Genomic DNA, 57,671 nt, shown 5'->3' with positions numbered 1-57,671 from the left:
TTTCTTTCTATACCCAGTGTAACGGTTGAGCGCGGGTTTTCACTTCGCAATCCGTAACTTTTGTCTCCCAAATACCAAGCTAATAATTGAATTTTGAAAAGATCAGGAATCGTAAAAGTATTATTTGAATACAAATAAATTTGAGGTTTAACCGGGCCTAAAGCATATTCATAGAAATTATCGACTGATTTGCTTAAATTCATGCTCACAGTATTAGTAGAACTCCACCATTTCAAATTGAAAGATCTCGAAAGTGACGTAAAAAAGGTATGCTCTTTTTCAATGTTTAAGGATCTTAAAATATAACTATTTGGAGTATCACCTTGCAAAGCGGCTCCTGAAATTGGGTCAATTTTATACGTATATCCTATTTTAAAATCAAATTTTTTGTACATCGCTCCTATTTCAAAAGCATGTACCTTTTCAGGAAGCAAATTTGGATTTCCTTCTATTGTCGTAAATGGATCTTGGTAAATAACATACGGGTTTAAAGCTTGATATCTTGGTCTCGTAATTCTTGAAACATATGAAAAATGCCCTTTCCAATCTTCTGATAAATTAAAATTGAAAAGTAAGTTTGGAAAAAAGTTCTGATAATTTTTACCAAATTCCTGAACTCCGTTTGCATTTGTATACAAATCATAACTTGTTCTTTCAACTCTTGTTCCAATAGAAAAATTAACTTTTTCGCCCAGCATACTTCCAAAATTAAAATAAGCAGCTGTAATTTTTTCATTGTATGTAAAATCACTCGAAAGAGTATCATCCAATTCAAAATCATTCGAATTAGCAATAAAAAAATCAGTTCCAGATTTTATAGCGGCATAACTAAATTTGACTCCAAGTTCAAGTTTGGTTTTATCACTGATTTTTTTCGAATAATCAGCTTGTGCCATCGCAATATTAATGGTGTTTCCAACATCATTTTTTAAAAATCTTTTTCCATCAGTTTCATCAACTACACTATTTTCTTCAATAAAATCTCTTACCGTTCCGTTGTAATTCGAATATTGCGTTCCTATAAACAAAGACGAACCTTTTGAGTCTGTTATCAGATTATAATTCAAATTAATAAACTGATTCAACAAAACATCATTTTTGGCAATATCTGTAGCATAAAAACTATTACCTGAATTATTCGTGATTGAATTCCTGCTTTTTACGGCTCCGCCTAAGTCTTCGATATTACCGCTGTAAGCTAACGATATATAACTATTTGTCGAAAAAGTATACTGAATTCCAGCTCCGAAATTTGAGTAATTATTAAATTGTCTCTGCCAATCGGTTGTTAAAACAGACTTCATATAAATGTCGGGATTTGGACGCGTTCTAGTCGTAAACAGCAATTCCCGACCTTTGCCTAATTGCAACCCGTAATTGGTTATAAAAGAAAATTTGCCTTTGGTATAATTAAAATCTACAAGTGTATTGGTGCTTGTTCCTGCAAATTTAGAAACGGTAACATGCTGGCTTGCCGTTCCCATTATACCATTTTCGATATTTTGTTTTGTAATAATATTGATAACGGCTTTTCCCTCGGCATCGTACTTTGATGATGGATTTGAAATCACTTCAATTTTTGCAATCTGTGAAACTGGAATCGCAGCAAAACGTTCATAATTTATCAAAATTCCGTTGAGATAAATAATGGCTTCACCTTTACCGAGAACGCTTATTTGTCCTTCGGCAACCACAATATTTGGAACTCGGCCTAACAATTCATTTACAGAGCTGCTCGTTGCGAGAACTGTTCCTGTTACATTAACATCGATTGTTCCGTTTGCGCCGTATTTAAGTAATGACGGCTGACTTTTTACTACTACTTCGTTTAACTCATTGTTGCTTTCTAAAACTATAATCGAGCTCAAATCAATATTTACGGCATTTGAATAGTTTATGTTCAAATGTTTATCTGCAAATTCTGCCGAAGTCAATTTTAAAATCACTTCTTTTTGATTGATATCCGATAATTGAAAAACGCCATCTAAAAAATCCTGCTGTTTTAAAATTAAAGAATCACGAACAGACAAAACAACGGCAGTTCCCATCATCAATTCGTTATTTCGATTGACGACTTTTCCGGAAATTTTTTGAATAGACTGTGCTTTTAAAAAAACACTATTAAAAAGAAAAGAATATAGGTAAACGAAAACCAGAATTAAGAACCTCATAAAATTTAACGATTAAGATTTGACTTTTTGCAGAGACAAAAGTCAGCTCTAAACCGCGAAACGAGGTAATCGAATGAGAAATCAGGAGTACGAATTTATAAATCAACACTTCTGTTAAGTCTGTAAAGCTTGAATTTGATAATTTAATGGTGTTGTTCCAGTATGTTTTTTAAAGGCTGCGAAGAATGTCGATTTCGAATTAAATCCAACATCATAACCAACAGATTCTAAAGTCAGTTTATCATTTGATGCAATAATTCTACAAGCATTATCTATTCTGAATTCATTTATATAACTGGTAAAATTCTTTCCCAAATTATTATTTAAAAATTGGGACAATTGATGGCTTGATATATTTATTTCTTCGGATACATCTTTTAGACTCAAATTAGGATTTTTATACAATCCTTTCTCGTTCATGTTTTTTTCGAGCTTCTGAAATAAATTCATGGCTTCTTCATCATTCATTTTTTTATCTTTTTGAATGTTGAACACAAACAAATCGTCTACTTTTTTTCTATACAAAAGAATGAGAACAATCAAATATAAAATGAAGGTAAAGGCAAATGCTCCAGTAATACAAGAAACGAAAGAAACGCCGATAAATCCTAAATAGTAACTTATAAATATCAAAGTATTTCCTAAAAGCACCATGCCAAACCATTTTTCTGACGGGGTTGAATTACTGTAATTCTGAAATAGTTTTTGAATCATCGTTCTATTTTCAAAACCCGAAACTGCGAGATACAAAAACCATTGAAAGAAAATAAAGGCAACTAAATAATCATTCCATAAAACGGGATAATTTTGATAAGGAAACAGAAAACCAATTATGAGAATACTCAAAATCCAAATTCCCAAATGCCATTTCCATTTTATTGGAACTGTATTATTTCCTTGAATTGCTGATTTAAGTGAATAATATAAAAATGGTCCAATTAGCAAACATGCCGAAAGTCCGATTTGAAGATAGGTTTTGGCAAGATTGTTATTAAAATACACAAAAACCGTAACGGTGATACGAGTGCTTAAGGCCAATAATGCAGCTCCTAGAAATAGATTGGTAAGGTGTTTTTTCTTAGTGAAAAACAAAAAATACAGACTTAGAATAAACCCGTTGAAAGCGCCCAACGCACCAAAAAAGAATAATATTTCTTTGCCTATACTCATATTCTAAGGGTGTAAAGCTTGAAGTTGATAATTTAAAGGTGTTGTTCCGGTATGCTTTTTAAAGGCAGAAAAAAACGTCGATTTCGAGTTAAAACCTACATCATAACCTACAGATTCTAAAGTTAATTTATCATTTGACTTTATTATTTTACAAGCTTCATTCACTCTGAATTCATTTACATAACTTGTAAAATTCTTTCCCAGATTATTATTCAAAAACTGAGATAATTGATGTGGTGTTATATTTAATTCCTTTGATAAATCCTGCAAAGACAAATTTGCATTTTTATACAAACTTTGCTCAATCATTTTATTCTGAAGTTTGTCAAATAAAAGGGCTGCTTCCGGTTCCTCAATTTTCTTTCCTGAAGATTTTTGTTCATACAATAAGAATAAATCATCTGTTCTTTTTCGATACAGAAGAATAGAAATTATCAAGTACAAAATAAAAGAAAAAACAACTGCTCCGCCAATATAAACCGCTGCTCTCGCTCCCATAATTGCTAAAAAATAAAAGAGAAACAATAAAAAATTCGCAAGAAAAAGCATTCCAAACCATATTTCGGCTGGAGTTGTTTTTTCTTTTCTCCTGATAATTTTCTTTAAAATGTTTCTAACTGTAAAAGCAGAACAAAGAATATAAACGAACCATTGAAAATAAATAATTCTGATAAAGTAAATACCCCAAAGTTCTGGATACATTTCATATGGATATAGGATTCCAACGGCTGCAATTAAAATTCCCCAGAACAGAAGTGTCAATTTCCAGGATTTGGGCAAAATAGTAACTTCATCAACTGCAGATTTCAGAAAATAATACAAACACGGACCAATAAAAAAACAAGCAGTAAGTCCAAACTGCAAATACAATTTTGGCAGTTCTGGATGAAAATAAACAAATACTGACTTTGCTATTCTTACGCTTAATGCAAACAAAAGCATTCCTAAGAAGTAATTTGTCAAATATTTTTTCTTAGTAAAAAAGAAAAAATAAAGGCTCAAAATAATTCCGTTGAAAGCTCCCAATGCACTAAAAAAAAATAAAAGTTCTTTACCAGTATCCATTATTCAAATTTGTTTATCCTGACAAAGCTAAAAAAAAATGATTTCGGTTTCCTTCTTTTTTAATTTTAATAGGAATGCGATTATTCAGATAGTTGAAAATATTTAACTATTTTTATAAATCTGAAAGGAAAAAACAAACAAGATTAAATATTCCAAAATCATGGAAAACGAAAACGAGCCTTCTGAAGAAACCAAAGAAAGATGGATCAAAGATCCTGACAATTGGATTTGGGGAATTTTTTATTACAATCCGAAAGACAAAAGAATCTTTCCTCCAAAGAAAATTAAAGCGTTTGGCTGGACGACAAATTTTGCAAATCCAAATTCTGTTTTTGTATTATTAGTCATAATGGCTGTTCTTATTACCTTAGGACAATACCTCAATTAATCTGTAACAAACTGCAATATTCAAGGCGATAATTCCCGATTATAAATACTACTTTTGATTTTTGAGAGTTAAAGTGTTTATGTTGAAAAAATTACTGTTTTTTGTGATACTGTTTTGGTATTCTGGGCTTCAGGCGCAGGAAACTGAATCACTGTACAAAACAAAAAAAGTCGTTGTTGTAAAAGACACAATTCATCTGGAACCTTTTAGTATAAACTCCAGTTTTTTTGAGCTTTTAAACACCAAAAATCAGCCCATTGATTCTACTTTTTATAAAATTGATTTTCAAAAAGGAACATTGCTTTTAAATGAAAAATTCACTTCGGTTTCGGATACTTTAATTGTTAATTATCTTAATTATCCTGATTTCTTAACAAAAGAATACGGCTTCTACAAAGACAGTCAAGTGGTGAGCAACGATATTGGCACTGAGAAATTATACAAAATTGACGATTCCAACACTAAAAAAGTCACTCCTTTTGACGGCTTAAATACTTCTGGAAGTATTACTCGAGGTGTAACAATTGGAAACAATCAAAATACTGTTTTAAACTCTAATCTGGATTTACAAATTACTGGAAAAATATCCGATAAAGTTAGTTTGCGCGCTTCACTGCAAGACAATAATATTCCGCTTCAAGATGGCGGTTATTCTCAAAAACTAGATCAGTTTGACAATATTTTCATGGAACTTTTTACTGATGATTGGAACATTCGGGCGGGTGATGTTTTTCTGGAAAATCGGAAAACACAATTCTTGAGTTTTAACAAAAAAGTTCAAGGACTTTCGGCCAGTTTTGATTTTGATACCGAAAAAAGTAAAACTAATGTTTTTGCTTCGGTTTCGTTTGTAAAAGGCCAATATGCGAAAAGTACTTTTACAGGTCAGGAAGGAAATCAAGGACCTTATAAACTTAAGGGACAAAATGGCGAATTGTATGTTTTGGTAATTTCAGGTTCTGAGCGTGTTTACGTAAATGGTGTTTTGCTTAAAAGAGGAGAAAACAACGATTACGTAATTGATTATAATGCGGGCGAAATTGTATTTACTTCTCTTTTTACGATAACTTCAGAGATGCGTATCAATGTAGAATATCAATATTCTGAACGCAATTACAATCGGTTAGTGACTTACGCAGGCGCAACGCATGAAAACAAAAGCTGGAGTTTTGGCGGTTATTTATACTCCGAAAATGACATGAAAAACCAGCCGTTACAGCAAAATCTTTCTACAGAACAAGTACAGGTTTTGGCGCAGGCGGGCGATAATCAAAATTTAATGAAAGCACCATCGGCGTATGAAGATGCTTATGCTGAAAATAAAATATTGTACAAAAAAAACAGTGTCAATTCTGTAGAATATTATGAGTACTCAAAAAATCCAGCGGATGTTTTGTACAACGTAAAATTTAGTCTTGTGGGCAATAATCTCGGAAATTACATCATTCAAAATAATACTTCTGTTGAACGAATTTATGAATATGTTACACCAATAAATGGCACTCCGCAAGGAAACTACGAACCAATTGTACAGTTAGTTGCACCAATAAAAATTCAGGTGGCGACTTTTCTAGGAAAGTATAATCCTGACGAAAAAACAGTGGTAGATTTTGAAATTGCAATGAGTAATAACGACAAAAATTTATTTTCTCCAATTGATGATTCTGATAACGAAGGCATTGCTTTTAAAACGAATATCAAAAAACGTCTTTTTACAAGAAATTGGACTTTAGATGGTTTTGCTGATTATCAATTTGTTCAAAAGAATTTTAGATCTGTAGAGCGCTTGTACAATATCGAATTTAACAGGGATTGGAACTTAAACACAACACTTTTAGGAAATCAAAGTTTACTGGTTACGGGTTTAAACTTTGATTTGTTTGCAAAAAAGGAGACTTCTAATATCGGGTTATTTACTTATCAATTTGAGAAATTGGATTTTACAGAAAGTTATTCGGGAGCTCGTCATACTGCGACTGCTTTATTCAAACTTAAAAATTGGACAATCGAGAATCAAGGCAGTTTTTTAAATAGTGATGCAGCGACATCGACTTCAAAGTTTATTAGAAATCAAACGAGAACTAAATATCATTTTGGCAAAAACTGGATTGGAGGAAGCATGCAGCTTGAAGACAATCAGGAAAAAGATAAAGTTACCAATCAATTCTCGGCGATAAGCCAGCGATTTTCTGAATATGGTGCTTTTGTTGGGCGCGGCGACAGCACAAAGGTTTTTATAGAACTAGGATATTTACAACGAAGAAATGACAGTTTACAAAACGGACTTTTACAGCATGTAAATAACTCGCAGACTTATTATTTAAAGTCAAAACTAATTCAGAATAAAAAAACTGATTTAGCCGTTTATGCAAGTTATAGAAATCTTGATTTTAAAGATTCTAATCGAAAAAACGAACCTTCTTTAAACTCTAGGATTCTTTATAATGATCGATTCTTCAACCAATTTATGCAAATAAGCAGCGCTTACGAAACGAGTTCTGGAACCATCGCTCAACAAGAATTTACCTATATTGAAGTTCCTGCAGGACAAGGTGTTTATACTTGGAATGATTATAATGGTAATGGTATTCAGGAACTGGAAGAATTTGAAATTGCGGCTTTTCCTGATCAAGCAAAGTTTATCCGAATCTTTTTACCGAATCGAGTTTACATCAAAACCAATCAAAATAAATTTTCACAATCTGTTGTACTGAATCCGCTGCAATGGCAAAATGAAAAAGGGTTAAAGAAAATCATATCCTATTTCTACAACCAGACTTCCTTTATTATGGATCGAAAAGTAAAAAGTGAAGGTGAGCTGGAGTTGAATCCTTTTTATTCTTCAGATGAAAATATTCTGGGTTTGAATTCGAGTTTTAGAAACAGTTTATTCTATAATCGAGGCAAACAGAAACATTCTGTTACTTATTCGTATCTTATCAATAACGGAAAAAGTTTACTTTCAATTGGCTCACAAAATGTCAAAAACAATTCACATCAACTACAATACACGCATTTGTATCAAAAAAGCTGGTTATTTAATTTGTTTACAAAAACAATCAGCACTAATCTGATCTCTGCAGATTTTGTCGAAAAAAACTATGATTTAAAAGGCTATCAGCTTGCGCCAAAAATCAGTTATTTGTTTTCGAAAAATACCAGTTTAGATTTTTTCTATGAATTTCAAAACAAGGAAAATCAGATTGGCAATTTTGAAACATTGATGCAAAACCGTTTGGGAACTTCGTTTTCTTTTGCGGGAGAGAAAAAAGTAACTTTAAATGGTGAATTTTCTTTTTATGAAAATAAATTTACGGGGAATGAATTTTCATCAGTAGGATTTCAAATGCTTGAAGGTTTACAAGCGGGACAAAATTTGGTTTGGAAACTGCTGCTGCAAAAGAATATTACACAGTTTTTAGATGTAAATTTAAACTATCAAGGACGTAAAAGTGAGGCTGGATCTACTGTGCATACAGGCAACGTTCAGCTTCGAGCATATTTTTAGCGGTTAACAAAAAACATAAGAATTAATTGCTTAATTTTATAATACTATTTAAACTAAAATCTTATGAAAAAATTATTATTGCTCTGTTTTATAGTAGTTTTATCTACTAATTTTTACGCTCAGGAAACTGTAACTAAAGCGGCTAAAAGTAAAACCGAATCGACTGCTAAGAAAACTAAGGCTAAAGCTGATAAAACTACAGCAGACGCAAAGAAAACAGCTGATAAGGCTGCAAAAACGAAAAGCACTGCAGATAAGGAAACCGCTAAAGCGAAAAAAGAAACTGCTGACGCTGCTAAAAAAACAGCAGACAAAGAAACAGCAAAAGCAAAAAAGGAAACAGCAAGCGCTGCTAAAAAAACAACAGCAAAAGCTGAAAGTACAAAAGCTGACGTAAAGAAAACAACTTCGAAAGCTGATGCCGCAGCTAAAACAGCGAGTAAAGATGCAACTGCAACTAAAAAGACTGCGACAAAAACTTTAAAAGAAACGAATGAAAAAGCACCAAAAGTAGCTGATAAGGTTACTGGTGAATACAATGGTAAAAAAGTATATACAGGACCAAGAGGCGGTAAATACTATATCAACAAAAATGGTAATAAAACCTATATTCAGGATTAAGAAAAGGTACTGAGGTACTAAGATTCTAAAATAAAAGACTTTGAAGCCGAACGTAAGTTCGGCTTTTTTATTTACTAAAAAGAAACCTTAGAACCTTAGTACCTCAGCACCTTAGAATCTTAAATAAAATATTGTGTTAATAATTTAGTAATATGTGCGAAATAGCATAAAAAACATATTTCTTTATCTTCGTTTGCAAAAAGCGTTAAACTATGAGCATTGACTATTCTGCTAACAAAACAATTTTAGTTGCTCCATTAAACTGGGGACTTGGCCACGCCACAAGATGCATCCCAATTATTAAGGCGCTTCAAGAAAACAATTTTATTCCTATTATTGCTTCTGATGGTGTTGCGCTGGCTTTGCTGCGCAAAGAATTTCCATATATACAAACACTGGAACTGCCTTCTTACCACATTGAATATGCTAAAAATGGTAAAAACTTTAAATGGAAGTTGATTAAAAATCTTCCGAAGATGATTGCTGCTATTTTAGATGAGAAAAAAATGGTGAACGGCTGGATTAAAAAACATGGTATTGACGGAATAATTTCTGATAATAGATTGGGGGTTTTTAGTAAAAAAGTACCATCTGTTTTTATGACGCATCAGTTGAATGTGATGACTGGAAACACTACTTGGTTTACTAGTAAATGTCATCAGTATTTTATAAAAAAATATTCGCAGTGCTGGGTTCCAGATTCCAATGAAAAAACAAATCTTACCGGCGATTTAGGTCATCTTAAAAGCAATGATTTGAATCTGAAGTATATTGGTCCGTTGAGCAGAATGCGTAAAAAGGAAACGCCTAAAATATACGATTTGATGATTATTTTATCAGGTCCGGAACCTCAGCGTACTTATCTTGACGAAAAACTGCAAAAAGAAATAGCTGACTATAAAGGGAAAGTGGTTTTTGTGCAAGGAATTGTAGAGAAAACGCAAACTAAATGGCAGGCTGGAAATGTTACTTATTACAATTTCATGAATTCTAAACAATTAGAACAGACTTTTAATGAAAGTGATTTTGTTTTATGTCGTTCTGGTTATACAACTGTTATGGACTTGGCTAAATTGGGCAAAAAAGCTTTTTTTATTCCAACTCCGGGACAATACGAACAGGAATATCTGGCGGTAAAACTTCAGGAAGAAAATCTTGTACCTTATGCAATGCAAGACGACTTTACGATTGATGATTTATCAAAAGTAAAGTCGTTTAAGGGTTTGTCTCAATTTAATGAAGAAATAGACTGGGATTCGCTATTTACAGTTTTTGAGGACTAATTTTTAGAAATTGAACTGTGCTTGCAATCGCAGTAAATTTCCTTGTTGTCTGTTTATTGGAAGTGCGCTGTCTTCAAAAGTTCTGTCGGCAATTACATATTCGGCAGTTAATTCTAGTGCTTTAATTGGCTGCCATTCTATACCGATTTCGTAATCTCTTACAACGTAACTTCTAGCGTCTTTTTCATATTTTTTACCTCCGTCATAATATTGAAATTTTGCGAAAGGGTAAAGATGTTGTTTTTTAAAATCGAGTTTATAGCTCATCAATACATAACCTCCATTTAAATCTGTTTCATCAACAGTATTGGTTAAGGTATTGTAACGAGGTCCTGTACCGACATTATATTCTGCCTGAATCCCGAAAGGTCTTGGATACAAAACAAAAGTCGCACCTACTCTTTGGTCTTTTACATATTGTGGATCGTTAACTTTTACTCCCGGAGAAATTTCGCCAGTAAAAGCCCATTTACCTGTGTAAGCCTGAATTCCTGGTTCTATAATTTGACTTCCGATAACAAACGGATAAGTAACCCTTGCTACAACATTTAAGTCTCTGTTACCGTCTAGTTTATTTGCAATTTGCCCATTGTAAACTCCAAAAGCAAAAACCCCATAATCGCCAGATCCTTTAAATCCGTCTTTTACAAGCATTTCAAAACGTTTTCTAATTTCAGCAGGTGCCCAATAAAAAAACAAGCCTAAATCACGCTCATTCAAGATCGCACTATTCATAGCATCGTTACGATCTAAAGCTAAACGCTGTGAACTTGACTGCATATTTTCGAAACCGTATGGGATTTTACTTTGTCCAACACGTACACGATATTCTTTTTTCTTATCAAAAGAAAGATCGAAATACAAATCACGAATTTGCACAAAATTCTGAATTCCAGTACTTGGAGAACTTGCAAAATCGGGTTGAAAATAGAAAAACACATTAGGATGAACCTGTCCTGAAAACACTAAACGAGCACGACGAATAAAAAGTCCGTTGTTTGATTTTGCGTCTGGAGCTGTAGAAGTTGTTCCCCAAGATTTATCACATTGCTCGCAGGAAACTTTGTCGTTTGTAGAGAACAATCCATTGTATCTAATTTGCGCATAACCTCTTAAAGAAATTCTGTCGTACCAATGTTCCTCACCGCTGACTCCTGACTTAGTATCTGGCAGTTTCGCTTTATTGATAGAGTCTAAAATACGAATTACTTCGTTTTTTACTTCTTGCTTGTTCAAATCTTGTGCATTAGATGCCCAAGTCAACAGTAATAAAACTGCAATTATTTTTCTTTTTATCATTCTTTCTTTAATCCCTTAATTTCAGAATGCAAAGATGTATCACCTATGTTAAGAAATCATTAACCAGATGTTACTATAATAAAAATTTATTGTTATGGACTAAATCCGAATGTTGATTTATTGTTAAACACCTTTGTTTTAGGGTGTTTGACAAAAACCCGCTTACAATTTTTTAACGTCAGTTTTTTGGTTCTTAAGCGCTTTTTCGAGCGTAAAAGAGAATTCTGAACCAATTCCGAACTCACTTTCTACATAAACTTTCTCTTTATGCGCCTCAATAATATGCTTTACGATCGCCAAACCTAAACCAGAACCTCCTTCAGATCGAGTGCCGCTTTTATCAACTCTATAGAAACGTTCAAAAAGTCGTGGAATATTTTGTTTCTCAACTCCTTCTCCGTTATCGCTTATGCGTATTAAAACTTTTCTTTTGGTTAAATTAACTACACCAACTTCGGTCAAACCGCCTTCTTTTCCGTATTTAATCGAGTTTACAATTAGATTTTCTAAAACTTGTTGAATCCTGTCTTTATCACCTCGAATAATTACAGATTGTACATTTTTACTTTCAAATGCCAATTTAATTTTCTTTTTATCAGCTTTCATTTCTAATAAATCGAAAACATTATGAATGAGCTCTACAATATCAAAATCAGTAATCATCAAATTTAAATCACCAGATTCTAATTTGGTAATCATATCTAAATCTTCAACTATGTAAATTAATCGCTCAACTCCTTTTTCGGCACGTTTTAAATATTTTTTTCGGATATTTTTATCATCCATTGCTCCATCAAGCAAAGTCGAAACGTAACCTTGAACGGTAAATAATGGTGTTTTTAATTCGTGCGAAACGTTTCCTAGAAACTCTCTGCGGTATTGCTCTCGAATTTCGAGCATTTCGATTTCCAGCTTTTTATCTGTGGCAAACTTTTTTACTTCTCGCGACAGCGTTTCCATATCAGTCGTTATGGGCTGATTGATAAGTGTTGTTGATTCTAACAATGAAACCTCATCATATATTTTTTTAACTCTTCTATATATAAAACGTTCTACACGATATTGTAAAACCAGAAATGAGAAGATATAAATTGAGATTAAAAAAATTATGCCGAATGCAATTTGGTGTTTCAATTGACCTTTATAAAATAAAGACATCAATATGAGTACAAATCCTGTTGCAAATAGACTTATATATAATGCCGATTTTACAGCAAATTTGTATGTTTTTTTAAAATTAATTTTCATTGAAAATATTAAACCATTAACGGATTATTTTTTTCACCATATAAGTGATATCAGTTCATTTAAAAGCAAAGCTTAGTTGTATGGATTTACAATATGAACTTAAAAAAGCAAATCTTTGTCAAAGTTCAGAACTTTGACAAAGATAATTATTGTGAATGTAGGTAAACCAGAAATTAAGTGAACTTATATCACTTATATGGTTTCCTTAATATTGAATTCTTAAACTTCAAATTTGTAGCCTACCCCTTTTATGGTTTTAAAAAGATCTTCGCCTATTTTTTCACGTAGTTTTCTAATATGAACATCAATTGTTCTTCCTCCTACTACCACTTCGTTCCCCCAGACTTTATCAAGAATTTCATCTCTTTTAAAAACTTTACCTGGTTTTGAAGCTAATAAATAAAACAATTCGAATTCTTTTCTTGGAAGTGCAATTTCTACATTGCCTTTGATAATTTTATACTCTTCGCGGTTAATTTCGATTCCTCCAACATTTATAGTATCACTAACTACTTCTTGTTCTTTTAACCTTCTTAACAGAGCCTTTACTTTTGAGACCAATAATTTTGGTTTTATTGGCTTAGTAATATAATCATCAGCACCAGCATCAAAACCAGCTACTTGCGAATAGTCTTCACTTCTTGCGGTAAGAAATGTTATGATAACATTATTTAATTCAGGGATTTTTCTGATGTGCTCACAAGCTTCCATACCATCCATTTCAGCCATCATCACGTCCATAATAATTAATTCTGGCAATTCTTTCTGAGCTTTTGCTATAGCATCTTTTCCGTTAGAAGCTGTAACAATCTGATAGCCTTCTTGAGCAAGGTTATAGCCAACGATTTCTAAGATATCTGGTTCGTCGTCAACTAATAAAATCTTGGTTTGTGTTTTTTTCATAAATAGCAAAAATTGAGATTTTTACATCAAATTCTCTTTAATATATATCCGATGTTTTTTATTTCACAGGGTAAATATAGTAATAAATGAATCGTTAAAAATTGCTGTTAACGGTAATTTAATCTGGTAACAATTTGATAATCTTTAGTACACAAAAACATAACAAGTTCGTAACATCGACTTCACAGCTCAGTCATTTCTTTGCACAAAAATAAATCAAACACAACACTGAAATGAAATTCAATTTAAAATTTCTATTTATTGCATTATTTATCTGTACGATTTCGATCGCACAAAACAAAGGTACGATTTCTGGCGTTTTAACCGACAAAGAAATGAACAACGAAGCCTTACCTTTTGCAAATGTTTTAATTAAAGGTACAAACATTAGCGTAAATACTGACGTTGACGGAAAATATTCGTTAAGCGTAAATCCAGGAAATTATATCGTTATTTATAGTTTTTTAGGATATGAATCTAAAGAAGCTCCAGTTACGGTAAAGGCAAACGAAACTGTAGTGGTAAATCAAGTACTTTCTTCTGGAAGTTTTACTCTTAAAGATGTGGTCGTAAAATCTACTGGAAACAGAGAAAAAGAAACGGCTTTGTTATTAGACCAAAAAAATGCTGTGGTAATCAAACAAAGTATTGGTGCGCAGGAAATGTCTAGAAAAGGAGTAAGCGATGTTGAAGAAGGTTTAACTAAAATTACCGGAATTACTAAAGTTGGATCAAGAGGTTTATTTGTTCGTGGACTTGAAGACAGATACAACAACTTATTGATTAATGATCTTGCTGCTCCAACAAACAATCCATTTTTGAAAATTATTCCGCTAGATTTATTCTCTACGGATATCGTTGGTGTTATTGAAGTTTACAAAACATTCAGCCCAAACATTTATGGGGATTTTGCTGGTGGAACATTTAATATTCAAACTTCTAAAAACACAAAAAGCATCACAAAAATTAATATTGGAACAAGTTATCTTGTAAACAGTAATTTAAAAAGATTTTCTATTTCTAAAGATGCTGATTCTGCAGAAGGTTTTTTCGGAATGACTGGAGACAATAGAAAATTACCTTCATTATTAGGAGATACTCCATCTGGTCATGTTTTTACTCCTCAAGAATCTTTAAACTCTTTCCAAAGCGGTTTCGACGTTTCGACTATAAGAACGCCGTTAAATACAAGTATTGGTTTTTTACATGCTGAAAAATTTGATTTAGAAAAAGACAGAAGCATTTCTTATATCATCTCTGTAAATGCTGAAAACAGTTATGCAATTCAAGAAGGAGTTGACAGAACTTTTGCTTACCAAAGCACTGGAATCAGCTACAAAACTGATTTTATCACTACAGACAATCACTACAGAACTTCTTTGACTGGTTTATTAGGTTTAAACTATAACACAAAAAGATTTAAACTTGCTTACAATAGTCTTTTCATCAGAACAACTGATAACTTAATCAAAGATCAATTTGGTGTTGCAAATGCTGAAACTGGAACCGGAACAAACAAAACTCTTATTCGTACCAACCAATTAGACCAATCAGATTATTGGAACAATCAATTGTTGGGAGAATATGCAATTACAGAAGACAAAAGTCAAACTGTAAAAGCAGGTGCCTCTTATGCGTTGACGAAATACAATCAGCCTGACAGAAAAGCATTTTCAGGAATTAAAACAGATAACGATGGAATCATTGCTTCGATTGCAGGAAACAACTTTATCAAACAATATTTAGAAATTACTGGAAACTCTTATTTCTCAGGTTTAGCTGAATATAACTTGAAATTTGGAGCAGATAAAGGTCACAAATTAACGGTTGGTTATAACGGAAACATGTCAGATATGGAATCTTCATATCGTTTTATTTCTCCAACTCCTGGACCAAACATCGATGCTCCGCTTAACAGTATCGACGATCAATTGAATGGATACATTGCTGGAGGTGCTTTCAATTTTAGAGAAAGTTCTAACTCTACTTACAAAGCAATTTTAAAGGAAGGTGCTAATGCTGGTTATGCTAATTTACTTTACAAATTCAATGATAAATTTGAACTTAATGGTGGTGTAAGATTTGAAAGCACGAATAGAGAAACTAAATACAGAAATCAAGGTTCTTTTGATGAGCCATATGTAACTTTAAACTACGACAAAACTTATTTCTTACCTTCGTTAAATGCTAAATACAGCGTTACCGAAAAAGCAAATGTTCGTTTAGCTGGTGGTATTACTTATACTAAACCAGTAATAATGGAAGCTTACCCAATTGAGTACATCAATGCCGATGGAACTTCTATGAAAGGAAATCCATATTTAGTAAACAGTGATAATTACAATGTTGATTTAAAATATGAGTTTTTCCCAACTGCAAAAGAAATGTTCGCTGTAGGACTTTTTGGTAAACAAATGAAAAATCCTATCGAAAGAACTTTGACTGCAAATGCTGCCGGTTCTACAATTATCACTTATTTAAATTCTGACAATGCGGTAATATACGGTGCAGAAATCGAATTTATTTATGACTTAGAAAGATTAACTAATACTTTCAAAAATTTCTCTTTAGGTTTTAATACTTCATTAATGAGTACTAAAGCAGAGGTTAAACCTTTTATCATAAATCCTGACGGAAGTGTTACTCAAACAATCGAAACTCATACATCAAGAGATTTACAAGGTGCTTCAAAATGGTTAATCAATTCTGATTTGAAATATCAATTTGATGTAAACAAAAACTGGAGCAATACACTTTCATTAGTTTATTCTGTATTTGGAAAAAGAATTTATGCAGTAGGAACAAATGGTCTGGATCATATTTATGAACTTCCTGTTTCACAATTAGATTTTGTATGGAGCAGTAAATTATCACAGCATTTTGATTTAAAATTCTCTGCAGACAATTTACTTGATCCTGCACGAAAATTTGAAATTGGAGACAACAGTGTAACACCAGTTGTTGGAGATCCATTAACAAGAAGTTACAAAAAAAGCAGAGGCTTTTCATTAAGTCTAGGATATACATTTTAATCCTATTTAAAACCAAGATCACAAAGCCCTATTTCGATAGGGCTTTTTTTTATGAACATAATGTAAATCTCTTAACATTATCTTGACATTTAGGAGCTTTTATAATAACGGTATTGTAATAATCAGCTAACATGCATAAAAGATTCCCGTCCTACTTTTGTCTGCAAAGAAATCAACTATTAAACAACAATTATGAAAACTAAATTTTTCGCTTTAGCCCTTTCAATTGGCTTATTATTTTCATCTTGCAGCAATGACAACGATCCAGCTCCATTTACTATCGCTCCTTTAACAGGAACTGAGAGTGTTGTTGTAGGAGGAACTACAACTTTCAGCAGTACAACTACAGGCGGTACTTATTCTAGTGCTACGCCAGCTGTTGCAACTGTTGTGCCTGCTACTGGAGTTATTACAGGGGTTTCTGTAGGTACTTCTGTTATTACTTATACACTACAATCTGTTTCAGTAACAAAAACAGTAACTGTAACGGCTGTTCCAGTTGCAACAGGAGAAATTACTGGACCAATTACAGCTAATAAAACTTATGCTTTAGGAAACTATACTATGAAAGGTATGGTGAAAATTAATTCTGGAGTAACAGTAACATTTGATGCTGGTTCAACAATTACAGTTGATAAAACTACTGGAGACAACGCTTTAGTTGTATTAAACGGTGGTAAATTAATCATCAACGGTACTGCTGACAAACCAGTTGTATTTACTGAAAAATCTAAAATCGCTGGTTCTTGGGGAGGTATCATCATGTACGGTGACGCTCCAATCAATGCTATCAACGGTGTAAAAACTTCTACTTCTGAAGACGGAAATGCGCTGCCTTACGGAGGAACAAATGCAGCTCACAATGGTGGTTCATTGAAATATGTAAGAGTTGAATACGCTGGTTCTAAATTAGCTGATGGAACAAAAGAATTAAACGGATTCTCATTCTACTCTGTAGGATCAGGAACAACTTTAGATCACTTAGTATCTTACAAAGGTGCTGATGACGGATTCGAATTTTACGGAGGAACTGCAAGTTTAACAAATGCAATTTCTTATGACAATACTGATGATTCATTTGACTGGCAAGATGGATGGCAAGGTCAAGCCAATTCAAACTGGTACGCTCATCAAAATGCAAAAGGAAACTTTGGAATCGAAATTGAATCTTCTAAAAACAACAACGCTTACTTCCCTAAAGTTACAAACATCACTTTAAGAAGAATTGCTGGTACAACTCCAGAAGCTGTTGGAGATGTTCAAGTTGATGCATTCCAATTCAAAAATGAAGGAAACGGTGATTTCAGCAACATTATCATAGATGGTTACGGTGATTACACAGAAGGTGGTAAATTATACACAGGAGCAGCAGTTAAAATTCAAGATGCTTCTACAAATACTAACCAAGTAAACGGTGGTAAAATTAAAATCACTAAAGTTAAAATCACTAATACTTCTAAAGATATCTTAGGTGTAGTAGTAGCTCCATGGGACGGTGTAGTTACATTCCCAGCAGGAAACTTCGTAATCGATGCAACAGCAACTGGAGCATCTATCACAGGTGGTGCTTGGGCAACAGTTAACGGTGTTGACTTGACAAAATAATAAGTTAAAAAAAATAATGTTAAAAACATCCTAATAATTTAGGATGTTTTTTTTTGGCTTAGTTTTTGTAATTTTTTTTGTATATTTACTCATCAAATAAATGCGATGGCAAAAAACTACTTTTATATTACTTTTTTATTGGCTTTTTTCTTAACTGTAAGTGTTTCAGCACAAGACAGTAAGCAATTACCCAAAACTCAAGAGTCCGTAGGAATTGAGGGTCTCAGCTTGTACCCTAACCCAGTGGTCAATGGAAAAGTATATATTACGTCAAAAAATGATTTAGAAAAAGAAATCATCATTTTTGACATCTTAGGAAAAAGAGTATTGCAAACGCATCTAAGCTCAAAAGAATTAAACGTTTCAGATCTTGTTCCAGGCGTTTACATTATAAAAATAAGCGAGCAAAATGCTACGGCAACCCGAAAGCTCATTATTCGATAAAACAAAAAAGCTCTTATGGAGCTTTTTTTTAGTTTACAGTGTTCCGCTTTTTAATATTCAGTCTCATTATCACTTGTAAAATTTGATACTTAAGAATACTGAAACTAAAAAAGACAACACTGAACGCCAAAAAATAAATATCTTTGCACAAAAAAAGTTTTGATTACAGCCAGCGATATATTTACGATTTCCAGCCATAAGCAATTTGAAAAAACAGCACTAAAAGTGTTTCGCTTTCAATATGAAAACAATCTAGTATATCGTGATTTTTGCGATTTCCTTAAAACAGACGTGCAGCAGGTAAAAACATTGGCGCAAATTCCATTTTTACCTATTCAGTTTTTTAAAAGCCATGACGTAGTATCAAACACCAATCCTGCCGAAGTTACTTTTACCAGCAGCGGCACGACTGGAATGATCACGAGTCGACATTTAGTTACCGATGTTTCTCTTTATGAAGAAAGTTATCGAAAAGGATTTTCTCAATTCTATGGCAATATCGAAGATTATGTTGTTTTAGCCCTTTTACCGTCCTATTTAGAACGCGAGGGATCTTCGCTTATTTATATGGTCGAAGACTTAATAAAACTATCCAATCAGCCTGAAAGCGGGTTTTATTTACACAATCACGACGACTTAATTAAAAAACTGACTGAACTTGACGAATCAGGTCAAAATGTAATTCTAATCGGCGTTACTTATGCTTTGTTAGATTTAATAGAAAAACACCAATTCAATCTTCAAAACACCATTATTATGGAAACTGGAGGAATGAAAGGAAAACGCAAAGAAATGATTCGCGAAGAACTTCACGAACAACTTTGCAAAGGATTTGGTGTAAATGCAATTCATTCAGAATACGGAATGACAGAACTTTTAGCGCAAGCTTATTCTTTAGGCGAAGGCGTATTTGAATGTCCGTCTTGGATGCATATTTTAGTTCGCGATCCAGAAGATGCTTTGACTTATATAAAAGACGGAAAAACCGGCGGAATCAATGTTATTGATTTAGCCAATATCAATTCTTGTTCTTTTATTGCAACGCAGGATTTAGGCAAAAAAAATCCCAACAACTCTTTCGAGGTATTGGGACGTTTTGATAATTCTGATATTCGTGGATGTAATTTGATGGTGTTATAGTTTAATCATTGATTTGTTAAATCGTTTAATCAGTTCAACATTCGATTATACAATTTACCTATTAAACAGTTAAACAACTCTAATCACAAAATAGTTTTTCTTTCCACTTTGTAATAACACAAATTGATTGTTAATCAAATCATTTGCTGTTAACACAAAATCTTCTTTTATTTTTTCTCTGTTTACAGAAATAGAATTAGCAGTCAACGCGCGTCTAGCTTCTCCGTTTGATTTGAAAAAACCAGTCTTCTCGTTTAAAACCGTTACAATATCCAATCCGTTTTCCAAATCAGCTTTTGCGATTTCAGCTTGTGGAACTCCATCAAAAACTTCTAAGAAAGTCACTTCATCTAATTTTTTCAAATCATCAGCAGTAGAATTTCCAAACAAAATATTCGAAGCCTGAATCGCTTTTTCCAATTCTTCTTTACTGTGAACAAAAATCGTGATTTCTTCAGCTAATTTCTTTTGCAAGATTCTTAAATGCGGTGCTGTTTGATGCTCAGCAATTAAAGCCTCAATAGTTTCTTTATCTAAGAATGTAAAGATTTTAATGTATTTTTCTGCATCAACATCAGTTGAGTTTACCCAAAATTGGTAAAACTTGTACACAGAAGTTTTATCAGCATCCAGCCAAACATTTCCACCTTCCGATTTTCCAAATTTAGATCCGTCTGCTTTTGTAATCAAAGGTGTTGTCAAAGCAAAAGCCTTTGCTCCTTCTCCACCCATTCTGCGTACTAATTCTGTACCTGTAGTAATATTTCCCCACTGGTCAGAACCTCCCATTTGCAAAACACAATTATTGTTTTTATACAAATGATAAAAATCGTACCCTTGAATTAATTGATATGTAAATTCAGTAAAAGACATTCCTTCACCTTCTCCGCTAAATCTCTTTTTAACAGAATCCTTCGCCATCATATAATTTACCGTGATACGTTTTCCAACTTCACGAGCAAAATCAATAAACGAGAATTCTTTCATCCAGTCATAGTTATTTACCATTACTGGAGCATTTGCTTCTTTTGAATTAAAGTCTAGGAAACGAGACAGAACACTTTTTATTCCGGCAACGTTTTTAGCCAAAGCTTCTTCGTTCAACAAATTTCTTTCGTCAGATTTTCCAGAAGGATCACCAATCATTCCAGTCGCGCCGCCCACAAGAGCGATTGGCTTATGACCAAAATTCTTTAAATGAACCAATAAAATAATCTGAACCATACTGCCTATATGCAGCGAATCTGCTGTTGGATCAAAACCAATATATGCCGAAGTTACCTCTTTTAGCAATTGTTCTTCCGTTCCTGGCATGCTATCATGGTACAAACCGCGCCACTTTAATTCTTCAACTAGATTCTTCATTTTTAAAATATTTTGCGCAAATATAATCAATGGTAATCGCAATGACAAAAACTTATGCCACTAAGGCGCTAAGACACAAATATTATTTAAAAAAAATCAAAACTTTGAACCTTTGCAAAAAACCTTTGAAACTTTGTCTCTCTGCAGCTTTGCACCTTTCCAACAAAAACTTATATTTACAAAATGGTATTAGTAACTGGCGGAACAGGTTTAGTAGGCTCACATTTATTGCTTCATTTAATCGAAAATGGAGAAAATGTTCGGGCAATTTACAGAACCAAAAACAACATTCAAAAAGCAAAATCGGTTTTTGAACTTTACAAGAAAGAAGCTTTATTTGAAAAAATAGAATGGCTTGAAGCCGATATCTTAGACGTTCCTTCTTTAGAAAATGCTTTTATTGATATTGATTACGTTTACCACTGCGCCGCTTTAATTTCATTCGACCCAAAAGATGAAGAAGCACTTCGAAAAATAAACATCGAAGGAACCGCTAATATGGTTAATTTTTCGATTGCACTAGGTGTAAAGAAATTTTGTTTTGTAAGTTCTATTGCCGCACTTGGCGATTTAGCACCACACGAAACTTACATTACTGAGGAAACGGACTGGAATCCTGAAAAACCTCACAGCGATTATGCTATTTCTAAATACGGTTCTGAAATGGAAGTATGGCGCGCTCATCAAGAAGGTTTAGATGTTATAATTGTAAATCCCGGCGTAATTTTAGGACCGATTCCGAAAACAAAAAACAAACAGCAGGGAAGCGCTGAATTGTACTTAAAAGTCGCTAACGGTCTTTCGTTTTATACTCTTGGAAGTACTGGTTTTATTACCGTTGATGATGTTGTGAAAATTTCTCATCAATTAATGAACAGCGAGATTAAAAATGAGCGCTTTACTTTAATTGCTAACAACATTGTTTTTAAAGATATTCTTGATACAATTGCCGAAGCTTTGAAAGTAAAGAAACCAAGCATTCATGCCAAACCTTTATTTATGAATTTTCTTTGGATGGCTGACGGAATATTTTCAACCTTATTTTTTCAAAAAAGACGTCTTACAAAAGCAACTGCAAAAGCTTCCTATTCTAAAAATCTGTATTCAAATGAAAAAATAAAAACCGCTCTAGGAACGGTTTTTACAGATGTACATCAATATGTAAGGGATATTTCTAAATTATAGAATTATTTTTTTGGCTGCGGTTTCATTTGTCGTCTTATCGAGTCAAGATTTATTTGAGTCCTTGTCTTTTTAATCGAATCTTTCGGTTTTTCTTTATCCTTAAGATTCACCGCTTTCATCGCTTTTTTCTCTTCAATTTTAACGATCGAATCTGTGTCTCTTTGATTTTTTGCTAATCGTTTTCCAACCTCATCAAACATCTCTTTGTAGCTTTCATAATCTGCAGCATAATACATATTATTTTGAGCAAATTGAAGACTGTCTACTTTGTATTTTTTCAAAATAAACTTCGTTGGATTTGTTTCTGTAGAATCTAAAGAAACTGGATTTTGATATTTCATTGCTTCCAGAAGAGACAAATCATAAATAATATCAACCATTTTATCTTTCTCAATAAGTTTAGCAGGCTGTTTTACAACCTCTTTTTTACAACTTACAGAAAGAAATATAACTAATACTATTACAAAACAATTTTTCATTTCGGCTTTTTATCTATCAAACAATAAACGTTTTCCAGCACGGATATCTTTTACTTTAAAGTTATTGTAAACCATTTCACCATTTACAAAAGTGTGTGTAATTCTCGATTTAAAAGCTGTGCCTTCAAACGGAGACCAACCGCATTTATATAAAATATTATCTTGATTTACACTCCAAGGCAAACTCGGATTTACAATTACCAAATCTGCATAATAACCTTCTTTAATAAAACCTCTTTTTTCAATTTTAAAGATTTTCGCAGGATTATGACACATTTTTTCTACAATTTTCTCTACACTTATTTTTCCTTGATGATGCGCTTCGAACATTGCTACAACGGCATGCTGCACAAGCGGACCTCCAGAAGGTGCTTTTAAGTAAGATTGTAACTTTTCTTCTTTTGTATGCGGCGCATGATCTGTTGCAATAACATCAATTCTACCGTCATTCAAAGCTTCCCAAAGTGCTTTTCTATCACTTTCGGTTTTTACAGCAGGATTCCATTTAATGAAATTCCCTTTTGTTTTATAATCTTCATCGGTAAACCAAAGATGATGCACACAAACCTCAGCAGTAATTTTTTTATCTTCTAATGGAATTTTGTTTGTAAACAATTCCATTTCTTTTGCAGTCGATAAGTGAAAAATATGCAAACGCGCTCCAGTTCTTTTTGCTAAAGCCACGGCTTTTGAAGACGAAATATAACAAGCTTCAGCACTTCTAATTAAATTATGTGCCGTTACTGGAACATCTTCCCCATATTTTTCTTTGAACTCTGCTAAGTTATTTTGAATAGTAGTTTCATCTTCACAATGCACAGCGATTAACATTGGTGTGCTTGAGAAAATTTTTTCTAAAGTTTCTTCTTTGTCAACCAACATATTCCCTGTTGAAGAACCTAGAAATATCTTAATTCCAGCAACATTTTTAGGATTGGTTTTTAGAACTTCTTCTAAGTTATCATTGGTAGCTCCCATCATAAACGAATAATTCGCGAATGATTTTTGAGCAGCAATTTGATATTTATCTTCTAATATTTCTTGTGTAACGGCATTTGGAACTGTATTTGGCTGTTCGATAAAAGAAGTAATTCCTCCCGCTACTGCAGCTCTTGATTCCGATTCAATATCGCCTTTATGCGTTAAACCTGGTTCTCTAAAATGAACTTGATCATCAATTGCACCAGGAATCAAATAACTTCCTTCGGCATCTACAACAATACAGTCAGATGATTTTAAACTGATACTATCAGCGACTTCAACAATCAAGTCGTTCTCTATAAAAACATCTCCATCAAAAATAGACCCTTCGTTTACAATTTTTGCATTTTTAATTAAAATCCTATTCATGTTTTGTCTTTATAATGTATTGACTAATTTTTTTAATCTTAACGAAATCACTCCAAGAATTGCTTCTTTGATAATGGCGTTACTCATTTTCGAAACTCCTTTTGTTCTATCTGTAAAAATAATTGGAACTTCTTTAATTTCAAATTTAGCACAGTAAGTTCTGTACTTCATTTCGATTTGAAACGCATATCCCACAAACTTTATTTTGTTAAGATTGATTTTCTCCAAAACCTCTCTTTTATAACAAACGAAACCTGCAGTTGCATCGTGAATTTTCATTCCGGTAATAAACTTCACATAAACTGATGCAAAGTACGACATCAAAACTCGGCTTAATGGCCAATTTACCACATTTACACCTTTTACATAACGGGAACCAATAGCTAAATCAGCTCCACCAAAATGGCAAGCATCATATAATTTCTCTAAATCATTTGGGTTATGCGAAAAGTCAGCGTCCATTTCAAAGATGAAATCGTATTTACGCTCCAAAGCCCACTTAAAACCATGAACATAAGCCGTTCCTAAACCCGCTTTTTTTGCTCTTTTTTCAAGGAATAATCTTCCCGAAAATTCTTCTTGCAGCGCAATCACTTTATCGGCAGTATGATCAGGAGAATTATCATCTATTATTAAAAGATGAAAAGGTTTATGCTGCGAAAGTACCGCTCTCACAATACTTTCAATATTTTCAATTTCGTTATAAGTTGGAATTATGACAATACTATCACTCATTTTTCTTGGTAATTTCACCGCAAAAGTAAACTTTTTATAGCATTTGGTTCATAATAAATACATAATAAAAGTATTGATCCAAAAAATTACTAATTTTGTGCGCTATGATTGAACAACTTCATCCTCGAATTATTGAAAACAAAGATTGGGCAACTGTTTTATTCATCCTGACCTTTGCCATTGTTGCTATAACAAAATCAGCATATGAGACTCGTTTTTCTGAATTCAGCAAACTTATAATCTCAGATAAATATGCTAAAATTTATCGCGACAATAACCATATAAACAGCAGCTTTACTGTTGGTTTATTTTTTGTGCAGATTATTTCTTTTGCTTTCTTTATTCAGCTTACGATGAGTATTTATGGAACTGCATCAAAAACGGATTATTTATTGTTTATTCGAATCGCAACTTTTCTTCTTTATTTTATTCTAGCAAAATATTTGATCGAAAAAATCGTAGCAGCTTCATTCAATATTGATGAATTTATGGAGCTTTTTAACTTACAAAAAGTAACCTACAGGACTTACATCGGCGTTTTGATACTTCCTATTAATGCTATTTTATTCTATTATGACAATATTCCAATAATTGTTCCGCTAGCAATTATAGGTATTTCGCTGTGTATCAGTCTATACTCATATTTTATTTCAATTAAAACGTATCAAAACGTAATTATCGACAAGTTGTTTTATTTTATTTTATATCTTTGCGCTCTTGAAATAGCCCCTTATTATTTTCTCTATTATTGGATGACAAAAGGGAGTGCTTAGTAAATGTTTATAATATGAAAGTGAAAACAATTTTGGTGTCACAGCCTGAACCTAAAGTGGAGAATTCTCCTTACTTTGAGCTCCAACAAAAACACAAAATAAAAATTGATTTCAGACCATTTATTCATGTGGAAGGGGTTAGTGCAAAAGAGATTCGATTACAAAAAATCGACCTTAATCACTATACTGCTATCATTTTAACAAGTCGAAATGCTGTAGATCATTTTTTTAGAGTGGCTGATGAAATGCGCTACAAAGTACCTGAAGGATTGAAATATTTTTGTCAATCTGAAGCAGTTGCATTTTATCTGCAAAAGTATGTAGTATACAGAAAACGTAAAATTTACGTTGGTGCTAAAGATTTTGCTGATTTATCGCCTCTAATTAAAAAATACAAAGACGAGAAGTTTTTACTTCCAGCATCTGACCAGTTAAATGCAGACGCTCCAATAACATTAAATAGTCTAAAAGTAGATTGGGCACAAGCTGTTTTTTACAGAACTGTAATGAGCGACTTATCTGATCTTGCCGATGTTTATTATGATGTTTTGGCATTTTTCAGCCCAACAGGAATTAAATCATTGTTTAAAAACTTCCCAGACTTTAAACAAAACAATACCAGAATCGCTGTATTTGGAAGCACAACTCAAAAAGAAGCTTTAGATCACGGTTTAAGAATCGATATTCTTGCTCCAACACCTGAAACGCCTTCTATGACAATGGCTCTTGAAAAATATATCGCCGAAGCAAACAAAGGAAAATAAAACCTTAAGAATACAAAATATTAAAATTCCAAATTCCAAATTAATCACTTGGGATTTGGAATTTTCTTTTTAATGCATCTTCGCATTTTGAGCATCATTTCACTTTACAATATTTGTAAATCCTCCCAAACATCGAATTTTATTTTTTAAATCATTTTGAGTATATTTGGTTTTCAACTAAAACCAAACAACTAAAATTAGTTACAAACTATCACTCAAATGAAAATCAACTCGCTTTTAATTGAAATTGACGGTATCGACAAAGAAATTCTTCGATATTTAATGGATGATGCACGAAAACCCATTCTTCAAATCGCCAACAAAATAGGAATTTCTGGAGCTGCGATTCATCAGCGTTTAAAAAAACTAGAACAATCCGGCGTAATTTCAGGATCAAAGTTTACCGTTAATCCAAAAGTATTAGGTTACAATACTATGGCATTTATTGGCGTTTATCTGGACAAAGCCTCAAGAAACTCTGAAGCGGTAAAAGATCTTAGAAAAATTCCAGAAGTTCTCGAATGTCATTATACTACAGGAAACTGGTCTGTGTTAATTAAAATTATCTGTCGAGACAACGAACATTTAATGCAGCTTTTAAACACCAAAATTCAAGCAATCGAAGGTGTTTCAAGAACTGAAACCTTTATTTCGTTAGATCAACAAATTGACAGGCAGATTCAATTATAAATGTGTCAATGAGAAAATATGATAATTAGATAATTCACTGTTACATGTTAAATATTAGATCAGAGTACAAGACCATATTCTTTTTCATTGTTTATTTCTCAATAACCTTTATTTATACCGAAATTGATGCAGGAGGTCCATGTGCTCCCGGAATGGGTGCTTTTCTATTTCTTCTTGCAATTCCGATAAGCATAATTTATACTATTGTTCTTTTTTACAAATTATATAAATCTGAAGAAAATCAATATTTATATTCCATTTACACCCTTGCAGGACTTTGGGCTTTACTTTTTGTTCTTCTGCAATTAAATGAAAACTAAATAAAAAAACAAAACCCGACAAGTTTTAAAAACCTGTCGGGTTTGCTTTAAATTATCTAATTGACTAATTATCTCAATTATCAAATTAGTTTCTTCTGCTTCCTGAATAAATCGAGATATAGTACAACAGCGTTGCGATTGAACCTATAGCCGCAACAACATAAGTTCGTGCCGCCCATTTTAAGGCATCTTTTGCACCAGCCTGTTCTTGCTGAGTCAGCATATGTTTATTTTCTAACCAAGCCAAGGCTCTATTACTTGCATCATATTCTACCGGCAGCGTTATAATTGTAAACAATGTAGTTGCTGCAAAAATAACAATCCCAATTAGCAGTAATTGAGGAAAAGTTCTAATCATTAAGATTCCCGCAAGCAAAATCCATTGCACATAATTTGAAGCCACACTCACAATAGGCACTAATTTAGAACGCATTGTTAACCATTCATAACCAATAGCATGCTGAACCGCGTGCCCGCATTCGTGTGCCGCAACAGCCGCCGCAGCCGCGTTACGCTGATTATAAACTGCTTCACTTAAATTAACAGTTTTATCCGCAGGATTATAATGATCTGTTAACTGACCTGGAGTCGAAATAACACGAACATCTGTAATACCATTATCAGCAAGCATTTTTTCAGCGATTTCCGCACCGCTCATTCCGTTTCGTAATTGCAGTTTAGAATATAATTCGAATTTACTTTTTAGTCTTGAACTTACCAGCCAGCTGAATAACATTATAGCTCCGGCAATAATTAAATATCCACTTCCCATGTTTTTATCTTTTTTTGATTGATTTTTAAAGTTACAAAACAAATCACAATTTCTGAACCAAACTTAAAAAATGACATTTTGACATTCAAAACAGTAATTACGGCAGTAGAAATATTAAAAATTTAACAAAAAAAAGACGCACTTCAGTGCGTCTGTATAATATGGTCGTAAAATCATCCCTTAATGCAGCTGCTTATTTACTTCTTCAAACTTCTCAATCAGGGTATTTATTTTTGACTGTTGTTTTTTAATTTGTTTCGGGCGAATATAAAACCAATTAAACGCCATCCAAAGCAATGTTATTCCATAACACAAACTTGCACCCAAAGCGCTCATTCTGCTGGCATATTCATACATATACAAGCAAATTCCAGTTGTAAGCAGCAGAAAGTACAAACTCATCATTTTTGTCTGCATAAACTGTTGTTTCTTTTTAATCAAAATCAGTTTTTGTAAATATTCCTGATTCGTTTGTGTCGCATCGATATTTCTAAAAGGAGTCAACAATTTATTAAAAGCAAATACATAAATAACCATCGCCAAAATCGTTAAAACAATTCCGATTTTAGTCGAAACAAACTCTGGCTGATAATATATCCATATAAAAACAATACATGCAGTGGTCAAAAAAAGCAAAACATTGGTTATCCATAAACTTCTTAAACCTGCTTTTTTAAATTTACTCACTCTCGACAGCAAATCTTTCATATCTGGTTGATTTACGGTTTGTTTTTTCCATAAATCTTTAAAATCTATATTATTATCGTTGTCCATTTTCTTTAAATTTTTCAGTCAGTTTTTCTTTTATTCTGTGAATTTTCACTCTAACATTAGCATCAGAAAGTCCAACAATTTTAGCAATTTCCGACTGCTTAACTTCTTCTAATTCCAGTGAAATAATGATACGTTCTGTTTCTGGTAATTCGGCAATACATTTATACAAAAACTGAATTTGCGGCTCTATCGAAGTTTGTTTCTCTTCTGAAAGATGAATTGGCAAATCGGATTTCGGAAAGCGCTTTTCTTTTTCAATCTGTCTTAAACAATTATTAGATGCAATTCTAAAAATCCAGGTTCCAATAGCCGATTCGTTTCTAAAAGTCTCCAATTGCTGCCAGACAATTATAAAGGTTTCCTGAGCCAAATCCTGTGCTGCATCATAATCATTTACGAAACCCATGCAAAGCCTGAATATTCTATCCCAATAAGTCTTATAAATTTCTTCAAATTCCATTCTTACGATTTTACAAAAGTGTTTAATTGCGCCAAATACCAAGCCGTATCATCGTACATAATAAAATGCAGACCTTTACTTGCATATTGAAAATCAGCTGTTTTTAAATTTTTATATTGTTCCTCGATTGCTGGTTTTAAATTTATAAAATAAGATTCTAATAAAATTAATGATGGGCATTTTATAGCTGCAATTTTATTTCTCAAATCTGTATTCGAAAAATCACAATACATTTGAGCAAATGTTTTTCTGTCTGATTTTACACTCCAATCTACAACTGTATCCATTTTTGAAGCATCAGCAAGAAGTCTCGGCATTGTTTTTTTCTGCATTTCAAGAAACTGAGTATCTGTCATTCCAGTCATTTGACTTACCATTGCTGAACAATCATTATTTTCTTTCGATTTAAATGAAGGATCCATCAGCGCAGCCAAACACGGAAGCGCATCTACAACTACAATTTTCCCAATTAATTCTGGATAATCAGCTGCGATAGCCAGCGCAAGTCCGCCGCCCATACTATGACCAACTAGAATTGGCTTTTCAATTTTATTGTTTTTAATATAATTTGCGATTTCTGTTTTCCAATTTTCGAATGATGGATTCTCTTGTGGTTTTGCTCCTGCAAATCCTGCCATTGTAAGCGTATAACAAGTATACTCTTTTTCGAAAGCGGTTTTGGTTTCATTCCACACCTCTCCAGAAGAAGCAAATCCGGGAATGAAAATTATTGATTGTTTTCCTTTTCCAGTTTTAATAACTTCGAAAGGAAATGATTTTGTTTGTGCAAAAACATTTAGACATAATGCTGAGAATAAGAATGCGATAACTAAGATGATATACTTTTTCATTTTAATAGTTTTAAGTTGTTAATTTAATCGGATCCGCCTTTTGGATACGAGAACTATTAAAATGTTACAAAAGTTTTTAAATTTTTGATGAGATAATTCTAAATCCCAGTATTGGTGCGGTTTTTAACCGTAAAGAGTGCGAGATTATTTGCTCGTTAAGACACTAAGCCGCAAAGCTTTTTCCCCAATCTTGCCATTTCGACGAAGGAGAAATCACGCTAGAAATTACACATTCAAAACCGCCAATCTTTGTCGAGTTATGCGTGTGATTTCTCCTTCGTCGAAATGACAAACTGTACGAATTCGTATTGTCAGTCTGAGCGTCCCTAGACAACTATACGAATTCGCATTGTCTGTCTGAGCGGAGTCGAAGACCTTTCGCAAAATTAAAGTCCTTCGACTCCGCTCAGGATGACAAACTATGCGTTTTTCAAAATAAAAATTCGCGCAATTTGTGGCAGAAAAAAAAGCACAAAAAAAATCCCAAACTCCAATCGTAAAATTGGAATTTGGAATTTTTAATATTTAAGAATCAAACTGGTTTATCCAACCAAATTGATAATTTTTCCAGGAACGATAATCACTTTATTCGGTGTTCTCCCGTCTAATTGTTTTTGCGTTCTCTCGTCTTTCATTACGATTTCCTCGATTTGTTCTTTGGTTAAATCCAAAGGTAATTCGATTGTAAAACGCATTTTTCCGTTGAAAGAAACTGGATATTCTTTATTTGTTTCCACTAAATGACTTGCTTCAAAAACTGGAAATGCTGCTTCAGAAATTGATTCTGTATTTCCTAACTGCGACCATAATTCTTCTGCGATATGCGGTGCATAAGGCGAAACCAAAATGGCTAACGGTTCTAAAATTGCTCTTGAATGGCAATTTTGAGAAGACAATTCATTTACACAAATCATAAACTGAGAAACCGAAGTATTGAAAGAGAAACTTTCGATATCTTCCGCCACTTTTTTGATTGTTTTATGCACTGATTTCAAGTTGTCTTTTGTTGGTTCGTCGTTGTTTACAATTAAACCATTGTCATCAAAATACAATTTCCATAATTTTTTCAAGAAACCAAAAACTCCTGAGATTCCAGCAGTATTCCAAGGTTTTGCCTGCTCTAACGGACCTAAAAACATTTCGTATAAACGTAATGTATCAGCGCCATATTCATTACAAATATCATCTGGCGTTACTACATTATAGTATGATTTCGACATTTTTTCGACTTCACGACCCACAATATATTTTCCGTTTTCATCAAAAATAAATTCTGCAGTATTAAAATCTTCTCTCCAAGCTTTGAATTTTTCAATATTCAATTCATCAGAAGAATTAACGAAATTAACATCAACACGAATTGGCTGTACATTTTGATCTTCAATTTTATTTTTAGATACAAAAGTATTTGTTCCTTCTAATCTATAAACATAAGCTGTCGTTCCTAAAATCATTCCCTGATTAATCAGTTTTTTGAATGGTTCTTCGGTTGGAGCAAAGCCTTTGTCTTTCAGGAATTTGTTCCAGAAACGAGAATACAATAAATGCCCTGTTGCGTGCTCGCTTCCTCCAATATATAAATCTACACTTTCCCAGTATGCCAAAGCTTCTTTGCTTGCAAATTCATTTTCATTGTGTGCATCCATATAACGCATCCAATACCATGAACTTCCCGCCCAACCCGGCATAGTGTTTAATTCAAGAGGAAAAATCGAAACATTATCAGCTAAATCAGTATTAACAACTTTGTTTTGTTTTGTATCCCAAGCCCAAACCGCTGCGTTTCCTAATGGAGGCAGACCGTCTTCTGTTGGTAAATATTTTTCTACTTCAGGTAAAATAATTGGCAAGTGCTGTGAATCAATCATTTTTGGCAATCCGTTTACATAATAAACTGGAAATGGTTCACCCCAATAACGCTGACGAGAGAAAACAGCATCACGCAAACGGTAATTTGTTTTTCCTGTTCCTTGTCCAATTTTTTCTAATTCCTGAATAGCCTTTTGAGTTGCCTCTTTATAATTTAATCCGTTTAAGAAATCAGAATTAGCGATTTCAACGTTGTCTTTTGACCCATAAGCGGCTTCAGAAATATCAACATTTGCAAAAATGTTTTTAATTTCAGGCATTCCTTCAGTTCCTTTAAAGAAATTAGCAAAAGCATAATCTCTTTCGTCTCCGCAAGGAACCGCCATTACAGCACCAGTTCCGTAACCTGCCAAAACATAATCTCCAATCCAAACTGGAATCGCTTCTTTTGTAAATGGATGTTCTGCATAAGCTCCTGTAAATACTCCCGAAATTGTTTTTACATCGGCCATACGCTCACGCTCAGAACGTTTTGACGTTTTTTCGATATAAGCTTCAATTGCCGCTTTTTGTTCTGGCGTTGTAATTTTAGCAACCAAATCATGTTCTGGCGCCAAAGTCATAAACGTCACTCCAAAAATAGTATCAGGTCGAGTAGTAAATACTTCGATAAAATTTGTTTCAGGTTTCACGTTTAAAGTTGCATCACTTTGCGCATCAACCTGAGACTTGAAACTTGAAACTTGAAACTTAACTAAAGCTCCAACCGATTTACCGATCCAGTTTCTTTGAGATTCTTTTATAGACTCACTCCAATCGATATCATTTAGACCTTGAAGCAAGCGTTCGGCATAAGCAGAAATTCGCATACTCCATTGTGTCATTTTTTTTCTTATAACAGGAAACCCTCCACGTTCAGAAACACCGTTTACAATTTCATCATTTGCTAAAACAGTTCCTAAACCAGGACACCAGTTTACTTCGGTTTCAGCCAAATAAGTCATTCTGTATTGCAAAAGGATTTTTTCTTTTTGATCTTCAGAATAAGAGTTCCATTGAGCAGCAGTAAAAATCGCTACGTTGTCATCGCAAACTGCTTCAACTAATGCATTTCCGCTTTCTTCAAAAACTTTTACTAAATCTGAAATTTCAAAAGCTTTTCCTTGTTTTCTGCAATACCAAGAATTGAACAATTGAATAAAAATCCATTGTGTATGTTTGTAATAATCAGGATTTGAAGTTCGCACTTCACGCGCCCAGTCAAATGAGAAACCAATTTTATCTAATTGTTTTCTGTATCCTGCAATTTGTTTTCCTTCTTTGTCTACGCCGCCATCAATATTAACACGCGTTGTATCTTCTGGACGCTGTCCTGTCTGAATCGCATATTGTTCTGCCGGTAATCCGAAACTATCGTAACCCATTGGATGCAAAACATTGAAACCTTGATGTCTTTTGAAACGAGAATATACATCTGAAGCTATATAACCAAGCGGATGCCCAACGTGCAGTCCTGCTCCAGATGGATAAGGAAACATATCGAGTACATAATGTTTCGGTTTTTCAGAGTTATTTTTTGCTGCAAAAGTTTGATTTTCTGCCCAATATTTTTGCCATTTGGCGTCAATTTCGTTTGGATTGTATTTCATTTTATAAGGTTCAAAGTTGCAAAGTGACAAAGGTTCAAAGTTTTTCTCACTTAATGAATTATCGCGCAAATTTACATTTATTGTTGCTTGTTGCAAAGCTATTTCACTGACAAACAAATAAAATAACAAAATACTTATTTTAAATTAAGTAAAAATACTTATGTTTGCAACAACAATACTTAGTTCACGTGTTTTTAATTGTTTATTTTTTAATAATAGAAGAATACTATTACAGTAAAAACGATTATTTTTACAAGGATATATTAAGAATGAAATGAGTAATGATAAAAAATATTCTATTGAAGTACGACTTTGGATTGAAGAAGCTGAAGGTCCGTTTTTAGGTATTGGAAAAATCTGGCTTCTAGAAAATATTCGCAAAACAGGCTCTATAACAAATGCAGCCAAGGAGATGAAAATGGCATACAGACAGGCTTGGCAATTGGTGGAAGAAATGAATCAGCGAGCTCAAAGTCCGTTAGTAGAAAAATTGTTGGGCGGAAAAGGCGGCGGCGGTGCAAAATTGACAGATGCTGGAGAAAAAGCGATTGCAGTTTTTTATGAAGTAGAAAAACGCATTAAAGATTTTGCTGAAAAGGAAACTCAAAATTTGAAGTTTTAAACAGCTTCAATTTCATAGATCGTTTTCATTGAAATTTACCAATATGATTTTGGTCATAATTTAAATGTGTAGAAATTGCTTTTTTTGTCGTGCAAATCAGTATTCCTGAAAAAACACACTGAATTTTTATTTTAAAAAACATACAAACCAAAACAAATTTCTTAATTATCAGTATTCATTTTAAAACATACTGAAAAATCGTATCCTTATGAAACTAAAAATTATCGCCTTTTTACTCTTTCCGCTAATCGGATTTTCCCAACAAAACAATTCAACGCCAACAGATTCCATAAAACCATCAAACGTTTTTATGCTGGGAGAAGTAATTGTTACCAATCATCAAAATAAAGACACTTTAAACAGAGTAACTTCAAAAACAATGGTTTCTCAAAATAAAATGGATGTTTCGAGAGCTTTAAATATGCTGCCGGGAATTACATTAACGTCTTCTGGACCGCGAAACGAATCTATGGTTTCAGTACGTGGTTTCGATTTAAGACAGGTTCCAGTTTATATGGACGGTATTCCTGTTTATGTTCCTTATGACGGTTACGTTGACTTGGCAAGATTTACCACTTTCGATTTGGCTGCGATAGATGTTTCAAAAGGATTTTCGTCTGTACTTTATGGTCCCAACTCACTTGGAGGCGCCATAAATTTAGTTTCTAGAAAACCTTCTCAAAAATTAGAATACGACGGCTCACTTGGAATGATTAATGAAAATGGCTATAAAGGAAACATCAACATTGGCTCTAACATTGGGAAGTTTTATTTTCAAGGCGGATTTTCTTATTTGGATAGAAATTCAACTAGAATGTCATCTAATTTTGTTCCAACAGCAAATGAAAACGGCGGACAAAGAGACAATTCATATCGCACGGATCAGAAAATTAGTTTTAAAATTGGATGGACTCCAACTGAAAAAAGCGAATATGCGATTGGCTACATAAATCAGCAGGGCGAAAAAGGAAATCCAGTTTATACAGGAAGCGATCCTTTAAACTCTCTTTTACTAAAACCTCGTTACTGGCAATGGCCAAATTGGGACAAAGAAAGTTTTTACTTCATCTCAAATTCTAATTTTGATGACAAAAACAGCTTAAAAACAAGGTTGTATTTTGACCGTTTCAAGAATACTCTTGACAGTTATGATGATGCAACTTATACGAAACAAACCAAACCGTATGCTTTTGAAAGTATTTACAATGATTACACTTACGGTGGAAATCTAGAATACAACACCAAATTTATTCCAAAAAATGATTTGAAAATTGCTTTTCATTTTAAAGAAGATGTACACCGCGAAAACAATCTTGGTGAACCAGTTCGTCATTTTATAGACAATACAGTTTTGGTGGGAATTGAAGATATTTATAAAGTTACTCCAAAATTCACTGTTATTCCTGGTGTGAGTTACAACATTAGAAAAAATACTGAAGCAGAAGATTACAACAGCACTACAAAAGTGATTTCCGATTATCCATCTGCTGGTGCGAGTGATGCTTTTAATGCTCAAATTGGATTTTTTTATCAGTTGAATGAAGCGCAGAAATTGGGCGCAACAGTTTCGCAGAAAACAAGATTTGCAACAATCAAAGATCGTTATTCGTATAGAATGGGAACTGCAATACCAAATCCGGACTTAAAACCTGAAAAAGCTGTAAACTACGAATTGAATTATACGGCGGGACTTTTTAATAAAGTTACTTTTCAAACGGCGCTTTTCTACAGCAAACTTTCTGATGCGATCTTAAATGTAAGCAACGTTCAGCCTGGAAAATCTCAAATGCAGAATTTTGGTGAAGCGGAATATCTTGGCGTTGAAGCTCAAATAAACTATGAAATCTTATCTAATTTGTCGCTTAATGTGAACTACACTTACATTGAACGAAACAATATTACAAATCCGAATATTCATTTTACTGATGTTCCAAACACAAAGGTTATGGGAACTTTAGAATATAAGCCGATTAAAATATTGCGTTTAATTGCTAATTCTGAATTTAATTCATCTCGTTTCAGTACAAGCTATGGAGCAAGAGTTCCAGATTACACACTTTTGAATTTTTACGCTTCGGGTAAAATAGCCAAAAATTTCAGCATCGATGCAGGAATTAATAATATCTTCGATAAAAACTATTGTCTTGTTGAAGGTTACCCTGAAGAAGGCCGCAACTTTTTTGTAACGCTTCGTTTTTTTAATAACTAAACCTAAAATAATTTTATATGAAAACTCAAAATTATATTCTAGTCCTTCTTATTGCATTTTCATGCGCAATGTGCAATTCATCTAAAAAGGAAAAAGAAGATTCGATTGCAACAGAAAAGGTATCTAAAACAGACAATGATAAACATCCTGTTCTTACACCGGCTGACAGTTTAAAAATGGTAAATCATACTATTGAAGTAAAAGGCGATGTCGAATTTCCGCTTCAATTAAGTGTTGATTCTTTAAAAAAGATGAAGGTGGTAACTATTGATGATTTTAAAGTTGTCTGCCAAAGCGGCGAAGTTAAAAAAGATAACAAAGTGTGTAAAGGCGTGCTTTTGAAAGATATTTTAGAGAAGGCAAAAATCAAACAAGACGGACATAAAGACCGCAATTTTTATATTGTGGCACGAGCTTCTGATGATTACAAAGCCACTTTTTCATGGGCAGAGATTTTCAACAATCCAACCGGAGAAAATGCTTTTGTTCTTTTTGAGGAAAACGGAAAACCACTGAAAAGCGGCGAAATGATTGCTATTTGTAAAAATGATATTAAAACTGGACCTCGCCATGTTTACTGGCTTAAAAGTATCGAAGTTTATAGAGTTAAGTAAGGTGCTAAGGCACTAAGATTCTAAGGCGCTAAGATTTTTGAAACATTAGATACAAGTTTTCCAAACTTTTAAAATATTTTCAGCCACAGATTAAAGGATTACACAGATATTAAAAATCTTTTTAATCCTTTAATCTGTGGCTGTTTTCTTTAGCTTTACAAGCTTTATGTCTTTTAAGCAATTACGTTATTAAAAAAACTTTGCTCCCGATAGCTATCGGGATTGCGGTTAAATCGATACAAAATTTTATGCACTTTGCTGTTAAATAAACTTTTATTCAATATGGAATTGTACATTTATGGTATAAAAGTTCGTTAATAACTTTAAATAAAGAAATTCTTTATTATTTTTACCACATAATTTAAGCAAACTATGAGTTCTAACTTTGATAAATTTCAAAAACGCAGGTTAATTTCCTCTTATTTTTCGGTAGTATTAAGTGTATTTCTAGTATTATTCCTTTTGGGAGTATTAGGATTATTTATTATTAATTCTAAAAAACTGGCAAACGATTTTAAAGAAAAAATTGCTATGACAGTTTTCTTTAAAAATGAAGCAAATGACAGCGTTATCAAAGCATTTAATACAGAATTAAAAAGAGCGCCTTTTGCGAGATCTTATGCTTACGTTTCTAAAGAAAAAGCAGCAAAAGAACATACTGATATTATTGGAGAAGATTTCCTGACATTTTTAGGAGAAAATCCTTTATTGAATTCATACGACATTCATTTAAAAGCAGATTATGTTGAAAGAGACAGCATTTTGCAAATCGAAAGCAGTTTACGTAAAAATACTATGATCGAAGATATTGTTTACGACAAACAATTGGTAAATCTGGTAAATGATAATATCAAGAAAGTAAGTATGTGGATTTTGATTATCAGCGGTTTTCTAGCTATAATTGCGGTTTTATTAATCAACAGCTCATTGCGTCTTTCTATTCACTCAAACCGTTTTATTATTAAAACCATGCAAATGGTTGGTGCAACCAAATCGTTTATTCGTAAACCTTTTGTAATGCGCAGTGTAAAACTAGGAATGCTGGGTGCTGGATTGGCAATTATTGCCTTAATTGGACTTTTATTCTACGTTGAAACTAATTTTCCTGGTTTAGGAATTCTAGAAGACAAAGCTTTAATTGGATTGGTTTTATTGGCCGTTTTTGGATTAGGAGTTTTAATTACTTGGGTAAGTACACATTTTGCAACGCAACGTTTCTTGAATTTAAGAACTGATGATCTTTACTAATTATTAGAACAAAAAGACTTTCATAAACTTAGTTCAGAACAACAAAATAAACAAACCTTTACTGGTTTAAAGGTTCAAAAAAAATAAAAATGAAAAACAATAATACAGAAGAAACTCCAAAACACGAATTCCTTTTTGACAGCGTTAATTACAAAATCTTATTGATCGGAATTGCTGTTATCGCTTTAGGCTTTATTTTAATGTCGGGCGGAGGAAGTCATGATCCAAATGTTTTTAATGAAGATATTTTTAATTTCAGACGTATTCGCTTAGCTCCAACTACCGTTTTAATTGGTTTTGGAATTACGATTTATTCTATTTTCAAAAAATCTAAATAGTCTTTTCTAGACATCTTAGATTATTAGATTAATCTTAAACATATTTAAGAGATCTAAAAATCTAAGAGGTCTAAAATCTAAAAAAACAAATGAATACATTACAAGCTATTGTTCTTGCCATTATTGAAGGAATCACAGAATTTTTACCTGTTTCTTCAACTGGACACATGATTATTGCCTCTTCTTTTTTTGGAATTGCACACGACGATTTCACCAAACTTTTTACTATTGTTATTCAACTTGGAGCAATTCTTTCGGTTGTAATTTTATATTTTAAACGTTTCTTTCAAACACTTGATTTTTACTTTAAACTTTTAGTTGCTTTTATTCCTGCCGTTGTTTTAGGATTATTATTAAGTGACTTTATTGATGGTTTATTAGAAAATCCAGTTACGGTAGCAATTTCTCTTTTAATTGGAGGTTTAATTCTATTAAAAGTCGACGAATGGTTTAATACACCAAACAGCTCAGAAACTTCACAAGAAATCAGCTATTTACAAGCTTTTAAAATTGGTTTATTTCAATGTCTTGCCATGATTCCCGGCGTTTCTAGAAGTGGTGCAAGCATCGTGGGCGGAATGTCTCAAAAATTATCAAGAACTACTGCTGCGGAATTTTCATTTTTCCTTGCTGTACCGACAATGTTGGGCGCAACGGTAAAAAAATGTTACGATTACTACAAAGCAGGATTCGAATTATCTCATGATCAAATCAACTTATTGATAATAGGAAACATTGTGGCTTTTATTGTGGCGCTTCTTGCTATTAAAACCTTTATTGGATTTTTAACTAAAAACGGATTCAAAGTTTTTGGTTATTACCGAATTATTGCTGGAATCATTTTATTATTGATTCACTTTTTCATTCACCCGCTTACCATTATATAATGACACCTGAAGAATATTTAGACGGACAAGTTTTACTGATAGACAAACCTTTAAAATGGAGTTCGTTTCAAGCTGTCAATAAATTAAAATATCTTTTAATTAATAAAGTCGGCCTGCCAAAAAAGTTTAAAATTGGTCATGCTGGAACTTTAGATCCTTTGGCTACTGGACTTTTATTAATTTGTACTGGAAAATTTACCAAAAGAATTTCTGAACTTCAAGGTCAAGCCAAAGAATATACTGGAACATTTTACATTGGAGCTACTACTCCATCTTACGACTTAGAGACTGAAATCGACCAGACTTTTCCAACGGAACATATCGATGAAGCGCTTATTCATGAAACGGTTAAACAATTTCTAGGCGAAATTGATCAAAAGCCGCCAATATTTTCTGCTATTAAAAAAGACGGTGTTCGTTTATACGAGCATGCACGTGCTGGTGAAACTGTCGAAATTGCCAGCAGAAAAACTACAATTCACGAATTTGAAATTACGCGAGTAGCTTTGCCTGAAATTGATTTTAGAGTAGTTTGCAGTAAAGGAACTTATATTCGCTCTCTTGCTTACGATTTCGGAAAAGCCATGAATTCCGGATCGCATTTAACTGTTTTACGCCGAACTAAGATTGGCGATTACGATGTAAAAAACGCAATTGATATTACTCTTTTTGAGGAAAATCTATAACATTATATTTTTTTGATTTTTGTAATTTAGTCGTTTGCTTTAAAATTTACAAAATGAAAAATTTCTTTTTAGCGTTATTTTTAATCTCCTCAAAAGTTTCTTTTAGTCAAACTGCCGGCCAAAAATTTGTATCGACTGATATTGAGAATTTTTGGAAAGCATACGAAAAGGTTACTTCTGTTTCTGACAGTATAAAACAATACCAATATTTAAATGAGTTTTATCTTGACAAAGGTTCGCTTGGATTAAAAAGTCTTATAGAAGTTCGTAATTATACTCCAAAAGAGTTCCTTAACTCAATTACAAAATACCCAAAATTCTGGAATTCATTAAAAGAAAACAGTACAAATGTCAGCAATCTTTATCCTGAAATAGAAACTGACATTCGTAAATTAAAAGAAGCGTATCCACCATTAAAACCATCAACTATTTACTTTTCAATTGGTGCTTTTAGAACAAACGGAACGATACAAAATGATCGAATTTTAATTGGAAGCGAACTCTCGTTAGCAGATGAAACTACTGTTATCGATGAACTTCCTGCATGGAGACAGAACTTTTACAAAGAATATAATCCCAGAAAAAATATTGCTTTATTATGCACACATGAATATGTTCATACGCAGCAAAAAGAATTAGTAGAAAACTTGCTTTCTATGTGTTTGTATGAAGGTGTTGCAGAATTTATTTCCTGTAAAGTAACAGACAAGAAATCGAATTGTCCAGCAATTGAATTTGGAAAAACCAATCAGGAAAAAGTCATAAATCAGTTTATTGCCGATTTATACATCATGAGCAATAATTATAATTGGTTGTGGGGTGAAAACAGAAATGATTTAAAAATTAGAGATCTTGGTTATTATATTGGCTATGAAATTTCTGAACGTTATTACAATTCATCCAAAGACAAAGCAAAAGCCATAAAAACGCTTATTGAGCTCGATTATCACAACGAAAAAGAAATGGAGCAAATCGTTGACGCTTCAAAATTATTTCCAAAAAGTGTAAAGAAATTAAATCAGGATTACGAAAAACAACGACCGACTGTACTTGCAATATCAGGTTTTAAAAACGGAAATAAAAAAGTAAAATCAGGACTAAGAGATATTACAATTACATTTTCAGAACCATTAAACGGCCGTAATACTGGTATCGATTTTGGTCCTCTTGGCAAAGAATTTTGCCCAAAGTTAAGTCCTGAAAAAATCTGGTCTTCTGATAAAAAAACATGGACTTTTAAAGCTGATTTGCTGCCAAACAAAAAATATCAAATCTTAATTACAAATAATTTCAGAAAGCAAAACGGAGTAAGATTAAAACCGTATTCGATCGAATTTCAAACGGCTGAATAAAAAAAGCACATTACAAATCAAACCGTAATGTGCCACCTCTTAAATTAAAGTAGTGCTATTTCATACGCAATTCTTTTGGAGTTAATAATGATGTACATTCTTTCCTCCAAACAAAAATGTCGAAAAAAAATCGTAAAACCTTTCGAATAACTTTTTCATAATAGTGCATTTTTTAATTGTTAGACATTAAATAAACACCAATAAAAAGAGTAAATCAAAAAGTAAATAATAGAAGTGGGATTGCTTTACTAAGATACAAAAATAATACTAAAAAAAATAACTCAAATACATTTTTAAGAGCATTATAACATTTGTTATCAACAAGTTACAAACATACAACTCAAGAATTCGTTTCGTAAATATTATAAATTAAAGCCTGTCATATTTGATATTTTCCATAATCTGAACCAATTCTTCTTGAACAGAAATTCCTTTATCAGCCAAATACCACAATTGAAGGTCTGTTTTAATTTTTTCATCAATTACGCCAAATTCCTTTTTATAGTTTTCCATCAATTCAGATGCTCCTTTTGGTCTTGGTCCCCAATCTGCGCGAACAATTCCGGCTTCTTTGCAAACAATAATTACTTTAGGTATTGCTCTTCCTCCATTTGTTAAATAATGATCCATCAATTCCGTATTCTCATCGCGGAAAACAATTCGAAGATCAATTTTTTTATTCGAATCATGTGCCATTTTATTCAAAATTGGAAGAATTTGCGCAGCATCACCGCACCAGCCTTCAGAAATAACCAGCCAGAAATAATGATTATTTAAATTTTGAAGCTTCGAAATTATCTCTTCAGAAATCTTGATTGTTTTGTCTAATCGATTCATTCTTGCTTCATTCAGCTTCGAATAATTGGTCAAACTTTCAGACTGTTCGTCTCCTGTCGATTTTCCTTCTATAAGCAGATCAGTGACTATTTTTCTATATTCTGCATAGGAATGACTGTTGAATAATGCCTTTGCTATAAATTTTTTCATAAATAATTATTTGATTACTATAAAAATACGGAATTTAAGAAGATGCAGAAATGACTTTTATCACATTCGTTAGAAAAAAAGCAAAAGTCGTGCAGTATTAAAAGAAAAGAGCAATTAATTTTTTGTAAACATTATTTTTAAAAATCAGAATATGTCTATATTTGCACAAATTAACGCAACACAAACATGAAATATAAAAGAATTCTTCTAAAACTTAGCGGCGAGGCCTTAATGGGTGATTTACAATACGGAATTGACCCTAAAAGATTAGGCGAATATGCAGACGAAATTAAGCAGATTCACGCAAAAGGAGTAGAAATTGCTATCGTTATTGGAGGAGGAAATATTTTTAGAGGCGTTGCTGGTGCAAGTGCAGGAATGGACAGAGTACAGGGCGATTATATGGGAATGCTTGCTACTGTAATTAACGGAATGGCTTTGCAAGGCGCACTTGAAGACAAAGGAATGAAGACGCGTTTACAAACGGCTTTGAAAATGGAATCTATTGCAGAACCTTATATTAAAAGAAGAGCTGATCGTCACCTTGAAAAAGGAAGAATTGTAATTTTTGGTGCCGGAACTGGAAATCCATATTTTACAACTGATACTGCAGCAGTTTTAAGAGGAATCGAAATTAATGCAGATGTTATCCTAAAAGGAACTCGTGTTGATGGTGTATACGATTCTGATCCTGAAAAAAATGCATCAGCTGTAAAATTTGATATGATTTCATTTGATGACGTTCTTAAAAAAGGACTAAACGTAATGGACACAACCGCTTTTACATTAAGCCAGGAAAATAAATTACCAATTGTTGTTTTTGACATGAATAAAATAGGAAACCTATTGAAAATCTGTGAAGGCGAAAACATTGGAACTGTAGTAAACGTTTAAGCTGCTTTAGATTGTTAGATTGAAATTCTAATAATCTTCAAAAACAAAAAAATAAAATTATATTAGTTAGTAAATTAAATGATCTGTTTTTAATCTCAAAACCAATCGTTTAAAAATCTAAAAAAATAAAAAAAATGACTGAAGAAATCGATTTTATATTAGAAAGTACTGAAGAATCAATGAACGGTTCTATTGCACACTTAGAAAAAGAATTTCTAAACATTCGTGCAGGAAAAGCTTCTCCAGCAATGTTGGGAAGTGTTTTTGTAGATTATTATGGTTCAGCAACTCCGCTTTCGCAAGTTTCAAAAATCAGCGTTCCTGATGCAAGAACAATTACTTTACAGCCGTTTGAAAAAAACATGCTGCAGGTTATAGAAAAAGCAATTATGGTTGCTAATATTGGTTTTAACCCAATGAATAACGGAGATGTTATTATCATAAGCGTACCGCCTTTGACTGAAGAGCGTCGTCGTGATTTAGCAAAACAGGCAAAATCTGAAGCTGAAGATGCTAAAATTGGTGTTCGTAACGTACGTAAAGACGCTAACAACGAAATTAAAAAATTAGAAAAAGACGGAACATCAGAAGACATTTGTAAATCTGCTGAAGAAGAAGTTCAAAATCTAACAAATACATACATTAAAAAAATTGATGAATTATTGGCTGAAAAAGAAGCTGAAATCATGAAAGTGTAATTGTATTTCATAACAAAATAAAATCCGTTTGGTTAAATTTTACCAAACGGATTTTTTTATTCTTATTTTTGCATACTTAAATGACATATTTTTCGTTTTTGAATCTATATAATTCTCTATGAGGCTATTTTGCTTATTGACTTTACTTTTTACGCTTAGCATACAGGCGCAAGTTCAAATAAGCGGAATTGTAACTGACTCAAACAACAAAGCACTTCCGTTTGCTACGATAACTACTTCAAACAGCACTAATACAATTACGGATGTAGATGGAAAATTTATTTTTAACATTGACTCAAAAACGGGAAGTTTTGCGGTTTCATACATTGGTTTTCAAACTAAAATCATAAGCATTACAGAAAATAAAAAATTCTATCCAATTTCGTTATCTCAAAAAACAGACGCTTTACAAGAAGTTATTGTTTCAAATGAAAACCCTGCTTTAACGATTATTAGAAAAGTAATCGCCAATAAAGACAAAAACGATCCACAAAAAAAACTCAGCAGCTTTGAATACAAAACCTATAACAAACTGCTCGTTACTGCAAATCCAGATTCTATTGACGGAAGAATAGATTCTTCTGCCGTTTATAAAGACTTTAATAAAAAGAAGATCAACATAGATTCATCTGATTATAAGTTTAAAGAAATTATAAGCAAACAGCATTTGTTTCAAACTGAAAAGGTATCACAATATCAATTTGGAGAAAATAAGCTGAAAGAAACTGTTTTGGCAACTAAAATTGCAGGTTTTAAAAACCCGATTTACGAAGTTCTTGCTTTCAACCTGCAGTCTATATCTATTTACGACAATAAATACGAGCTGTTTGAAACCAAATATGAAAATCCAATTTCGAGATCAGCACCTTCAAATTACAATTATAAACTGCTGGACACTGTGAACATAAAAGGTCGAGAAACTTTTATGATTTATTTTAAAAACAAGCAAAAACGAAGGGCTTCAGGATTAGAAGGCGTATTATATATTGATGCAGAAAACTTTGGTATTGCAAAAGCTGTTATGCGTATAAAAGGCGTTTTGGACATTAGCGGAATTCACGAATTTGAATATGTTCCAAAAGAAAAAATATGGTTCCAGAGTAACACCACTTTTAAAATTGTAAAAGGGAAAAATGATGATGACATCAAGATTCTGGGCGGAACGATTCAGTTTGACGGAGATGTTGCAGATAATTACGAACCGCGAAAAAAAACAGCTTCAGATTTTACGTATTTGCTTTCTGAGAGCAATAATTTTGATGTTCATTACAACACGAGTTCCTCTATAAAAAATCCTTCGCTTTATATCGAAATTAAAGAAGATGCCAATAAAAAACCTGAAAGTTTCTGGAACGAATACCGAAAAGACAGCTTAGATTTAAAAGGTCAAAAAACGTATCAATTACTCGATAGTTTATCTGTAAGCAAGAGAATTGAAAAACGTTTAGGACTTGGGCGAAAAATCATCAATGGCTATCTGCCAATTGGACCAATTGATCTTGATTTAAAAAAAATAATCAGTTACAATAACTACGAAGGTTTCCGATTGGGACTTGGCGGCATAACAAACGATCGTTTTTCTAAAAACTTCAGAATTGAAGGATATACGGCTTACGGTACGAAAGACGGCGCTCTTAAATACAATTTAGGAGTTGGTGTTTTGCTTGATAAAAGCACTAATACTTGGCTAAACGGATCTTATACAGATGATGTCAGGGAAATTGCGAGTACCTTTTTTGCTGTTGACAAACGGGTGTTTAAAATCTATGATCCAAGACCTATCAACATTAGTACATTTTATAAATACGACAGCTGGAAAGCAAACGTTCAAACTAAAATTATTCCTAAAACAGAAGCTGTATTTGAATTATCAAGAAGCTTTGTTGAACCTAAATTTGATTATCTCTTTAATTACAACGGTCAGCTGTACTCGAGTTATGTTATGACAACAGCAATGCTCTCGATTGTTTGGGCTCCATTCAGTAATTTTATGCAGACGCCGACAGGAAGAAATGAATCCGATAAAAAGTTTCCAAGGTTTACTTTTCAATTCACGCAATCCCTGCCAAATGTTTTAGATAATGATTTTACTTTTGGAAAAATAGATTTTAAAACGGAGTACGAAAAGCAATACTTAAACGGTCAAAAAACCAGCGTTTTACTTCAGGGAGGTTATGCAATTGGCGATGTTCCAATTACGCATTTATACAACACAATGCCGAATAACTTAACTAAAGAAACCGTAATTCAGCGTATTACTTTTGCCGGACGAAACAGTTTTGAAACCATGTTTTTTAATGAGTTTTTCTCTAGTCAATATGTATTCTTTCAAGTTAAACATGGTTTTGACCGAATCAAGATTATGAAAAAAGTACGTCCTTCTTTGGTTTTAGTGACACGAATGGCTTGGGGAAACATGGAAAATCCTGAGCAGCACGTAGGACCAACTTACAAAACATTAGACAAAGGCTTTTTTGAATCGGGAATTGAGTTAAATAAAATCTTCAAAGGTTTTGGTTTAGGCGGATTCTATCGTTACGGTCCAAATCAACTTATGAAGTTTGAGGATAATATTGCCGTTAAGATTTCTTATGTGATTGATTTAGGGTTATAAGATTTCAATTTTACCTATTATTTGTCATTTCGACCGAAGGGAGAAATCAGAAAAAAAATCCCAAACTCCAATTTTACGATTGGAGTTTGGGATTTTTAAATTGTAATTTCTAAAAAAATTATGGCTTCAAAATCAAAACTGAAGGTGTATTATTCAGCCAAGTACTTTGCGATTCTATTAGTTTTTTCCAGCTGTCTAAACTAATAATCATTAAATTCTGGCTTTCAATAAACTCTTTTTTAATTGTTCTGTCATGCATAATCATAATATGATTTGGGGCAATTTGTTCAATAGATCGAATCGTTTCTTGAATCTCGCGAGTATTTTTCACATCACCGCTGGCATCTAAAACTGTAATCTGTGAACCATTATTATTGATTAATTTCTTAGCATATTCAATTAAAAAAGCATCTTCTTTACTAAAAACGGGCATAAAAATCTGATTGACTTCTTCTAAATCTTTATCGATAAGTATACCAACCGGCATTTTAGTTTTTGCAATAATATGACGCGTTCTTTCATCAAAAGGAGAATTTTCAAACAATCCTTCTTTTCCTGTAAATTTATCGATTAAACGGTCGGGATTCACTATTCGGGTGGTAAAACCAAGTATTTTCCCCAGCAATGTACCTTCAAAAATAGATTGTCCTAAACCAACTAACAATAAATCATATTCACCTTGGTTTGCCGAATCAATAATCTCGGCATCAATATCGTTGGTAACTTTAAAAACACTTACCATGTTCTGATTCAAACGCTGAGATTCTTCAACAACCGGCACTAACATTTTACGTTCATGATCTTTTATATCAAACGAATGTATTTCTGTGCTCAATGATAAATGCATCGCTGTTACGATTGTATTGTCGCCTTGTTTTTTAACCAAACTATTTGCGATCTTCAACAGTTTCTTTCCTCTTTCAGGAGTTGCAAACGACAATAAAATCTTGTATTTGCTTTTATTTCCAATTTCCTGCGGCACGACTGTTTCTTTATCTTTAAATATAAATCCGATAAAATCTAAAGCTGGACCAGTCATAAAAGTCGTCACTAGAGCCATAATTACCATCATAGTAAAAATCTCTGTAGATAAAACACCAAGATCGTAACCAATGTTTAACACGACCAATTCCATTAAACCTCGAGTATTCATTAAAGCTCCAATAGCCAAACTATCTTTCCAGTTTTGTCCTACGAACTTTGCAGCCAATGCACTTCCAAAGAATTTTCCAACAACCGCAACTGCAATAATCAATCCTGTAATTTTCCATAAAGCAGGATCATTTAACAAGCCAATTTGAGTACGTAAACCTGTAAATACAAAAAATAACGGTAATAATACAATTATAGAAACGTCTTCGACTTTCTCAATAAATATATTTCTGAACTTATTATTTTCCGGCATAATAGCTCCTGCTAAAAAAGCACCAAACAAAGCATGAATACCAATTAACTCTGATGCATACGCAGAAATAAGAAGGGTAATAAAGAAAATAGCAACAACGGGTTTATTTAAACTTTCTCTTGTTGAATTTAAATCTCCAACACGTTTTAGGAACGGGCGAACAATTTTCAACATTATAATTACATACAAAATAGCGAGTCCAATAACATATAAAGCACTTGTAAAAGAACCTGCTTTTACAATCGCAATTACAACTGCCAAAATACACCAAGCCGTAATATCATCTGCTGCAGCGCAAGTTATGGCAATGGTTCCTAATTTTGTTTTCTGCATTCCGCGTTCCTGTACAATTCTAGCTAGAACTGGAAACGCAGTAATACTCATGGCAATTCCCATAAAAAGTCCAAAAGAAGCGAACTCAACACCAACTGGCGCAAACGTATGGTAAATATAATAGGCTAAACTTAATCCTAAGGCAAATGGAATTACAATACTTGCGTGACTGATAACAACAGCGTCATGCGCTTTATTTTTTAGAACTTTTAAATCCAGCTCCATACCAATAACAAACATGAAAAGAATTAAACCAATCTGGCTTAAAAATTGCAAATTACCTAAAGATTCTTTTGGAAATAAAGCTGCCGAAAACTCTGGAAAATACATTCCCACCAATGACGGCCCTAAAACAATACCAGCAATCATTTCGCCAATTACAGATGGCTGTCCTATTTTTCTAAAAACCCATCCAAACAAACGTGCCACCAAAATAATAGTAACGATCTGTGCTAATAATATAGCTAACGGATGCTGCAGGTTTTCGACCATTGAATGCAAGAAATCATTCCAATGATTACTTTCGATCTTTTTCTTAACGATATTACGCCCCACTTCCAGCGCTGCGCCTTTTGAAATTACCCAATATATCAGCGCTGTAAAACCACCGATAATTGTAACGTAAAATAAAGAGTTTTTAATGTTATTCATAACTCATTCTTTTGATTTATTGCAGCAAATATCAGAACTGAGGTTTAAGTGAAAAAGGAAAACTACACCTAATTTTCAATGTATGTAACAAGTGGGAAAAACTTTGTAATAAGTTATAAAAACGATTGTCATCCTTAGCGAAGTCGAAGGCTTAACACCCTTAATCGGGCATCGACTACGCTCAGCGTGACAGAAAATAATTTATCACAAGCGGCTATAGTTTTACTTTTTTTAAAAAATCAGAACGATAGGTTTCACTTAAAATTATAGTACCATTTTTGTTGTTTTCATCCGTATGATGCAATACAATTTCATTATGATTAAAGAATTTTATGGCTTTTACAGCTACAATTTCTTTTTTGTTTGCGCGACAAAAATCGGCATCAGGCAATTCCTCTAAAAGTGTGTCGAACTTAACATTTTTCAAATTCAAGAAACTTCCATCTGTAAGTAAAACCGTTTTATCACGACTATCGCTTGAAGCCGTTTTTATATATTGAATTTGATTAAAATACAGCAGTGTTTTGCCTTTATCAGTATTTAGCTGAATAAACTTTTTAGCAGCATTAGGCTTTTCAAAACGTTCTACAGCTTTTGTAATTGCTTTTTGCAGACGTTCTAATTTTACAGGTTTTGTAATATAATCTATCGCATCAATATTAAAAGCATCGGCTGCATACTCTTTGTAAGCCGTGCAGAAAATAACCATTTTATCACTGAGCATTTCCGCTAGATGAAGTCCATCCATTCCAGGCATTTCGATATCTGATATTAATAAATCAAAATCGAGATTCGGAATATCTGATAAAAGTTTCTCTGGATTATTATACGTTTTTACAATTTCGACTTCATGAATTTGTTCACAAAGCATTTTTAAGTACATTAATCCGGGAAGCTCATCGTCCAGCAGCAAGCATTTCAGTTTTGTATTCAAGGAGATCAATTTTTAGATGAGCAATATAAATATCGTTTTCTACAAACCTGTCAAGTTTGAAATTATTTTTATAAATAATCCTTAAACGATGTTCCAAAGTAGCATGACCAAAACCGCTGCGTTCTTTTTTAAGTACTTTTTTATCTGAGATTTTATTCGAAACCGTCATAAAAAAAGCATTATCGCGAAACTCAAAAACAACTGATATAAAGGCATCAGCGCTTTGCAAATCAGCATGTTTAAAGGCATTTTCAATTAAGTCAATCGAAATTAAAGGCGCCAGCAAAGGCTGATCGTATAATTTATCTTCCTTATTAATGTTGGTTTTTATCTTTAATTCGAAAAGCGGACTAATCTTGATTTTATTGATTTCGATTAAATTCAATGCAAAATCAATTTCTTCTTTTGCGGTAACAAATTTCTTTTTGCTTTCGTATAAAATATAGTCCAAAACATTCGCCAGTTTATCTAAAGCAAAATAGGTTTGATAAGCATGTGACTGAATCGAATTTAGAATATTCTTAAACAAATGCGGATTCAGTTTTGATTCTAATGTTTCTAACTGTAAATCATTCACCTTAACTTCAAGCGCATAAAAACTCCTTTCGGCATCATCTTTTGCCTTCTTCGCCTGCATTAATTGGTAAATCATAAAACAAATTATGATGATGAGAAGTAAAAGAATCGCTAAAAAAATAAATGTTGTGGTATTGTTTTCCTGCATTTTTAGTTTGTTTTTATGCCACTGATTAAAATGATTTTTTCTAGACTTAAAAAATCTGTGAGAATCTACGTAATCTGCGGCTTATTTTTTTTAATGACTAGAAACAAATTTCAATCCGATAATTGAGGCAATTAATGTTGAAAGGAAAAATATTCTCCAAAAAGTAGCTGGTTCCTTAAAAATTAAAATTCCAACTAGAACAGTTCCAACAGCTCCAATTCCTGTCCAAACCGCATAAGCCGTTCCAATTGGCAGTACCTGTGTTGCTTTATACAATAAAATCATACTGATCGAAAGGCACACAAAAAAACCAATCATCCAGTAAGTAGATATCATTCCTGCTGTTTCTTTTGCTTTTCCAAGGCATGATGCAAAGCCAACTTCAAAAAGTCCTGCAATAATTAATAAAATCCAACTCATTTTCTTTTCCTTTTAAATTAATTGCAAATATGAGAAAAGCTGATGATTAAACAGTGAAAAGAAAGAAATTTATCACAAAAAATAATATGAATATTTGTGTTAACATTAAGTAAAATACAATCTATTGTTTATGATTTTGAGCACTTTTCACTACATTTGCATCCATTTTTAAAGAATTTATGAAAAACAGTATCCAAGTTGGATTTTGGGAAAAATTGGCCCGAATTATACTTAAAAACAGAATAACAATTCTAATTGTGCTTTCTGCTTTAACCATTTTCCTTGCTTTGCAATGGAAGAATCTTTCAATGACTTATACCGAAGCAAATCTGCTTCCGAAAGACCATATTGCTAATAAAGATTATCAAAAATTTCTAGACAAGTTTGGCGAAGAGGGAAATCTTGTCGTAATTGGTTTTAAAGATCCTAAATTTTTTACTCCAAAAAATTATGCAGCTTGGAATGAGCTGATGACAGGTTTAAAAAAATCTAAGGAAGTTGATTTAGTGGTTTCATTAAATGATTTAAAGAAACTTGAAAAAGATACCGTTAACGAAAAATTTGTTTTATCACCGTTTATTGATCAAAGCAAAGTTTTAGATCCAGCTTATTTAAAAACTGTTCAATACGATTTATTTCATAATTTACCTTTTTACGAAGGTCTTTTATTCAATAAAGAAAGCGGCAGTGTTCGTTCTGCAATTTATATCAATAAAGCTTTAGTCAACACAGCCGAAAGAAAGACTTTTATCTTAGAAAATTTAGTTCCGAAAATCGATAAATTCGAAAAAACTACTGGAATTGATCTTCGCGTTTCCGGAATGCCGTATATCAGAACGATCAATGCGGACAATATGAAAGGTGAAATTGGTCTTTTTATCGGCGCGGCTTTATTTACCGTTTCTTTGATATTCTTTTTCTTTTTCCGTTCGTTCAGAGCGACGTTCATTTCGATTTGTATTTTAATTGTTGGCGTAATCTGGTCTTTTGGAACGCTGGGATTATTTGGTTATAAAATCACAATTTTAACAGCAATTATTCCGCCGTTAATTATCGTGATTGGTATTACAAACTGTATTTTCCTGATCAACAAATACCAGCAGGAAATCAAATTACATAACAATCAGGCAAAAGCGCTGCAGCGTGTTATTTCAAAAATTGGAGTTTCGACTTTAATGACGAATTTAACAACGGCAATTGGTTTCGCAACCTTTATGATTACAGGAAATGATTTGCTTTTTGAGTTTGGTTTAGTAACTTCAATCAACGTAATTTCTGTTTATTTATTGACACTTTTTATTGTGCCGATTATATACAGTTTTATGCCATTACCAAAAGAGAAACACTTATATCATTTAACTAAAACATATATTTCGACACTTTTAAATGTTGTTGAAAATCTAGTTAAAACAAAACGTAAAATTGTATACATCGTTTACGGTTTGCTTTTAGTTTTCAGTGTAATTGGAGTTTCGCAAATGAAAGTTTCGGGAAGTTTAATTGGTGAAATGCCAAAAAGCGCTTCTTTCTTTAAAGACATTTTATTCTACGAAAAAGAATTTAACGGAGTAATGCCGCTTGAAATTATGATTGACACCAAAAAGAAAAAAGGTGTTATGAAAGCGTCAACCATTCGCAAAATGGATGAACTGCAAACTACAATCGCAGAAATTCCAGAATTGGCAAAACCAGTTTCGATCGTGAATTTAGTTAAATATTCAAAACAGGCTTTCTACAACGGAAACCCAGAATATTATCAATTACCGACTTCGCAAGAACAGGCTTTTATTTTAAGTTACGCTAAAAACGCAACTAAAAACAGCAAAGAAAATCTAATGAAAGCTTACGTTGATTCGACTGGACAATATGCCCGAATCACGACTTTCATGAAAGATATTGGTACGGATGAAATGGCAAAAGTGGAGAAAAAACTTCACACTAAAATAGATGAAATTTTTCCAAAAGACCGTTATGAAGTGACTGTTACTGGAAAAGCATTGGTTTTCCAAAAAGGAACATCGTATTTAGTAGATAATTTAATTGAATCACTGATTTTTGCAATCGCGGTTATTGCGATTTTAATGTTGTATTTATTTAGATCTTTCAAAATGGTAATGGCGTCTGTAATTACCAATATTTTACCGCTTTGCATTACATCTGGATTAATGGGTTATTTCGGAATTCCGTTAAAACCGTCAACAATTTTAGTGTTTAGTATTGCGTTTGGAATTTCGGTTGATAATGCGATTCAGTTTATGGCAAAATACAAACATGACCTGCTTCAAAGCGGCGGAAAAGTAAAGAAATCGGTTTTCAGTGCTTTAAGAGAAACTGGAATCAGTACTTTTTACACCTCAGTAGTTTTGATTCTAGGTTTTGCAACATTTACGTTATCAAGCTTTAGCGGAACGATTGCTTTGGGAGGATTAATTTCTTGCACTTTGGCTTTTGCGATGTTTGCGAATTTAGTGGTTTTACCTTCGTTGGTTTTGACTTTTGAGAAGAAGAAAACTAAGAAAGAGGAATTGGAGAATTTGGATAAGTAAGATTTTCTTTTGCCACGAATTTCACGAATTGACACGGATTAAAATAAAAAACCTTCATCAAAGGTTGACACACAGTTTGTCATTTCGACGAAGGAGAAATCTTCGCAAGTAGCTCCGCACTGCAATTCCAAACTTTGTAGAGTTTCTTACGGAGATTTCTCCTTCGTCGAAATGACAAAACAAAAGAAATTACTTCTTATGAAAACGGGTGTCCTAGCCCTGATCGTCCCGAAGTTTCGGGAGGCATCCTTTCTATTTTTTCTTTAAAAATAGAAAGATACAGCGAAAAGAGAGCGGGACACGAGCTAAAAGCGAATTGACGAAGTAAACAGCTTCAAAAATTAATTATTATCGTTTATATTTGCAGTTGTTGAAAAACAAATAATTTAATATCAATATTATATAAAATGAAACACACAAAGGTTAAAGACTTATTAAACAGTACGACGACGCTACAGGAAGTGAATGCAAAAGGATGGGTGAGAACTTTTAGAAATAATCAGTTCATCGCGCTTAATGACGGTTCTACAATTAATAATATACAATGTGTTGTTGATTTTGAAAATACACCGGAAGAGACTTTAAAAAGAATCACAACTGGAGCTGCGGTTTCTGTAATTGGAACTTTGGTTGAAAGTAAAGGCGCAGGTCAGAAATACGAAATTCAGGTTTCAAAAATTGAAATTCTTGGAGATTCTGATGCGGAGAAATTCCCAATGCAGCCTAAAAAACACTCTTTAGAATTTTTACGTGAAAATGCTCACTTACGTGTACGTACGAATGCTTTTGGTGCGATTATGCGTGTGCGTTCAGTATTGTCATTTGCAGTTCACAAATATTTTCAGGAAAAAGGTTTTGTTTATGTAAACACGCCAATTATCACTGGAGCTGACGCTGAAGGTGCTGGAGAAATGTTCCAAGTAACTTCATTGCCTTTGGATAATCTTCCAAAAAATGAAGAAGGAAACATTGATTTCAAAAAAGATTTCTTCGGAAAACATACGAACTTAACGGTTTCTGGACAATTAGAAGGGGAAACTTTCGCAATGGCTTTGGGTCAGATTTATACTTTTGGACCAACGTTTAGAGCTGAGAACTCAAACACTTCTCGTCACTTGGCAGAATTCTGGATGATCGAACCTGAAGTTGCTTTCAACAACCTTGATGACAACATGGATTTGGCTGAAGATTTTATTCAGTATGTAATTAAATATGCTTTAGACAATTGTGGAGATGATTTGAAATTCTTAGAAGGAAGACTTCTTGAAGAAGAAAAATCAAAACCACAAGCGGAAAGAAGCGAAATGGCTTTATTAGAGAAATTGAACTTCGTATTGGAAAACAACTTCAAACGTGTTTCTTACACTGAAGCAATTGACATTTTAAGAGATTCTACTCCAAACAAAAAGAAGAAATTTCAATATATCATTAACGAATGGGGCGCTGATTTACAGTCAGAACACGAGCGTTACTTAGTTGAAAAACACTTTAAATGTCCGGTAATTTTGTTTGATTATCCAGCAAACATCAAAGCGTTTTATATGCGTTTGAACGATAACACTGAGCCAGGAAAAGAAACAGTTCGCGCAATGGATATCCTTTTCCCTGGAATTGGAGAAATCGTTGGTGGTTCTGAAAGAGAAGAGCGTTACGACGTTTTAATCGAAAAAATGAAAGCTTTAGAAATCGATGAAGAAGAATTATACTGGTACTTAGACACCAGAAGATTTGGATCAGCTACTCACGCAGGTTTCGGTTTAGGATTTGAGCGTTTAGTATTGTTTGTAACAGGTATGACAAACATTAGAGACGTAATTCCTTTCCCAAGAACTCCTGGAAGTGCAGAGTTTTAATCGATTTAGTTTAAAAAAGTTTCAGGTTTCAAGTTTCAAGTTATTGGAGCGCGAACTAAAATAATAATATTTGTTTCAGGTTTCAAGTTTCAAGTTGTGGTACGTTCTGCAACCTGAAACTTGAAACTTGAAACTTTTAACAAAATCAAATGCTAAAGCAATTTTTAAATTTAAAATTATCCCAAAAATTATCTCCACAGCAAATTCAGCTGATGAAGTTAATTCAATTGCCTACGCAAGCTTTTGAACAGCGTTTATTAGAAGAAATGAACGAAAATCCAGCTCTTGAAGCAGGAAAAGAAGATGAATATGAAGCTGATGAATTCGCTAATGAAGATTACGACGATTATGATGATGCAGAATCGGACAGAATCGAAGCTGATGACATTAACATTGACGAATATCTAAGCGACGACGATACGCCTGATTATAAAACTCAGGTGAATAATTACAGTGATGATGAAGAACGCGAAACACCTTTTGCTTCGCCAATTAGCTTTCATCAGGATTTAATCAATCAGTTGAATACTTTTATTTTGAATGATGAAGAACGCGAAATCGCCGAATTCCTTGTTGGAAGTATTGATGATATGGGTTACATCCGCAGAAGCGTTCCAGATATCGTAGACGACATGGCTTTTACTCAGGGAATTTATACTGACGAAGCAATGGTCGAAAAAATGCTGACTGTAATTCACGAACTTGAACCTTCGGGAGTTGGAGCACGCGATTTGCAGGAATGCTTATTACTTCAATTAAAGCATAAAACACCGACAGAATATGTTGATTTAGCGATCGATATTATCGAAAACCAGTTTGATGCTTTTACGAAGAAACATTACGATAAACTTTTACAGAAATACAGCGTTTCGAACGAACAGCTTAAAAAAGCAATTCACGAAATCGAAAGATTAAACCCAAAACCGGGAGGTTCTTTTACAGGAAATAATAAAGTCACTGAAAATGTAGTTCCGGATTTTGCCATCAGAATTGTTGATGGTGAATTGGAATTGACTTTAAACGGAAGAAATGCTCCTTCTCTGCACGTTTCTAAAGATTATCAAGAAATGATGCAGACGTATAAAGATTCTCGTGATAAATCATCTGCCCAGAAAGATGCAGTTCAGTTTATCAAACAAAAACTAGATTCGGCCAAATGGTTTATCGACGCAATCAGGCAACGTCAGGAAACGCTTTTTGTAACGATGAATGCGATTATGCATTATCAGGAAGAATATTTCTTAGACGGTGACGAAACCAAACTTAAACCAATGATCTTAAAAGATATTGCTGATATGGTTGGTTTGGATATTTCGACAATTTCGCGTGTTGCCAACAGTAAATATGTCGAAACACCATACGGAACAAAACTGATTAAAGAATTCTTTTCTGAAGCCATGAAAAATGACCAAGGAGAAGATGTTTCTACTTTAGAAATCAAAAAGATTCTTAAGAATACAATTGAAGAAGAAGACAAAAAGAAACCACTTCCAGACGATCAATTGGCAGAAATTCTAAAAGAAAAAGGATATCCAATCGCAAGAAGAACAATTGCAAAATACCGTGAACAATTAGACATTCCAGTGGCAAGAATGAGAAAGAAAATTTAGTTTTTTTTTGTTAAACCATATAAGAAATATAAGTTCATTAAAAAAACAAACCCGATAGTTTAAAAACTATCGGGTTTGTTTTTTCTTTCTTATCCATACTATTAAACTGGACTGAAGTCTGCTCTAAAATATGTATCAAACCTCTTACTCTTTTTTAGTTCCGAAGGAACAAATTATTTTGTAGAGCTGGACT

Annotated in this window: 47 protein-coding genes (1 of these 47 running past the window's edge); 27 read left to right on the top strand and 20 right to left on the bottom strand. The window is 33.0% G+C overall.

From position 1 onward, the window contains the following. The 3 genes from B0A81_RS13060 to B0A81_RS13050 all read right to left on the bottom strand — a co-directional run. On the bottom strand, nt 1-2,171 hold the 5' portion of the coding sequence (locus B0A81_RS13060; RefSeq protein WP_244281419.1) for a TonB-dependent receptor domain-containing protein. The gene continues 223 nt to the left of window position 1, outside the view; only the first 2,171 of its 2,394 coding nucleotides appear in the window; it begins with the start codon at nt 2,169-2,171; its stop codon lies beyond the left edge, outside the window. Between the two features lie 114 nt (nt 2,172-2,285). Next, a complete protein-coding gene (locus B0A81_RS13055) occupies nt 2,286-3,341 on the bottom strand; it encodes a helix-turn-helix domain-containing protein (protein WP_089058446.1) in 1,056 nt (351 codons plus the stop codon). A gap of 3 nt (nt 3,342-3,344) precedes the next feature. Continuing rightward, complete coding sequence (locus B0A81_RS13050) at nt 3,345-4,406, bottom strand: helix-turn-helix domain-containing protein (RefSeq protein ID WP_089058445.1); 1,062 nt, start codon at nt 4,404-4,406, stop codon at nt 3,345-3,347. Nucleotides 4,407-4,566: 160 nt separating this feature from the next. On the opposite strand from B0A81_RS13050, the gene B0A81_RS13045 reads away from it, so the two are divergent. The 4 genes from B0A81_RS13045 (at nt 4,567) to B0A81_RS13030 (ending at nt 10,206) form a co-directional block, all read left to right on the top strand. Further along, complete coding sequence (locus B0A81_RS13045) at nt 4,567-4,794, top strand: DUF5808 domain-containing protein (RefSeq protein WP_089058444.1); 228 nt, start codon at nt 4,567-4,569, stop codon at nt 4,792-4,794. 79 nt (nt 4,795-4,873) lie between these two features. Then, complete coding sequence (locus B0A81_RS13040) at nt 4,874-8,302, top strand: hypothetical protein (RefSeq protein WP_089058443.1); 3,429 nt, start codon at nt 4,874-4,876, stop codon at nt 8,300-8,302. A gap of 63 nt (nt 8,303-8,365) precedes the next feature. After that, entirely contained in the window at nt 8,366-8,923 is a 558-nt protein-coding gene (locus B0A81_RS13035) for a hypothetical protein (RefSeq protein ID WP_089058442.1), read from the top strand. 212 nt (nt 8,924-9,135) lie between these two features. Then, nucleotides 9,136-10,206, top strand: a complete 1,071-nt coding sequence (locus tag B0A81_RS13030) for a glycosyltransferase (RefSeq protein ID WP_089058441.1) — start codon at nt 9,136-9,138, stop codon at nt 10,204-10,206. 3 nt (nt 10,207-10,209) lie between these two features. Here the strand turns inward: B0A81_RS13030 and B0A81_RS13025 are convergent, their stop codons facing one another. The 3 genes from B0A81_RS13025 to B0A81_RS13015 form a co-directional block, all read right to left on the bottom strand. After that, on the bottom strand, nt 10,210-11,505 hold the full coding sequence (locus B0A81_RS13025; RefSeq protein WP_089058440.1) for a porin: 1,296 nt from the start codon (nt 11,503-11,505) through the stop codon (nt 10,210-10,212). 162 nt (nt 11,506-11,667) lie between these two features. Further along, the gene (locus B0A81_RS13020; protein ID WP_089058439.1) at nt 11,668-12,753 is read right to left on the bottom strand and encodes a sensor histidine kinase; all 1,086 of its coding nucleotides are present in this window, start codon (nt 12,751-12,753) and stop codon (nt 11,668-11,670) included. Nucleotides 12,754-12,972: 219 nt separating this feature from the next. Next, entirely contained in the window at nt 12,973-13,656 is a 684-nt protein-coding gene (locus B0A81_RS13015; RefSeq protein WP_089054298.1) for a response regulator transcription factor, read from the bottom strand. 233 nt (nt 13,657-13,889) lie between these two features. Here B0A81_RS13015 and B0A81_RS13010 point away from each other — a divergent pair, with 233 nt between their 5' ends. The 4 genes from B0A81_RS13010 (at nt 13,890) to B0A81_RS12995 (ending at nt 19,877) form a co-directional block, all read left to right on the top strand. Further along, nucleotides 13,890-16,688 (top strand): TonB-dependent receptor, encoded by a 2,799-nt coding sequence (locus B0A81_RS13010; RefSeq protein WP_089058438.1) that lies wholly within the window; start codon nt 13,890-13,892, stop codon nt 16,686-16,688. A gap of 192 nt (nt 16,689-16,880) precedes the next feature. After that, a complete protein-coding gene (locus B0A81_RS13005; protein WP_199170222.1) occupies nt 16,881-18,293 on the top strand; it encodes a hypothetical protein in 1,413 nt (470 codons plus the stop codon). 105 nt (nt 18,294-18,398) lie between these two features. Continuing rightward, nucleotides 18,399-18,737 carry a T9SS type A sorting domain-containing protein gene (locus B0A81_RS13000; protein WP_089058437.1) on the top strand — a complete coding sequence of 113 codons (339 nt, stop codon included), beginning with the start codon at nt 18,399-18,401 and terminating at the stop codon, nt 18,735-18,737. 159 nt (nt 18,738-18,896) lie between these two features. Next, nucleotides 18,897-19,877: a LuxE/PaaK family acyltransferase gene (locus B0A81_RS12995; RefSeq protein ID WP_089058436.1), complete on the top strand. Its 981-nt coding sequence runs from the start codon at nt 18,897-18,899 to the stop codon at nt 19,875-19,877. Nucleotides 19,878-19,946: 69 nt separating this feature from the next. Here the strand turns inward: B0A81_RS12995 and tyrS are convergent, their stop codons facing one another. Continuing rightward, the gene (tyrS, locus tag B0A81_RS12990; protein ID WP_089058435.1) at nt 19,947-21,242 is read right to left on the bottom strand and encodes a tyrosine--tRNA ligase; all 1,296 of its coding nucleotides are present in this window, start codon (nt 21,240-21,242) and stop codon (nt 19,947-19,949) included. A gap of 183 nt (nt 21,243-21,425) precedes the next feature. Between tyrS and B0A81_RS12985 the strand changes: the two genes are divergently transcribed. After that, nucleotides 21,426-22,427, top strand: a complete 1,002-nt coding sequence (locus tag B0A81_RS12985) for an NAD-dependent epimerase/dehydratase family protein (protein WP_089058434.1) — start codon at nt 21,426-21,428, stop codon at nt 22,425-22,427. A 2-nt stretch (nt 22,428-22,429) separates the two neighbouring features. Here the strand turns inward: B0A81_RS12985 and B0A81_RS12980 are convergent, their stop codons facing one another. From B0A81_RS12980 to B0A81_RS12970, 3 genes are read right to left on the bottom strand one after another with little or no spacing between them, the layout of a single operon-like run. Next, the gene (locus tag B0A81_RS12980; RefSeq protein WP_089058433.1) at nt 22,430-22,906 is read right to left on the bottom strand and encodes a DUF4296 domain-containing protein; all 477 of its coding nucleotides are present in this window, start codon (nt 22,904-22,906) and stop codon (nt 22,430-22,432) included. Between the two features lie 9 nt (nt 22,907-22,915). After that, complete coding sequence (locus B0A81_RS12975; RefSeq protein ID WP_089054306.1) at nt 22,916-24,256, bottom strand: dihydroorotase; 1,341 nt, start codon at nt 24,254-24,256, stop codon at nt 22,916-22,918. Between the two features lie 9 nt (nt 24,257-24,265). After that, complete coding sequence (locus tag B0A81_RS12970) at nt 24,266-24,991, bottom strand: polyprenol monophosphomannose synthase (RefSeq protein ID WP_089058432.1); 726 nt, start codon at nt 24,989-24,991, stop codon at nt 24,266-24,268. Between the two features lie 104 nt (nt 24,992-25,095). On the opposite strand from B0A81_RS12970, the gene B0A81_RS12965 reads away from it, so the two are divergent. From B0A81_RS12965 to B0A81_RS12950, 4 genes are all read left to right on the top strand, one after another. Continuing rightward, complete coding sequence (locus B0A81_RS12965; RefSeq protein WP_089058431.1) at nt 25,096-25,764, top strand: DUF4271 domain-containing protein; 669 nt, start codon at nt 25,096-25,098, stop codon at nt 25,762-25,764. Nucleotides 25,765-25,778: 14 nt separating this feature from the next. Then, complete coding sequence (locus tag B0A81_RS12960) at nt 25,779-26,528, top strand: uroporphyrinogen-III synthase (RefSeq protein WP_089054309.1); 750 nt, start codon at nt 25,779-25,781, stop codon at nt 26,526-26,528. A 219-nt stretch (nt 26,529-26,747) separates the two neighbouring features. Then, on the top strand, nt 26,748-27,218 hold the full coding sequence (locus tag B0A81_RS12955) for an Lrp/AsnC family transcriptional regulator (protein ID WP_029270670.1): 471 nt from the start codon (nt 26,748-26,750) through the stop codon (nt 27,216-27,218). A 44-nt stretch (nt 27,219-27,262) separates the two neighbouring features. Continuing rightward, the gene (locus B0A81_RS12950) at nt 27,263-27,538 is read left to right on the top strand and encodes a hypothetical protein (RefSeq protein ID WP_089058430.1); all 276 of its coding nucleotides are present in this window, start codon (nt 27,263-27,265) and stop codon (nt 27,536-27,538) included. Between the two features lie 85 nt (nt 27,539-27,623). On the opposite strand, the gene B0A81_RS12945 is transcribed toward B0A81_RS12950, so the two are convergent. From B0A81_RS12945 to leuS, 5 genes are all read right to left on the bottom strand, one after another. Continuing rightward, nucleotides 27,624-28,310: a zinc metallopeptidase gene (locus B0A81_RS12945; protein WP_089058429.1), complete on the bottom strand. Its 687-nt coding sequence runs from the start codon at nt 28,308-28,310 to the stop codon at nt 27,624-27,626. A 180-nt stretch (nt 28,311-28,490) separates the two neighbouring features. Then, complete coding sequence (locus B0A81_RS12940) at nt 28,491-29,084, bottom strand: hypothetical protein (protein ID WP_089058428.1); 594 nt, start codon at nt 29,082-29,084, stop codon at nt 28,491-28,493. Then, nucleotides 29,071-29,544 (bottom strand): RNA polymerase sigma factor, encoded by a 474-nt coding sequence (locus B0A81_RS12935; protein ID WP_089058427.1) that lies wholly within the window; start codon nt 29,542-29,544, stop codon nt 29,071-29,073. The genes B0A81_RS12940 and B0A81_RS12935 overlap by 14 nt, the downstream gene beginning before the upstream one ends. Before the next feature lie 2 nt (nt 29,545-29,546). Beyond that, complete coding sequence (locus tag B0A81_RS12930; RefSeq protein ID WP_089058426.1) at nt 29,547-30,395, bottom strand: alpha/beta fold hydrolase; 849 nt, start codon at nt 30,393-30,395, stop codon at nt 29,547-29,549. Nucleotides 30,396-30,937: 542 nt separating this feature from the next. Next, the gene (gene leuS, locus B0A81_RS12925) at nt 30,938-33,853 is read right to left on the bottom strand and encodes a leucine--tRNA ligase (protein ID WP_089058497.1); all 2,916 of its coding nucleotides are present in this window, start codon (nt 33,851-33,853) and stop codon (nt 30,938-30,940) included. A 274-nt stretch (nt 33,854-34,127) separates the two neighbouring features. Here leuS and B0A81_RS12920 point away from each other — a divergent pair, with 274 nt between their 5' ends. The 8 genes from B0A81_RS12920 to B0A81_RS12885 all read left to right on the top strand — a co-directional run bounded on the left by B0A81_RS12920 (nt 34,128) and on the right by B0A81_RS12885 (nt 41,809). After that, nucleotides 34,128-34,475 (top strand): winged helix-turn-helix domain-containing protein, encoded by a 348-nt coding sequence (locus B0A81_RS12920; RefSeq protein WP_089054315.1) that lies wholly within the window; start codon nt 34,128-34,130, stop codon nt 34,473-34,475. A 208-nt stretch (nt 34,476-34,683) separates the two neighbouring features. Beyond that, nucleotides 34,684-36,684 carry a TonB-dependent receptor plug domain-containing protein gene (locus B0A81_RS12915; RefSeq protein ID WP_089058425.1) on the top strand — a complete coding sequence of 667 codons (2,001 nt, stop codon included), beginning with the start codon at nt 34,684-34,686 and terminating at the stop codon, nt 36,682-36,684. Between the two features lie 17 nt (nt 36,685-36,701). Beyond that, nucleotides 36,702-37,298, top strand: a complete 597-nt coding sequence (locus B0A81_RS12910; RefSeq protein WP_165768068.1) for a molybdopterin-dependent oxidoreductase — start codon at nt 36,702-36,704, stop codon at nt 37,296-37,298. Between the two features lie 372 nt (nt 37,299-37,670). Continuing rightward, on the top strand, nt 37,671-38,546 hold the full coding sequence (locus B0A81_RS12905) for a cell division protein FtsX (RefSeq protein ID WP_089058423.1): 876 nt from the start codon (nt 37,671-37,673) through the stop codon (nt 38,544-38,546). Between the two features lie 89 nt (nt 38,547-38,635). Beyond that, on the top strand, nt 38,636-38,884 hold the full coding sequence (locus B0A81_RS12900) for a DUF3098 domain-containing protein (protein ID WP_089058422.1): 249 nt from the start codon (nt 38,636-38,638) through the stop codon (nt 38,882-38,884). An 89-nt stretch (nt 38,885-38,973) separates the two neighbouring features. Beyond that, nucleotides 38,974-39,771, top strand: coding sequence for an undecaprenyl-diphosphate phosphatase (locus B0A81_RS12895; RefSeq protein WP_089058421.1), 798 nt, complete (start codon nt 38,974-38,976; stop codon nt 39,769-39,771). Then, entirely contained in the window at nt 39,771-40,457 is a 687-nt protein-coding gene (truB, locus tag B0A81_RS12890; protein ID WP_089058420.1) for a tRNA pseudouridine(55) synthase TruB, read from the top strand. The genes B0A81_RS12895 and truB overlap by 1 nt, the downstream gene beginning before the upstream one ends. Nucleotides 40,458-40,510: 53 nt before the next feature. Then, on the top strand, nt 40,511-41,809 hold the full coding sequence (locus tag B0A81_RS12885) for an Ig-like domain-containing protein (RefSeq protein WP_089058419.1): 1,299 nt from the start codon (nt 40,511-40,513) through the stop codon (nt 41,807-41,809). Between the two features lie 369 nt (nt 41,810-42,178). Here the strand turns inward: B0A81_RS12885 and B0A81_RS12880 are convergent, their stop codons facing one another. Then, nucleotides 42,179-42,796, bottom strand: a complete 618-nt coding sequence (locus B0A81_RS12880; protein ID WP_089058418.1) for a thioredoxin family protein — start codon at nt 42,794-42,796, stop codon at nt 42,179-42,181. Between the two features lie 186 nt (nt 42,797-42,982). Between B0A81_RS12880 and pyrH the strand changes: the two genes are divergently transcribed. From pyrH to B0A81_RS12865, 3 genes are all read left to right on the top strand, one after another. Further along, a complete protein-coding gene (gene pyrH / locus B0A81_RS12875) occupies nt 42,983-43,690 on the top strand; it encodes a UMP kinase (protein ID WP_089054323.1) in 708 nt (235 codons plus the stop codon). Between the two features lie 134 nt (nt 43,691-43,824). Further along, on the top strand, nt 43,825-44,388 hold the full coding sequence (gene frr, locus B0A81_RS12870; RefSeq protein ID WP_089054324.1) for a ribosome recycling factor: 564 nt from the start codon (nt 43,825-43,827) through the stop codon (nt 44,386-44,388). Between the two features lie 118 nt (nt 44,389-44,506). Next, entirely contained in the window at nt 44,507-47,002 is a 2,496-nt protein-coding gene (locus B0A81_RS12865; protein WP_089058417.1) for a DUF5686 family protein, read from the top strand. A gap of 118 nt (nt 47,003-47,120) precedes the next feature. Here the strand turns inward: B0A81_RS12865 and B0A81_RS12860 are convergent, their stop codons facing one another. From B0A81_RS12860 to B0A81_RS12845, 4 genes are all read right to left on the bottom strand, one after another. After that, entirely contained in the window at nt 47,121-49,391 is a 2,271-nt protein-coding gene (locus tag B0A81_RS12860) for a cation:proton antiporter (protein WP_089058416.1), read from the bottom strand. Nucleotides 49,392-49,605: 214 nt separating this feature from the next. Further along, the gene (locus tag B0A81_RS12855) at nt 49,606-50,325 is read right to left on the bottom strand and encodes a LytR/AlgR family response regulator transcription factor (protein ID WP_089058415.1); all 720 of its coding nucleotides are present in this window, start codon (nt 50,323-50,325) and stop codon (nt 49,606-49,608) included. Then, nucleotides 50,288-51,049, bottom strand: coding sequence for a sensor histidine kinase (locus B0A81_RS12850; RefSeq protein ID WP_089058414.1), 762 nt, complete (start codon nt 51,047-51,049; stop codon nt 50,288-50,290). Before B0A81_RS12850 ends, B0A81_RS12855 begins: the two co-directional genes overlap by 38 nt. Nucleotides 51,050-51,139: 90 nt before the next feature. Beyond that, on the bottom strand, nt 51,140-51,469 hold the full coding sequence (locus tag B0A81_RS12845; protein ID WP_089058413.1) for a DMT family transporter: 330 nt from the start codon (nt 51,467-51,469) through the stop codon (nt 51,140-51,142). A 179-nt stretch (nt 51,470-51,648) separates the two neighbouring features. Here B0A81_RS12845 and B0A81_RS12840 point away from each other — a divergent pair, with 179 nt between their 5' ends. The 3 genes from B0A81_RS12840 to rpoN all read left to right on the top strand — a co-directional run bounded on the left by B0A81_RS12840 (nt 51,649) and on the right by rpoN (nt 57,478). After that, a complete protein-coding gene (locus tag B0A81_RS12840; RefSeq protein WP_089058412.1) occupies nt 51,649-54,015 on the top strand; it encodes an efflux RND transporter permease subunit in 2,367 nt (788 codons plus the stop codon). A 407-nt stretch (nt 54,016-54,422) separates the two neighbouring features. After that, nucleotides 54,423-55,868, top strand: coding sequence for an asparagine--tRNA ligase (gene asnS, locus B0A81_RS12835; protein ID WP_089058411.1), 1,446 nt, complete (start codon nt 54,423-54,425; stop codon nt 55,866-55,868). Nucleotides 55,869-56,017: 149 nt separating this feature from the next. After that, on the top strand, nt 56,018-57,478 hold the full coding sequence (rpoN, locus tag B0A81_RS12830; protein WP_089054333.1) for an RNA polymerase factor sigma-54: 1,461 nt from the start codon (nt 56,018-56,020) through the stop codon (nt 57,476-57,478). The last annotated feature ends 193 nt before the right edge of the window (nt 57,479-57,671 follow it).

The organism is Flavobacterium plurextorum, assembly GCF_002217395.1.
Lineage (GTDB): Bacteria > Bacteroidota > Bacteroidia > Flavobacteriales > Flavobacteriaceae > Flavobacterium > Flavobacterium plurextorum.
This window is presented reverse-complemented; position numbering and strand designations above follow the sequence as displayed.

Coding starts and splice junctions, on each gene's coding strand:
- B0A81_RS13055 (WP_089058446.1), bottom strand. CDS start 3,341: ATGAGTATAGGCAAAGAAATATTATTCTTTTTTGGTGCGTTGGGCGCT.
- B0A81_RS13050 (WP_089058445.1), bottom strand. CDS start 4,406: ATGGATACTGGTAAAGAACTTTTATTTTTTTTTAGTGCATTGGGAGCT.
- B0A81_RS13045 (WP_089058444.1), top strand. CDS start 4,567: ATGGAAAACGAAAACGAGCCTTCTGAAGAAACCAAAGAAAGATGGATC.
- B0A81_RS13040 (WP_089058443.1), top strand. CDS start 4,874: ATGTTGAAAAAATTACTGTTTTTTGTGATACTGTTTTGGTATTCTGGG.
- B0A81_RS13035 (WP_089058442.1), top strand. CDS start 8,366: ATGAAAAAATTATTATTGCTCTGTTTTATAGTAGTTTTATCTACTAAT.
- B0A81_RS13030 (WP_089058441.1), top strand. CDS start 9,136: ATGAGCATTGACTATTCTGCTAACAAAACAATTTTAGTTGCTCCATTA.
- B0A81_RS13025 (WP_089058440.1), bottom strand. CDS start 11,505: ATGATAAAAAGAAAAATAATTGCAGTTTTATTACTGTTGACTTGGGCA.
- B0A81_RS13020 (WP_089058439.1), bottom strand. CDS start 12,753: ATGAAAATTAATTTTAAAAAAACATACAAATTTGCTGTAAAATCGGCA.
- B0A81_RS13015 (WP_089054298.1), bottom strand. CDS start 13,656: ATGAAAAAAACACAAACCAAGATTTTATTAGTTGACGACGAACCAGAT.
- B0A81_RS13010 (WP_089058438.1), top strand. CDS start 13,890: ATGAAATTCAATTTAAAATTTCTATTTATTGCATTATTTATCTGTACG.
- B0A81_RS13005 (WP_199170222.1), top strand. CDS start 16,881: ATGAAAACTAAATTTTTCGCTTTAGCCCTTTCAATTGGCTTATTATTT.
- B0A81_RS13000 (WP_089058437.1), top strand. CDS start 18,399: ATGGCAAAAAACTACTTTTATATTACTTTTTTATTGGCTTTTTTCTTA.
- tyrS (WP_089058435.1), bottom strand. CDS start 21,242: ATGAAGAATCTAGTTGAAGAATTAAAGTGGCGCGGTTTGTACCATGAT.
- B0A81_RS12985 (WP_089058434.1), top strand. CDS start 21,426: ATGGTATTAGTAACTGGCGGAACAGGTTTAGTAGGCTCACATTTATTG.
- B0A81_RS12980 (WP_089058433.1), bottom strand. CDS start 22,906: ATGAAAAATTGTTTTGTAATAGTATTAGTTATATTTCTTTCTGTAAGT.
- B0A81_RS12975 (WP_089054306.1), bottom strand. CDS start 24,256: ATGAATAGGATTTTAATTAAAAATGCAAAAATTGTAAACGAAGGGTCT.
- B0A81_RS12970 (WP_089058432.1), bottom strand. CDS start 24,991: ATGAGTGATAGTATTGTCATAATTCCAACTTATAACGAAATTGAAAAT.
- B0A81_RS12965 (WP_089058431.1), top strand. CDS start 25,096: ATGATTGAACAACTTCATCCTCGAATTATTGAAAACAAAGATTGGGCA.
- B0A81_RS12960 (WP_089054309.1), top strand. CDS start 25,779: ATGAAAGTGAAAACAATTTTGGTGTCACAGCCTGAACCTAAAGTGGAG.
- B0A81_RS12955 (WP_029270670.1), top strand. CDS start 26,748: ATGAAAATCAACTCGCTTTTAATTGAAATTGACGGTATCGACAAAGAA.
- B0A81_RS12950 (WP_089058430.1), top strand. CDS start 27,263: ATGTTAAATATTAGATCAGAGTACAAGACCATATTCTTTTTCATTGTT.
- B0A81_RS12945 (WP_089058429.1), bottom strand. CDS start 28,310: ATGGGAAGTGGATATTTAATTATTGCCGGAGCTATAATGTTATTCAGC.
- B0A81_RS12940 (WP_089058428.1), bottom strand. CDS start 29,084: ATGGACAACGATAATAATATAGATTTTAAAGATTTATGGAAAAAACAA.
- B0A81_RS12935 (WP_089058427.1), bottom strand. CDS start 29,544: ATGGAATTTGAAGAAATTTATAAGACTTATTGGGATAGAATATTCAGG.
- B0A81_RS12930 (WP_089058426.1), bottom strand. CDS start 30,395: ATGAAAAAGTATATCATCTTAGTTATCGCATTCTTATTCTCAGCATTA.
- leuS (WP_089058497.1), bottom strand. CDS start 33,853: ATGAAATACAATCCAAACGAAATTGACGCCAAATGGCAAAAATATTGG.
- B0A81_RS12920 (WP_089054315.1), top strand. CDS start 34,128: ATGAGTAATGATAAAAAATATTCTATTGAAGTACGACTTTGGATTGAA.
- B0A81_RS12915 (WP_089058425.1), top strand. CDS start 34,684: ATGAAACTAAAAATTATCGCCTTTTTACTCTTTCCGCTAATCGGATTT.
- B0A81_RS12910 (WP_165768068.1), top strand. CDS start 36,702: ATGAAAACTCAAAATTATATTCTAGTCCTTCTTATTGCATTTTCATGC.
- B0A81_RS12905 (WP_089058423.1), top strand. CDS start 37,671: ATGAGTTCTAACTTTGATAAATTTCAAAAACGCAGGTTAATTTCCTCT.
- B0A81_RS12900 (WP_089058422.1), top strand. CDS start 38,636: ATGAAAAACAATAATACAGAAGAAACTCCAAAACACGAATTCCTTTTT.
- B0A81_RS12895 (WP_089058421.1), top strand. CDS start 38,974: ATGAATACATTACAAGCTATTGTTCTTGCCATTATTGAAGGAATCACA.
- truB (WP_089058420.1), top strand. CDS start 39,771: ATGACACCTGAAGAATATTTAGACGGACAAGTTTTACTGATAGACAAA.
- B0A81_RS12885 (WP_089058419.1), top strand. CDS start 40,511: ATGAAAAATTTCTTTTTAGCGTTATTTTTAATCTCCTCAAAAGTTTCT.
- B0A81_RS12880 (WP_089058418.1), bottom strand. CDS start 42,796: ATGAAAAAATTTATAGCAAAGGCATTATTCAACAGTCATTCCTATGCA.
- pyrH (WP_089054323.1), top strand. CDS start 42,983: ATGAAATATAAAAGAATTCTTCTAAAACTTAGCGGCGAGGCCTTAATG.
- frr (WP_089054324.1), top strand. CDS start 43,825: ATGACTGAAGAAATCGATTTTATATTAGAAAGTACTGAAGAATCAATG.
- B0A81_RS12865 (WP_089058417.1), top strand. CDS start 44,507: ATGAGGCTATTTTGCTTATTGACTTTACTTTTTACGCTTAGCATACAG.
- B0A81_RS12860 (WP_089058416.1), bottom strand. CDS start 49,391: ATGAATAACATTAAAAACTCTTTATTTTACGTTACAATTATCGGTGGT.
- B0A81_RS12850 (WP_089058414.1), bottom strand. CDS start 51,049: ATGCAGGAAAACAATACCACAACATTTATTTTTTTAGCGATTCTTTTA.
- B0A81_RS12845 (WP_089058413.1), bottom strand. CDS start 51,469: ATGAGTTGGATTTTATTAATTATTGCAGGACTTTTTGAAGTTGGCTTT.
- B0A81_RS12840 (WP_089058412.1), top strand. CDS start 51,649: ATGAAAAACAGTATCCAAGTTGGATTTTGGGAAAAATTGGCCCGAATT.
- asnS (WP_089058411.1), top strand. CDS start 54,423: ATGAAACACACAAAGGTTAAAGACTTATTAAACAGTACGACGACGCTA.
- rpoN (WP_089054333.1), top strand. CDS start 56,018: ATGCTAAAGCAATTTTTAAATTTAAAATTATCCCAAAAATTATCTCCA.